At 70.9% G+C, this 54,358-nt stretch carries 55 protein-coding genes (2 of these 55 only partly in view); 34 read left to right on the plus strand and 21 right to left on the minus strand.

What is annotated here, in order from left to right; translation table 11 throughout:
* Window positions 1-870: the 3' portion of a WD40 repeat domain-containing protein gene (locus ABFX50_RS08395; protein ID WP_346144725.1), read on the plus strand. Its footprint begins 51 nt before the window's first position; only the last 870 of its 921 coding nucleotides appear in the window; its start codon lies beyond the left edge, outside the window; its stop codon occupies window positions 868-870.
* A 101-nt stretch (window positions 871-971) separates the two neighbouring features.
* Here ABFX50_RS08395 and ABFX50_RS08400 read toward each other — a convergent pair whose 3' ends face one another.
* Window positions 972-1,292, minus strand: coding sequence for a GroES family chaperonin (locus ABFX50_RS08400; protein WP_183658421.1), 321 nt, complete (start codon window positions 1,290-1,292; stop codon window positions 972-974).
* Between the two features lie 106 nt (window positions 1,293-1,398).
* On the opposite strand from ABFX50_RS08400, the gene ABFX50_RS08405 reads away from it, so the two are divergent.
* Window positions 1,399-2,088: a spherulation-specific family 4 protein gene (locus ABFX50_RS08405; protein ID WP_346144727.1), complete on the plus strand. Its 690-nt coding sequence runs from the start codon at window positions 1,399-1,401 to the stop codon at window positions 2,086-2,088.
* 19 nt (window positions 2,089-2,107) lie between these two features.
* Window positions 2,108-2,671 carry a DUF1349 domain-containing protein gene (locus ABFX50_RS08410; RefSeq protein WP_183658427.1) on the plus strand — a complete coding sequence of 188 codons (564 nt, stop codon included), beginning with the start codon at window positions 2,108-2,110 and terminating at the stop codon, window positions 2,669-2,671.
* 16 nt (window positions 2,672-2,687) lie between these two features.
* On the opposite strand, the gene ABFX50_RS08415 is transcribed toward ABFX50_RS08410, so the two are convergent.
* Together ABFX50_RS08415 and ABFX50_RS08420 are read right to left on the minus strand one after the other, a co-directional pair.
* On the minus strand, window positions 2,688-3,620 hold the full coding sequence (locus ABFX50_RS08415; protein WP_346144729.1) for an endonuclease/exonuclease/phosphatase family protein: 933 nt from the start codon (window positions 3,618-3,620) through the stop codon (window positions 2,688-2,690).
* Between the two features lie 44 nt (window positions 3,621-3,664).
* Window positions 3,665-4,000, minus strand: a complete 336-nt coding sequence (locus tag ABFX50_RS08420) for a rhodanese-like domain-containing protein (protein WP_183658433.1) — start codon at window positions 3,998-4,000, stop codon at window positions 3,665-3,667.
* Window positions 4,001-4,036: 36 nt separating this feature from the next.
* Between ABFX50_RS08420 and ABFX50_RS08425 the strand changes: the two genes are divergently transcribed.
* Window positions 4,037-4,696 carry a TetR/AcrR family transcriptional regulator gene (locus tag ABFX50_RS08425; protein WP_346144732.1) on the plus strand — a complete coding sequence of 220 codons (660 nt, stop codon included), beginning with the start codon at window positions 4,037-4,039 and terminating at the stop codon, window positions 4,694-4,696.
* Window positions 4,697-4,823: 127 nt separating this feature from the next.
* Here the strand turns inward: ABFX50_RS08425 and ABFX50_RS08430 are convergent, their stop codons facing one another.
* The 3 genes from ABFX50_RS08430 to ABFX50_RS08440 are packed head-to-tail and all read right to left on the minus strand — an operon-like array spanning window position 4,824 to window position 7,692.
* Complete coding sequence (locus ABFX50_RS08430; protein WP_346144734.1) at window positions 4,824-5,627, minus strand: ABC transporter ATP-binding protein; 804 nt, start codon at window positions 5,625-5,627, stop codon at window positions 4,824-4,826.
* Window positions 5,627-6,640, minus strand: coding sequence for a FecCD family ABC transporter permease (locus ABFX50_RS08435; protein WP_346144736.1), 1,014 nt, complete (start codon window positions 6,638-6,640; stop codon window positions 5,627-5,629). Before ABFX50_RS08435 ends, ABFX50_RS08430 begins: the two co-directional genes overlap by 1 nt.
* Window positions 6,637-7,692: a FecCD family ABC transporter permease gene (locus tag ABFX50_RS08440; RefSeq protein ID WP_346144738.1), complete on the minus strand. Its 1,056-nt coding sequence runs from the start codon at window positions 7,690-7,692 to the stop codon at window positions 6,637-6,639. The genes ABFX50_RS08435 and ABFX50_RS08440 overlap by 4 nt, the downstream gene beginning before the upstream one ends.
* 79 nt (window positions 7,693-7,771) lie before the next feature.
* Between ABFX50_RS08440 and ABFX50_RS08445 the strand changes: the two genes are divergently transcribed.
* Together ABFX50_RS08445 and ABFX50_RS08450 are read left to right on the plus strand one after the other, a co-directional pair.
* A complete protein-coding gene (locus tag ABFX50_RS08445) occupies window positions 7,772-8,707 on the plus strand; it encodes an ABC transporter substrate-binding protein (protein WP_346144740.1) in 936 nt (311 codons plus the stop codon).
* 42 nt (window positions 8,708-8,749) lie between these two features.
* On the plus strand, window positions 8,750-9,766 hold the full coding sequence (locus ABFX50_RS08450; RefSeq protein ID WP_346144742.1) for an ABC transporter substrate-binding protein: 1,017 nt from the start codon (window positions 8,750-8,752) through the stop codon (window positions 9,764-9,766).
* Here ABFX50_RS08450 and ABFX50_RS08455 read toward each other — a convergent pair.
* Window positions 9,750-12,161, minus strand: coding sequence for a helicase-associated domain-containing protein (locus tag ABFX50_RS08455; protein WP_346144744.1), 2,412 nt, complete (start codon window positions 12,159-12,161; stop codon window positions 9,750-9,752). The genes ABFX50_RS08450 and ABFX50_RS08455 overlap by 17 nt on opposite strands.
* A gap of 181 nt (window positions 12,162-12,342) precedes the next feature.
* A complete protein-coding gene (locus tag ABFX50_RS08460; protein WP_183658466.1) occupies window positions 12,343-12,852 on the minus strand; it encodes an ATP-binding protein in 510 nt (169 codons plus the stop codon).
* Between the two features lie 224 nt (window positions 12,853-13,076).
* Between ABFX50_RS08460 and ABFX50_RS08465 the strand changes: the two genes are divergently transcribed.
* The 4 genes from ABFX50_RS08465 (at window position 13,077) to ABFX50_RS08480 (ending at window position 15,359) form a co-directional block, all read left to right on the plus strand.
* A complete protein-coding gene (locus ABFX50_RS08465; protein ID WP_183658469.1) occupies window positions 13,077-13,898 on the plus strand; it encodes a helix-turn-helix domain-containing protein in 822 nt (273 codons plus the stop codon).
* Window positions 13,899-14,135, plus strand: a complete 237-nt coding sequence (locus ABFX50_RS08470; protein WP_183658472.1) for a DUF397 domain-containing protein — start codon at window positions 13,899-13,901, stop codon at window positions 14,133-14,135. It abuts the gene before it with no gap.
* Between the two features lie 87 nt (window positions 14,136-14,222).
* The gene (locus tag ABFX50_RS08475; RefSeq protein ID WP_346144747.1) at window positions 14,223-14,480 is read left to right on the plus strand and encodes a hypothetical protein; all 258 of its coding nucleotides are present in this window, start codon (window positions 14,223-14,225) and stop codon (window positions 14,478-14,480) included.
* Between the two features lie 117 nt (window positions 14,481-14,597).
* Window positions 14,598-15,359, plus strand: coding sequence for a hypothetical protein (locus tag ABFX50_RS08480; RefSeq protein WP_346144749.1), 762 nt, complete (start codon window positions 14,598-14,600; stop codon window positions 15,357-15,359).
* Here the strand turns inward: ABFX50_RS08480 and ABFX50_RS08485 are convergent.
* The gene (locus tag ABFX50_RS08485; protein WP_346144751.1) at window positions 15,337-15,918 is read right to left on the minus strand and encodes a histidine phosphatase family protein; all 582 of its coding nucleotides are present in this window, start codon (window positions 15,916-15,918) and stop codon (window positions 15,337-15,339) included. The two genes, ABFX50_RS08480 and ABFX50_RS08485, sit on opposite strands and share 23 nt — an antisense overlap.
* Before the next feature lie 107 nt (window positions 15,919-16,025).
* Between ABFX50_RS08485 and ABFX50_RS08490 the strand changes: the two genes are divergently transcribed.
* Complete coding sequence (locus ABFX50_RS08490; protein WP_346144753.1) at window positions 16,026-16,970, plus strand: zinc-binding dehydrogenase; 945 nt, start codon at window positions 16,026-16,028, stop codon at window positions 16,968-16,970.
* A gap of 3 nt (window positions 16,971-16,973) precedes the next feature.
* On the opposite strand, the gene ABFX50_RS08495 is transcribed toward ABFX50_RS08490, so the two are convergent.
* Window positions 16,974-17,885 (minus strand): TIGR03621 family F420-dependent LLM class oxidoreductase, encoded by a 912-nt coding sequence (locus ABFX50_RS08495; RefSeq protein ID WP_346144755.1) that lies wholly within the window; start codon window positions 17,883-17,885, stop codon window positions 16,974-16,976.
* A 60-nt stretch (window positions 17,886-17,945) separates the two neighbouring features.
* A complete protein-coding gene (locus ABFX50_RS08500) occupies window positions 17,946-18,602 on the minus strand; it encodes a hypothetical protein (RefSeq protein WP_346144757.1) in 657 nt (218 codons plus the stop codon).
* A 90-nt stretch (window positions 18,603-18,692) separates the two neighbouring features.
* Here ABFX50_RS08500 and ABFX50_RS08505 point away from each other — a divergent pair, with 90 nt between their 5' ends.
* From ABFX50_RS08505 to ABFX50_RS08550, 10 genes are all read left to right on the plus strand, one after another.
* Entirely contained in the window at window positions 18,693-19,442 is a 750-nt protein-coding gene (locus ABFX50_RS08505) for a phytanoyl-CoA dioxygenase family protein (protein ID WP_346144759.1), read from the plus strand.
* Window positions 19,433-20,434, plus strand: coding sequence for a phosphotriesterase family protein (locus ABFX50_RS08510; RefSeq protein WP_346144761.1), 1,002 nt, complete (start codon window positions 19,433-19,435; stop codon window positions 20,432-20,434). Before ABFX50_RS08505 ends, ABFX50_RS08510 begins: the two co-directional genes overlap by 10 nt.
* Window positions 20,380-21,567 carry a cytochrome P450 gene (locus ABFX50_RS08515; RefSeq protein ID WP_346144763.1) on the plus strand — a complete coding sequence of 396 codons (1,188 nt, stop codon included), beginning with the start codon at window positions 20,380-20,382 and terminating at the stop codon, window positions 21,565-21,567. Before ABFX50_RS08510 ends, ABFX50_RS08515 begins: the two co-directional genes overlap by 55 nt.
* Entirely contained in the window at window positions 21,564-22,364 is an 801-nt protein-coding gene (locus tag ABFX50_RS08520; protein ID WP_183658492.1) for an SDR family NAD(P)-dependent oxidoreductase, read from the plus strand. Before ABFX50_RS08515 ends, ABFX50_RS08520 begins: the two co-directional genes overlap by 4 nt.
* A gap of 5 nt (window positions 22,365-22,369) precedes the next feature.
* A complete protein-coding gene (locus ABFX50_RS08525) occupies window positions 22,370-23,230 on the plus strand; it encodes a Gfo/Idh/MocA family protein (protein ID WP_346144765.1) in 861 nt (286 codons plus the stop codon).
* A gap of 196 nt (window positions 23,231-23,426) precedes the next feature.
* Window positions 23,427-24,383, plus strand: a complete 957-nt coding sequence (locus ABFX50_RS08530; RefSeq protein ID WP_346144767.1) for an ABC transporter substrate-binding protein — start codon at window positions 23,427-23,429, stop codon at window positions 24,381-24,383.
* A complete protein-coding gene (locus ABFX50_RS08535; protein WP_428834685.1) occupies window positions 24,383-25,414 on the plus strand; it encodes a FecCD family ABC transporter permease in 1,032 nt (343 codons plus the stop codon). Before ABFX50_RS08530 ends, ABFX50_RS08535 begins: the two co-directional genes overlap by 1 nt.
* On the plus strand, window positions 25,411-26,175 hold the full coding sequence (locus tag ABFX50_RS08540) for an ABC transporter ATP-binding protein (protein ID WP_346144769.1): 765 nt from the start codon (window positions 25,411-25,413) through the stop codon (window positions 26,173-26,175). Before ABFX50_RS08535 ends, ABFX50_RS08540 begins: the two co-directional genes overlap by 4 nt.
* Window positions 26,172-26,810, plus strand: a complete 639-nt coding sequence (locus ABFX50_RS08545; protein ID WP_346144771.1) for an adenosylcobinamide amidohydrolase — start codon at window positions 26,172-26,174, stop codon at window positions 26,808-26,810. The genes ABFX50_RS08540 and ABFX50_RS08545 overlap by 4 nt, the downstream gene beginning before the upstream one ends.
* 63 nt (window positions 26,811-26,873) lie before the next feature.
* Complete coding sequence (locus tag ABFX50_RS08550) at window positions 26,874-27,455, plus strand: Uma2 family endonuclease (RefSeq protein WP_346144773.1); 582 nt, start codon at window positions 26,874-26,876, stop codon at window positions 27,453-27,455.
* Here the strand turns inward: ABFX50_RS08550 and ABFX50_RS08555 are convergent.
* Together ABFX50_RS08555 and ABFX50_RS08560 are read right to left on the minus strand one after the other, a co-directional pair.
* Complete coding sequence (locus tag ABFX50_RS08555; protein ID WP_346144774.1) at window positions 27,415-29,208, minus strand: hydantoinase B/oxoprolinase family protein; 1,794 nt, start codon at window positions 29,206-29,208, stop codon at window positions 27,415-27,417. The genes ABFX50_RS08550 and ABFX50_RS08555 overlap by 41 nt on opposite strands.
* Window positions 29,205-31,211: a hydantoinase/oxoprolinase family protein gene (locus ABFX50_RS08560; RefSeq protein ID WP_346144776.1), complete on the minus strand. Its 2,007-nt coding sequence runs from the start codon at window positions 31,209-31,211 to the stop codon at window positions 29,205-29,207. The genes ABFX50_RS08555 and ABFX50_RS08560 overlap by 4 nt, the downstream gene beginning before the upstream one ends.
* 92 nt (window positions 31,212-31,303) lie before the next feature.
* Here ABFX50_RS08560 and ABFX50_RS08565 point away from each other — a divergent pair, with 92 nt between their 5' ends.
* The 3 genes from ABFX50_RS08565 to ABFX50_RS08575 all read left to right on the plus strand — a co-directional run bounded on the left by ABFX50_RS08565 (window position 31,304) and on the right by ABFX50_RS08575 (window position 35,010).
* Window positions 31,304-32,767: a zinc ribbon domain-containing protein gene (locus ABFX50_RS08565; RefSeq protein WP_346144778.1), complete on the plus strand. Its 1,464-nt coding sequence runs from the start codon at window positions 31,304-31,306 to the stop codon at window positions 32,765-32,767.
* Window positions 32,767-34,284: a serine/threonine protein kinase gene (locus tag ABFX50_RS08570; protein WP_346144780.1), complete on the plus strand. Its 1,518-nt coding sequence runs from the start codon at window positions 32,767-32,769 to the stop codon at window positions 34,282-34,284. The genes ABFX50_RS08565 and ABFX50_RS08570 overlap by 1 nt, the downstream gene beginning before the upstream one ends.
* A 63-nt stretch (window positions 34,285-34,347) precedes the next feature.
* Window positions 34,348-35,010 carry a response regulator gene (locus ABFX50_RS08575; protein WP_183658513.1) on the plus strand — a complete coding sequence of 221 codons (663 nt, stop codon included), beginning with the start codon at window positions 34,348-34,350 and terminating at the stop codon, window positions 35,008-35,010.
* Here the strand turns inward: ABFX50_RS08575 and ABFX50_RS08580 are convergent.
* Entirely contained in the window at window positions 34,950-35,654 is a 705-nt protein-coding gene (locus tag ABFX50_RS08580) for a hypothetical protein (RefSeq protein WP_346144782.1), read from the minus strand. The two genes, ABFX50_RS08575 and ABFX50_RS08580, sit on opposite strands and share 61 nt — an antisense overlap.
* Window positions 35,655-35,819: 165 nt before the next feature.
* Between ABFX50_RS08580 and ABFX50_RS08585 the strand changes: the two genes are divergently transcribed.
* From ABFX50_RS08585 to ABFX50_RS08595, 3 genes are read left to right on the plus strand one after another with little or no spacing between them, the layout of a single operon-like run.
* A complete protein-coding gene (locus ABFX50_RS08585; protein WP_346144784.1) occupies window positions 35,820-37,862 on the plus strand; it encodes a DUF6421 family protein in 2,043 nt (680 codons plus the stop codon).
* The gene (locus tag ABFX50_RS08590) at window positions 37,859-38,488 is read left to right on the plus strand and encodes an SDR family NAD(P)-dependent oxidoreductase (RefSeq protein WP_346144786.1); all 630 of its coding nucleotides are present in this window, start codon (window positions 37,859-37,861) and stop codon (window positions 38,486-38,488) included. The genes ABFX50_RS08585 and ABFX50_RS08590 overlap by 4 nt, the downstream gene beginning before the upstream one ends.
* Window positions 38,485-39,555 carry a threonine aldolase family protein gene (locus tag ABFX50_RS08595; protein WP_346144788.1) on the plus strand — a complete coding sequence of 357 codons (1,071 nt, stop codon included), beginning with the start codon at window positions 38,485-38,487 and terminating at the stop codon, window positions 39,553-39,555. Before ABFX50_RS08590 ends, ABFX50_RS08595 begins: the two co-directional genes overlap by 4 nt.
* Here ABFX50_RS08595 and ABFX50_RS08600 read toward each other — a convergent pair.
* The gene (locus ABFX50_RS08600; protein ID WP_183658527.1) at window positions 39,525-39,818 is read right to left on the minus strand and encodes a DUF3467 domain-containing protein; all 294 of its coding nucleotides are present in this window, start codon (window positions 39,816-39,818) and stop codon (window positions 39,525-39,527) included. The two genes, ABFX50_RS08595 and ABFX50_RS08600, sit on opposite strands and share 31 nt — an antisense overlap.
* A 14-nt stretch (window positions 39,819-39,832) precedes the next feature.
* Window positions 39,833-40,456: a DUF305 domain-containing protein gene (locus ABFX50_RS08605; protein WP_346144790.1), complete on the minus strand. Its 624-nt coding sequence runs from the start codon at window positions 40,454-40,456 to the stop codon at window positions 39,833-39,835.
* Between the two features lie 95 nt (window positions 40,457-40,551).
* Here ABFX50_RS08605 and ABFX50_RS08610 point away from each other — a divergent pair, with 95 nt between their 5' ends.
* Window positions 40,552-41,271, plus strand: coding sequence for a thioredoxin-like domain-containing protein (locus ABFX50_RS08610; protein ID WP_346144792.1), 720 nt, complete (start codon window positions 40,552-40,554; stop codon window positions 41,269-41,271).
* Window positions 41,272-41,368: 97 nt separating this feature from the next.
* Here the strand turns inward: ABFX50_RS08610 and ald are convergent, their stop codons facing one another.
* Entirely contained in the window at window positions 41,369-42,484 is a 1,116-nt protein-coding gene (gene ald / locus ABFX50_RS08615) for an alanine dehydrogenase (protein WP_346144921.1), read from the minus strand.
* A 137-nt stretch (window positions 42,485-42,621) separates the two neighbouring features.
* Here ald and ABFX50_RS08620 point away from each other — a divergent pair, with 137 nt between their 5' ends.
* Window positions 42,622-43,704, plus strand: a complete 1,083-nt coding sequence (locus ABFX50_RS08620; RefSeq protein ID WP_346144794.1) for an excalibur calcium-binding domain-containing protein — start codon at window positions 42,622-42,624, stop codon at window positions 43,702-43,704.
* On the opposite strand, the gene ABFX50_RS08625 is transcribed toward ABFX50_RS08620, so the two are convergent.
* The 3 genes from ABFX50_RS08625 to ABFX50_RS08635 are packed head-to-tail and all read right to left on the minus strand — an operon-like array spanning window position 43,701 to window position 47,586.
* Window positions 43,701-45,074, minus strand: a complete 1,374-nt coding sequence (locus tag ABFX50_RS08625; RefSeq protein ID WP_346144796.1) for an NCS2 family permease — start codon at window positions 45,072-45,074, stop codon at window positions 43,701-43,703. The genes ABFX50_RS08620 and ABFX50_RS08625 overlap by 4 nt on opposite strands.
* A gap of 52 nt (window positions 45,075-45,126) precedes the next feature.
* Window positions 45,127-45,360 carry an EF-hand domain-containing protein gene (locus tag ABFX50_RS08630; RefSeq protein WP_183658544.1) on the minus strand — a complete coding sequence of 78 codons (234 nt, stop codon included), beginning with the start codon at window positions 45,358-45,360 and terminating at the stop codon, window positions 45,127-45,129.
* Between the two features lie 42 nt (window positions 45,361-45,402).
* Window positions 45,403-47,586 carry a xanthine dehydrogenase family protein molybdopterin-binding subunit gene (locus ABFX50_RS08635; protein WP_346144798.1) on the minus strand — a complete coding sequence of 728 codons (2,184 nt, stop codon included), beginning with the start codon at window positions 47,584-47,586 and terminating at the stop codon, window positions 45,403-45,405.
* A gap of 94 nt (window positions 47,587-47,680) precedes the next feature.
* Here ABFX50_RS08635 and ABFX50_RS08640 point away from each other — a divergent pair, with 94 nt between their 5' ends.
* From ABFX50_RS08640 to ABFX50_RS08660, 5 genes are all read left to right on the plus strand, one after another.
* The gene (locus ABFX50_RS08640; RefSeq protein WP_346144800.1) at window positions 47,681-49,189 is read left to right on the plus strand and encodes a PucR family transcriptional regulator; all 1,509 of its coding nucleotides are present in this window, start codon (window positions 47,681-47,683) and stop codon (window positions 49,187-49,189) included.
* A 263-nt stretch (window positions 49,190-49,452) separates the two neighbouring features.
* On the plus strand, window positions 49,453-50,736 hold the full coding sequence (locus ABFX50_RS08645; RefSeq protein WP_346144801.1) for a helix-turn-helix domain-containing protein: 1,284 nt from the start codon (window positions 49,453-49,455) through the stop codon (window positions 50,734-50,736).
* 44 nt (window positions 50,737-50,780) lie between these two features.
* The gene (locus tag ABFX50_RS08650) at window positions 50,781-51,368 is read left to right on the plus strand and encodes a copper resistance CopC family protein (protein ID WP_346144803.1); all 588 of its coding nucleotides are present in this window, start codon (window positions 50,781-50,783) and stop codon (window positions 51,366-51,368) included.
* Window positions 51,365-53,356 carry a bifunctional copper resistance protein CopD/cytochrome c oxidase assembly protein gene (locus tag ABFX50_RS08655; RefSeq protein ID WP_346144805.1) on the plus strand — a complete coding sequence of 664 codons (1,992 nt, stop codon included), beginning with the start codon at window positions 51,365-51,367 and terminating at the stop codon, window positions 53,354-53,356. Before ABFX50_RS08650 ends, ABFX50_RS08655 begins: the two co-directional genes overlap by 4 nt.
* A gap of 197 nt (window positions 53,357-53,553) precedes the next feature.
* The gene (locus tag ABFX50_RS08660) at window positions 53,554-53,946 is read left to right on the plus strand and encodes a sensor histidine kinase (RefSeq protein WP_183658555.1); all 393 of its coding nucleotides are present in this window, start codon (window positions 53,554-53,556) and stop codon (window positions 53,944-53,946) included.
* Window positions 53,947-54,003: 57 nt separating this feature from the next.
* On the opposite strand, the gene map is transcribed toward ABFX50_RS08660, so the two are convergent.
* Window positions 54,004-54,358 carry the 3' portion of a type I methionyl aminopeptidase gene (map, locus tag ABFX50_RS08665; RefSeq protein ID WP_183658557.1) on the minus strand. Its footprint extends 494 nt past the window's final position, so the window shows 355 of its 849 coding nt (coding positions 495-849); its start codon lies off the right edge, out of view; the stop codon is at window positions 54,004-54,006.

The following is a 54,358-nucleotide window of genomic DNA, read 5'->3' on the forward strand; positions in this document are numbered from 1 at the left end:
GCTGCCCGTCTCGACGAGAACGAGATCGACACGGGTCTCGGTGTCACGCTCCATGAGCGGCCCGGCGACCCGAAGAAGGTCACCGCGATCGTCGGCGCCAAGCCTCATCTGCGCACCGCCGACGACACCTTCGAGGTGGTGCCCGGCTACTTCGACGTAGCCGTCGCCCCGAAAGGACACCGAGTGGCGGGGCTCCCCGAGAACCCGAAGGGCAGGTACGACTCGGTCGCCATCATCGATGCGGCCGCCCAGCAGACGACGACGGTGCGCACCTCGAAGCTGCCGTTCAGGACAACGATCGCCTACTGGTCGGCCAGCGGCAGCAAGCTCGCGCTGACCGTCGAGAAGACCGACGGTAAGAAGTGGGTGCCCGTAGGCTTCGCCACGGCCGACGTGAGGGCCAAGGCAGCCAAGGTGGTGCTGTTGAAGGGCCTTTCCAAGGACGCGGTGTTCCAGTGGACCCCCGACGGCAGACACCTGATGAGCAGCTACCGGGACGGCGTGCGCTTCCACCGGCCGGACGGCAAGGTGGTCAGAACGCTGCCGGGCGTCGGCTCGGACATCGGCGGAGAGACGGCGTTCTCACCCTCCGGAAAGTTGCTGGGAACCTTCTGCCCAGCCCGCTATTACGAGAGCCTCTGCACCTGGGACCTGGCGACAGGCAAGCTGCGCAATCGCGTCGACATCGCAGTCGAGGGATCGTACGGCTGGTGGGACGACAAGCACCTGCTCGCCGCCGTGAAGGGTGGGAGCGGCTACCAGATGGTCGTCGTCGACCTCAAGGGCAACGTGGTGCGCACCGTGGCTGACATCAGCTCTTCGGCGTGGAAGAAGGACGAGGTCTACCTGAGCTACACCGACGCCGATTGATCGACTGACGGCTCGGCCCTGGCGATACGCAAGGACGTCGTCTCGCCGGGGCCGGTCGCCGGGTCGACGCCGCGCACGGTCCCCGGCTGGAGCCGGGCCGGCTAGAGGTAGAGGCCGGTGCCGTGGTCGGTTTCCTGGGTGGCGACGGCGTGCAGGTCGCGCTCTCTCATCACCAGGTAGACCTGGGTGTGCAGCTCGACTTCGTACTGGTCCTCGGGGTTGAGGAGCACCTTGTCGCCGACCTTCACCGAGCGTACGTTGGCGCCGACGCCGCAGACCTCTCCCCAGGCCAGCCGGTTGGCCATCTTGACGGTCGCGGGGATCACGATGCCTGCGCCGCTGCGCCGCTCCTCGCCGTCCTTCTCCAGCCGGATCATCACCCGGTCGTGGAGCATCTGGATCTCGAACTTGGGGTCTGCCACGAACGTCAGTGTACGCGGCGCCTGACCGGCCGATTTCCCAACGGGCGGCCTGGCCGTGGGCTATAACGTTCCGGTAACCACCGGCGACTTCCCTGAGGCGGCACGCGTGATCCTGTCCGGCGGGCCCGTCAGAAAGGGGCCGCGGCCCGAGCCGCCGGCCGGGGCGCGGACGGCGGCGCTGGTGCCCGCCTACTTCGCTCCCGACGCCGCCCCGGGGGAGTGGCGGCGGCTGTTGGCCGCTCCTCCGCGCCTGGTCGTCGTCTCCGTCGATCACGGCCCCGGCGCCGTCAGGCAGGCGGCCTACGTGCCGTGCGTGGCGGCCCTGCTGACGGCGGGCTGCGAGGTGCTCGGCTACGTCGACACCGACTTCGGCCTGCGCCCATCCGAGGAGGTCCGCGCGGACCTGCGCCGCTACCGGGACTGGTACGGCCTGCGCGGCGTCTTCCTCGACCAGGTCGCGGCCTCGGAGGAGCGCCTGCCGCACTACGCGGACCTGGTCGACGGCGTGCGCGGGACGGTCGTCCTCAACCCCGGCGTCTACCCCGATCCCGGCTACGCGGCGCTCGCCGACCTCCTGGTCACCTTCGAGGGCCCGCTGTCGGCCTACCGCTCCATGCGCGAGCCCGCCTGGGCCCGCGCCTTCGCCAGGGGCCGCTTCTGTCACCTGGTCCACGACGTGCCCCACAGGCAGGTGGAGCCGACCCTGCGCAGGGCCGTACGGCACGCCGCCGTCGTGCACGTGACGGACAGGACGGGCGCCGCTCCATGGCGGGATCTTCCAACATATTTCGGGTGAGCATGGCAGGATGACCGCCATGATCATGGCCTTTGGCTCCTCCGACTGGCAATGGATCAACCCTCCCCGCGAGTGGACCGCCGACGACGGGCTCAGTCTGGTCTGCGATCCCGGCACGGACATGTGGCGGAAGACCCACTACGGCTACACCTACGACACCGCGCACCTGTTCGGGAGGATCGTCTCGGGAGACTTCCGGCTGACGCTGACGTTCTCGGGCGACTACGCCGAGCAGTACGACCAGGCGGGCGCGGTGCTGCGGGTCGACGAGGCCACCTGGATCAAGGCCGGGGTCGAGTACGTCGACGGCGCCTTCCATCTCAGCACCGTCGTGACCCGCGAGGTGTCCGACTGGTCGGTCCTGCCGCTCGGGCGCGCCACCGGCAGCGTCACCTTCGACCTGGAGCGCAGAGGTGACGCGGTGACCGTCCGCTACGGACTGGACGGAGCCGAGCCCGAGGAGATGCTCAGGCTCGCCGCCTTCCCCGAGGGGGTGCCCGCGCTCGCCGGCGCGATGGCGGCGGCCCCGGTCGGCAAGGGCTTCGCCGCCCGCTTCGACGACGTGCGCGTCACCGCCCTCTGACCGGCGGGTCCTGGGCTCACGGCAGCGTGAGTTCGGCGAACACCGGCCGGTGGTCGGTGGCACTGAGTTCGTGCACGCTGAACGCGCGCACTCCCATCCGCCTGTCGGCGAGCACGTGGTCGATCGTCACCCCCGGCAGCGGCCGCCATCCCTGCTGCGGCCAGGTCGCGGTGAACCCCTGCCCCGTGACGTCGGCCGCGTCCCTGTAGCCCGAGTCGAGCAGCGCCCGCACCGGCCAGTGGTCGAGGGTGGCGTTGAAGTCGCCCGCCAGCACCGTCAGCCGCTCGCCCGCCCTGGGCAGCGCGGCCAGTCCGGAGCGCCAGCACGCCATCTTCTCCGCATGGCTGGGCGCGCACGGATGCACCGACACCACCTCGATCTCGGGTCCTTTCGGCGGCTTGATCACCGCTCTGGCCTGGCGGAACCTGCCCAGCGCGATCAGCGGCCGCTCGGTCAGCGGGTGCAGGGAGTAGAGGCCGGACCCCCAGACCCCGCCCTGGGACCTGTCCACGACGTGCGGCATCCGCTTGCGCAGGCCGAGCGCGTCGAGCCGCTTCCTGGCCTCGGGGGTGAGCTCCTGGATGGCGAGCACGTCGGGCTTGAGCCGTTCGACCAGCTTCACCAGCTCCGTGGTGTCCCCCGCACCCACCGCCAGGTTCGCCGCCAGCACCCTGAACGTGGCGCCGTTCGCGGGCGGCTGCGCGTCGGTGAAGTACCGGGGCAGGACGGCCAGCGCCAGCGCTCCAGCCGTCACCACGGCCACCGCCATGGGGACCCGCCGCCTCAGCAGGCCGGCCAGCAGCACCGGCACCACCGAGGCGGCGGCCACGTAGGGGGTGAAGGCGACCAGCTGGATCCACCGGTCGGCGATGTCGGCCCCCGTCACTCTCAGCACCGCCCACACGGCGAACGGCACGACCACCAGCCAGGCGAGGAAGGTCCGGATCATGGAGCGGAACCTACCGGGTCAATGTGCAGAAACCGTGAAGAAGGTCAGACGGTCACCGAGGACTCGACGGGCAGGCCCGCCTCGACCCAGTCCTGGATGCCCTCGCGATAGGTGCGGACGTCGGTGTAGCCCAGCGCGGTCAGGCGGTTGGCCACGGCCTTGCTGTTGGGGCAGGACGGGTTGGAGCAGTAGGTGACGATCGCCGCGTCCCTGTCGGGCAGCAGCGCGGCGGCGCGCTCGGCCACCTCGCTCTCGACCAGGGCGATGGCGCCGGGCAGGTGCTGCTGCGCGTAGTAGTCGCCGCCGAGGGCGTCGACGACGGTGACGGCGCCTGCCTCGATCGCGGCCTTGAGATCGTCGCGGGAGATGTGCACGGTCATTGCGACCTCCGAGATAAATGGACTACAGTCCGTTTTGTGGATGGCACCGAAATTAGCGGACCGCAGTCCGGTTCGTCAAGCGAGGTACTGGAGATCCTGCGCACGCGCCCGCCCCAGGAACGGGCCGACGCGGCCCGCAACCGTGAGAAGGTGCTGGCCGCCGCGGCCGCGCTGTTCGCGGACAAGGGCGTCGAGGCGGTCTCCATGGACGCGATCGCCACGGCGGCGGGCGTGGGGAAGGGGACGCTGTTCCGCAGGTTCGGCGACAAGTCGGGGCTGGCCGTGGCGCTGCTCGACGCCCGCGAGCGCGACCTCCAGGAGCGGATCCTGTCGGGTCCGCCGCCGCTGGGCCCCTCACCTGAGGCCGGACGGCCCGCCGCGACGCCGGCCGAACGGCTGGCGGCCTTCGTCCAGGCCTACCTCGACTACCTGTTCGCCCACCTCGACCTGGTGCGGATGTCGGAGACCGCCAGCCCGGGGGCGCGTTACCGCATCGGCGCCTACGGCTTCTGGCACAGGCACGTGGCGATCCTGCTGGGCGAGGCCCTGCCGGGCGAGGACGCCGAGGTGCTGTCGCACGCCGTCCTCGCCGTCCTGGCCGGGGAGAGCGCCGCCGCGCTCAAGGACAGGTACGGCGAGGAGCGCGCCAAGGCCGCCCTCGCCACGACCGCCCTCGCACTCTGCCCCACGACGTGACGGCCGGTCGGCGCCCGTCCGCCTGGTTGATCGTCAGAGGGCGTGGGGGCGTCGCGGGGTTCCTCGCTGCGTCACCTGGGCCCGTGGGCGTGCGGTTCGGCGGCGCACCCCACGGTCAGCCGCACCTCTAGTGCGCGACAGGGGTGCGCGCCCTCCTCCGTGCCTCGGGGACGATCAGCGGGGTGCCCGACTGCGGATCGGCGATGATCTCGCACCGCAGGTCGAAGACCTGCTCGACCAGGTCGGGCGTCATCACCGCGGCGGGTTCGCCCTCGGCCACCAGCACGCCGTCACGCATCACGATCAGATGCGTGGCGTACCTGCAGGCCTGGTTGAGGTCGTGCAGCACCGCCACCATGGTCCTTCCCTGCTCGTGCAGGTCGGCGCAGAGGTCCAGCACCTCGATCTGGTGGGAGATGTCCAGGTAGGTGGTCGGCTCGTCCAGCAGCAGGATGGGCGTCTCCTGTGCCAGCGCCATGGCCAGCCACACCCGCTGCCGCTGCCCGCCCGACAGCTCGTCCACGATGCGTTCCGACAGCGACGTGACGTCGGTGGCCGCCATCGCCGAGGCCACGGCCACCTCGTCGGCCTTGGACCACTGCCGCATCAGCCGCTGGTGCGGATAGCGCCCCCTGGCCACCAGGTCCGCCACGGTGATGCCGTCGGGCACGATGGAGGACTGGGGAAGCAGCCCGAGCCTGCGCGCCACCTCCTTGGAGGGCAGCGAGGTGATCACGCTTCCGTCGAGGTGGACCGCGCCCGTCCTGGGCCTGAGCATGCGGGCCAGCGCTCGCAGCAACGTGGACTTCCCGCACGCGTTCGGGCCGATGATCACCGTGAAGGACTCGTCGGGGATCTCCACGTTCAACGACGACGCCACCACCCGCTGCTCGTAGGCGAGGGTGAGGTCGGAGCCGGTCAGACGAGCCATCAGCGGCGGTCCTTTCTCAGTAGCAGAGCCAGGTAGGTGCCGCCGATGGCGGCCGTCAGCACTCCGACGGGCAGCTGGGTGGGGGCGAGCAGCCGCTGGGCGGCCAGGTCGGCCGCGGTCAGCAGCACCGCGCCGGTGAGGGCGGAGGCGATGAGTGTCACGCCGGGGGAGCGGGTCAGCCGCCTGGCCAGCTGCGGCGCGGCCATGGCGACGAACATCACGGGCCCCGCGGCGGCCGTGGCGACGCCGCACAGCAGCACGCCCGCCACGATCGCCGCCGCCCGCACGGGCTCGACCCTGATGCCGACCGCCCGCGCGGCGTCGTCGCCCATCTCCATCATCCGCAGCGGCCTGGAGACCGCGCAGCACACGGGGACCAGCACGGCCAGCGCGATCGCGACGGGAAGGGCGTGATCCCAGCCGCGGCCGCTGAGGCTGCCGTTGAGCCAGGCGCCCGCGTTGGCCGCGTCGTTGATGTTGGCTTTGGTCAGCAGGTAGTTGTCGGCGGCCAGCAGGACGGCGTTGACGCCGATGCCGACCAGGACGAGCCGGTAGCCCTGCACGCCCCTGCGGAAGGCGAGCGCGTAGACCAGGATCGCCGAGATCACGCAGCCGAGCATGGAGCCCGCGGCGATCTGCACCGCCGTACCGCCCATCACCACGGCGAGCACGCCGCCGGTGGCGGCGCCCGCGGTGAACCCGATGAAGTCGGGGCTGCCCAGCGGGTTGCGGGTGAGGCTCTGGAAGATGGCCCCGCTCAGCCCGAAGGCGGCGCCCACGGCGAGCCCGGTGACCACGCGAGGGGCGCGCAGCTGGCTCACGATCAGCTCGGCCACCGGCGTGCCCTGCCCGAACAGGGCGGTGACGATGTCGGCGACCGGCACGGTGAACTCGCCCGTGGAGACCGCCACCAGCGCCAGCGCGACCGAGGCCGCCACCAGCGCGAGGCTCACCACGAGAGCACGGGGGGCGGGCCGCAGGGAGTAGGGCCCGACCCTGACAGGAGTCGTCATAGCGCGGCCAACCTCCTGCGCCTGGCCAGCAGGATGAAGACGGGCGCGCCGACCACCGCGCACATGATGCCCACCTGCACCTCTCCGGGGGTCGCGATGACGCGCCCCACGATGTCCGCGCCGAGCAGCAGCACCGGCGCCAGCACCGCCGCGTACGGCAGCAGCCACCGCTGGTCGGGCCCCACGACCGCCCTGACCGCGTGCGGCACCGCCAGCCCGACGAACCACAGCGGCCCAGCCCCCGCGGTGGCCGCGCCGCACAGCAGCGTCACGGCGACGGCGGTCAGCACCCTGGTGCGTCCGACGGCCACGCCGAGCGCCCTGCCCGCCTCCTCACCCAGAGCCAGGGCGTTGAGCGGCTTGGCGAGCAGCAGGCCGAGCGCGATGCCTACCGCCATGAAGGGCACCAGGCGCATGATCACGTCGGAGGTCTGCGCGGCGAGCGAGCCGGTGAGCCAGAACCGCATCCGGTCGAAGGCCTGGGAGTCCATGCGCAGGATCGCCGAGGCGACGGCGGTGAAGACCATGCCGAGCGCCACGCCTGCCAGTGCCAGCCGTACGGGGGAGGCGCCCGAACGCGCGGCCGAGCCGAGCGCGTAGGCCAGCGCGGAGGCCAGCGCGGCGCCCGCGAAGGCGAACCACACGTAGACGGCGGGGTTGGTGAGACCGAGCAGCCCGATCGCGATCGTCGCGCCGAGCGCCGCGCCCTGGTTGATGCCGAGCAGCCCCGGATCGGCCAGCGGGTTGCGCGTCAGGCTCTGCATGAGCGCGCCCGCGAGACCGAGCGCGGCTCCGACGCCGAGGCCGAGGATGGTGCGCGGCACCCGCAGCTCGCGGATCACGGTGTGGTCGCTGGAGCCGTCGGGCGCGGTGAAGGCGGTGAGAACCGTCGACAGCGGCACCGAGCGCGCGCCGAGCGCGACGCTCAGCAACGCGACCAGCACGAGCAGGCCGAGCGCGGCGAGCAATCCCGCAGCGAGTACGGCGGAGCGGCCCCGTTTGGCGGCGGAGGGCTCCGTCGTCGCGGTGCCCGCCAGGGGAGGCGCGGTCATGTTCCCTCTCGTCGTAAAGGGTTAGGCAAGGCTAATCTAACAAGTCGTGAATGAGGTAAGCCTAGCCTTAGGAGTCGATATGTCGGTATCCAGGAGGGGGTTCCTGGGCCTCGTGCTCGCGGCCACGGCCTGTGGAGCCGAGTCGCGCCCGACCCCGACCGTCGCGGCGGGGAAGGCGTGGTCCTTCACCGACGACCGTGGCAGGAAGATCGATCTGCCGGCGCGGCCGACCCGGGTGGTCGCCCAGGTCAGCGCCGCCGCCACGCTGTGGGACTTCGGTGTGCGCCCGATGGCGGTCTTCGGCCCGCACCGCCTGGAGAGCGGCGCCAAGGACCCGGAGGCGGGCGACATCGACATCACCAAGGTCCAGGCGATCGGCAACGCGTGGGACGAGTTCGACGTCGAGCGGTACATCGCGCTCAGGCCCGAGGTGCTCATCGCGGGGATGTATCTGAAGAACGAGCTGTGGTACGTGCCCGCCAAGTCCAGCGCCGCGATCGAGCAGGTGGCCCCGACCATCGGCATCCAGCAGGAGAACAAGGCGGGTGACGAACTGATCAGGCGCTACGAGCAGCTGGCCGTCGCGCTCGGCGGCGCGGCGCAGGCCCAGGCCAGGGAGAGGTTCGTGGCGGCGGAGAAGGCGCTCGTCAAGGCGGTGGGACCGAAGGTGCTGTTCTGTGCCGCCTCGCCCGACCAGTTCTGGGTGTGTGACCCGCGCAGGTTCCCCGACCTGAAGTACCTGCTGTCCAAGGGGCTCGACATCGTCGTCCCCGACCGGCCCGACGGCTACTTCGAGACGCTCAGCTGGGAGAACGTCGACAAGTACGACGCCGATGCGATCTTCCTCGACGCTCGCGCGCAGTCGATGAAGGCCTCGGAGGTGATCGCGAAGCCGACCTGGCCGAAGGGCGCTCAGGTGTACCCGTGGCGGGCCGAGATGCGCTTCAGCCATCAGGGCTATGCGGCGCTGCTGGAGGAGCTGGCGGTGAACCTGGCAAAGGTAAGGCTAAGCTAACCATCGGTCCGTTTTAGGTAACCCTCACCTTAGGAGTTCCAAATGTCGGTATCCCGTAGGGGATTCGTCGCGGCGGCCACCGGCCTGGGCGCCCTCCTGGCCCTCGCCGCCTGCGGCGGGGAGCCGGCGTCCGCGCCCGCCGCCTCCGCCGCGAACGCCGCGCAGACGAGCGCCGCCACCCCCTTCTCCTACACCGACGACCGCGGCAAGAAGATCGACCTGCCGAAGACGCCCACGAAGATCGTCGCGCAGGTCGGCTCGGCCGCCGCGCTCTGGGACTTCGGCGTGCGCCCCATCGCCGTCTTCGGCCCTCACAAGCTCGAGAACGGCAAGACCGATCCCCAGGTCGGCAACGTGGACATCACCAAGGTCCAGGGCCTGGGCAACGTGTGGGACGAGTTCAACGTCGAGCAGTACATCGGCCTGCAGCCCGAGCTCCTGGTCAGCAGCATGTACCTGAAGGACGACCTCTGGTACGTGCCCGCCAAGTCCAAGGACACGATCGAGAAGGTCGCCCCCACCGCGGGCGTCATGCTCACCGGCAGGAACGCCACCGAGGTCATCACCAAGTACGGCGAGCTGGCCGCCAAGCTCGGCGCGAACCTCGACGCCCCCGAGATCACCCAGGCCAAGACCCGCTACGAGGCGGCGCTGGCCGAGCTCGAGAAGCTCGCGGCGAAGGGCCTGACGATCGAGCTGGTCTCCGGCAGCCCCGACGCGATGTACGTCTCGACGCCCGAGATGGTCCCCGACTTCAAGCTGCTGAGCGACGCGGGGCTCGACATCGTCAAGCCCAAGGTCGACGCCCAGGGCTACTTCGAGCCGCTGAGCTGGGAGAACGCCGACAAGTACAAGGCGGACGTCGTGCTGTTCGACAGCAGGACCCAGGCGCTCGGCCTGGAGGAGATGAGGAAGAAGCCGACCTTCGCCAAGCTTCCCGCGGTCGCCAAGGGCCAGGTCTACCCGATGTGGGTGGAGACTCCCTACAGCTACCAGAAGTGGGCCGACCAGCTGGAAGAGCTCGTCGCCAACCTGCGGAAGGCTAGTAAGCTCCCCTGACCTCGACGATCTCGGCCAGCGGGAACTCGAGGTAGTCACCCGCCTCCTCGCACCAGGCGTCGAGCGTGCCGCCGCGCAGCTCGCCGTGGCTTATCGTCGCGGTCAGCCCGTCGGTCAGCGTGATGCCCGCCCGCACCCCGCGGTCGACGACGAAGCCGAGCAGCGACTGCTGGGCGGTCGGCAGCCTGGTGGCGTTCCTGCCGATGATGGCCCAGGTGCGGCCGTTCTGCTCGGCGTCCTCCTGCGACTCCAGCAGGCGGCGGGCGTGCTCGTGCGGGTCGGGCAGCGGCTCGGCCAGGGTGTAGACCCCGTGGTGGAGCTGGGAGTCGAGTTCGGCCACCTGGCCGCCGGGCAGCAGGATCAGCTTGCCGTTCTGCGCGTCGGAGCCCGCGCTTTTGGAGCGCCTGATGGTGATCTCCCCCGTGTCGGCGATCGGCACGGGGGCGTAGCCGTTCTCGCGCAGCGCTGCCAGGGTGCGCTCGGCGGGTGTGGAGCTGACCAGCACGGTGGGGGCCAGCAGCCGCAGCCCCAGCCTGGACAGCCGGCGATGCGCGGCGATCTCGGCCAGCAGCGCGGGGTCGGTGGCCTGCACGATGCAGGCCACCGTCGTCACCGTCACCTCGCCGTGCCTGCGCGCGACGTCGCGCACGAGGTACTCCAGCGGCTGGGGGATCTGGCCGACCTCACTCAGCTCGGCGAGCAGCTCGTCGGCGTCGTAGCCCACGTCGAGCGCGCCGCGGACGCTCTCGGTGGTGAAGCGCCACACCGAGGCGGCCCCCCGCGACTCGCGCTCGGCCACCCTGTCGAGCAGCTCGGCCAGCTCGGTGGAGGGCGGGCCCGTGACCACCGCGGTCAGGTCGGGGCCGAACAGCGCGCTCCTGCGCACGCTGGCCAGCGCCCTGGTCGAGGCCTCCACCAGCACGGGGTCGTGCTCGACGAGCGGGACGGTGTCGTCGTTCTCGTCGCCCGCGTGGGCGGCCAGCCCCGCCAGCGCCCTTCCGAGGTCGGTGAGCGCGTCGTTGGCCAGCACGCCGAGCAGCCTGGCCTCCTCGAGCGCCGCCGCCGCGCAGTCGGTCAGCAGGGCCTGGTCGAGCAGCGGCGCGTGCCAGTGGGCGTTGCGGACCAGGCTGCCCCTGTCGGCGAAGGCGGTGCCCGAGGGCAGGTGCGACAGCACCCCCAGCACGGCCCTGCGGACCCTGGCGACGGCCGCGCCGCTCTGGTCGTCGCCGAGGACGGTGGGGTACTTGCCCTCGATCTTGCGCAGCGACGAGCGCTCCATGCGCCACCAGGCCGACAACAGCACCCGCAGCCTGGCCGAGCCCTCGTCGAGCCGCCATCTGTCGAAGCGCTCGGTGGGGACCATGCCGCCCGACTTCTCGTCGAAGGCCAGCAGCCTGGAGACCGCGCAGATCTCCAGCAGCAGCCTGGTCTCGTCCTCGTCGCAGCCGGTCTCCTTGGCGACCCTGCGCACCTCGCGCACGCCCACCCCGCCGGTCTTCAGCAGCGGCAGCGGGGTCTTGGCGGTGTTGTCGAGCAGCGCCGCGCACCGCTCGACGACGTGCGGGGCGGCCAGGGTCATCAGGTGGTCGACCTCTTCGGGGTCGACGGGGATCGTCGCGATCTCGGGAGGCTCGGGGGAGAAGGGCGGGTGGTAGCCGGGCCCGCGCACCGACAGCGCGACCTCGCGCGGCATCTCGGCGACCTCCCATCGAGGGCGGTAGAGCAGGCCGTGGTCGGCGGCCCACTTCTCCGGCGTGCCCAGCATCACGAACCTGCCGCCGTCGACGTCGCGGACGGGGCCGTCCCACGCGAAGTCGGCCAGCAGCCGCTCGGTGCCCTCGGGGGCGTTGCGCAGCAGGGCCGCCAGCCGTACGCCGTCGGAGAGCACCTCGGTCACCCTGGCGATCGTGCGCCGCTTGTTGCCGTGGGGCGGGAGGCCGAGGTTGCGGGCCAGCGCGCGCAGGGTGTCGTTGCTGACGGTCCAGGAGTTGAGGTAGTGGTCGAGCGGCTCGCCGAGGCCGAGAGGCGCCGCCCACCAGCGGGAGACCGCCTCGGCCAGGTGGACGCGGCCCTCGTCGTCGGGCCAGGCCAGCGCGTGGTCGTAGAGGACGTCGAGCCAGGGGGTCAGCGTGGCGACGGGCGCGTCGAGGAAGGCGGCGAGGCGATCGGGCGGAGTGCGGTCGCCGAGCACCAGGCAGGCCTGCGCGATCTCCAGACACGGCAGCGGGAGCGCCCGCATGGCCTCCATGACGGCGAAGCCGTTGCCCAGGCGCTGGGCGAGCGTGTCGAGCCGCCGCGGCCACGGTGCCGCTATGGCGTCAGGTCGGTTGGAGAGGACGCGCGCGAGCCTCGCTTCGTCCAGTGTTCGCAGCCAGCCGAGCAGGTGATCATCCATCTGTCAGCACTCTCAGTGGGTCGCGCGCGGGGACTCGCCTTGAGCCTTGACCATCCACGTGGCCCTCACTACCAATGAGAAACGTGCGTCCCAGACTCGGAGGCTGGCGCACGTTTTTCTCATGTGATGCGAGGCAGAACTCAGCATACGCGCTCGTTGCCCGGGTGTCCGGGCTTCGCACTCAGGAGAGAACGGCCCAGACGATCTTCCCGTACGGCGAGAGCGCCGACCAGCCCCAGCGCAGGCTCAGCGACTCCACGATGTGCAGTCCGAGCCCTCCGACATCGAGCGGGCCCGGGTAGCGCAGCACGGGAACGGAGGCGGCGGGATCGGTGAACGCGCAGGTGACGAGCGCGCCTCTGCGCACCAGCGACATGCGCACCGGCTCGTGGTGCCTGGCCTCGGCCAGGGTGAGGCCGTGGCGCAGCGCGTTGGTGGCCAGCTCGGAGACCACGAGCTCCATGCTGTCGGAGAGCTCGCCGAGCCCCCAGCCCGAGAGCGTGCCGAGGGTGAAGCTGCGGGCGGAGTGGACGGAGGCGGCCGAGGGCGGCAGGACGAAGGTGGCGCTGGCGCCGATCGCCGTGCCGGGAACGAGGAGGTCGCGCGCCGCCTCAGGCCACCAGCCGACCGGGGGCCACCAGTCGAGGGTGGTCCACAGGCCGAGGGGTTTGGTGGACTGCACATTGATCATTCTGGTGCAGAGTCTCGTGCAGGTGCAAGAGCGAATGCACGTGCAGAAGTAGGGGCCAGCCGCTACGGTTTGCCAGGTATCGGTAAATCGGGTGGCAAAGGGGGATCTTGTCGCGACCCATGATCTTTGGGGCGCGAGGTGACAGACTGTCTGGTACGGAAACGACCAAGGAGCAGCACGTGTCCATGGATCCGCCGGGTTCTGGCTCAACCGTTCGGCGCATCATGCTCGGCGCCAGCCTGCGTCGCCTGCGCGAGGAGCGCGGACTCACCCGTGATGTGGCCGGATTCCACATCAGGGCCTCCGAGTCCAAGATCAGCCGCATGGAGCTCGGCCGCGTCGGCTTCAAGACACGTGATGTGGAAGACCTTCTCACGCTGTACGGCGTCAGCGACGACGCCGAGCGGCGGGCCCTGCTGGAAATGGTCCGCGAAGCCAACACCCCCGGGTGGTGGCACAAGTACTCTGCCGTCCTTCCCCAGTGGTTCTCCACCTATGTGGGCCTGGAGGAGGCCGCGAGCCTGATCCGCACCTACGAGGTGCAGTTCGTGCCCGGCCTGCTGCAGACGGCGAACTACGCCAGGGCGGTCTACCAGCTCGGCAACCCCGACGCCACTCCCGAGGACATCGATCAGCGCGTGCATCTGCGCATGCAGCGGCAGGAGCGCTTCACCCGCAAGGACGGCCCCCGTCTGTGGGCGGTCATTGACGAGGCGACCCTGCGGAGGACGATCGGCGGCGGAGAGGTCATGTCCGAACAGCTTCAGCATCTGCTGCACGTGGCGACCTTCCCCAACATCACCATTCAGGTGATGCCCTTCAGGTACGGCATGCACGCCGCCGAAGGGGGCGCCTTCAGCATCATGCGGTTTCCCGAGTCCGACCTGTCGGACGTCGTCTACGTCGAACAGCTCTGGGGTGCCCTGTACCTGGACAAGCGTGAGGACATCGACCCGTACCTCACCGCCATGGAGCAGCTGTGCGTGGAGAGCACCACGCCGGGCGGCACCGTGGAGCTCATCGACGGTCTTCTCAGAAAGATGTAGATGGAGCACACCTACAACGGCATGCCCGCCACCGACCTCACCGAGGTCGCCTGGCGCAAGAGCCGCTACAGCAACTCGCAGGGCAACTGCGTGGAGCTCGCGGAGCTTCCAGACGGCGGGATCGCGGTCCGCAACTCGCGCTTCCCCGAGGGCCCCGCGCTGATCTACACCCGTGACGAGATCCGGGCCCTGGTGCTCGGGGTGAAGGACGGGGAGTTCGACGGCCTGCTGGTTTAACACGGTGTTCACCTCCGGCGCACCCGCTTAACGGGGTGCGCCGGAAGGCGTAATAGTCCGGTCTCGAGGCTCCTGCAGGATTCACTCATGATCGACCAGATGACGCTCTACCCGATCGCCGACGACGTGCTCATCGCGCCAGGCGGCAAGGTGGTGATCCGCACCTACGGCGTGGGCGCCGCCGTCCCCGACGGCACGGTCTCCTACCGCACCTGGGTCACGGGGGTGCGTGACCAGCCCCGCTACTGGCACTGGGGTCACTTCGAGGACGCCGCCTCTGGGCACCGCAGGGTGCTGGAGTGGCTCACGGGGCGCGGCCCCCAGCCCGTGCCTGTCGTGGCCTGATCACCAGCGGACGTGCCGGTTCGGCCGATCACCGACCTTGGACCCCACTTGTGCACGTCTCTCGTTGAGATACGCTCGAACCCGAGCAATCGCTTGGTTCGATCTCGGGAGGCCCGTGTGCGACGAGGGATCCACCTGCTCGAGGAGGTCGACTTCCGGCCGATGAACTCCCGCAGGCCGCTGGAGTACCTCACCTGGCTGACGCGCTACAAGCAGGAGGACGCCGGGCGCGCCGCGCCCGAACTGACCGAGGGGATGTCCATCCGCTCCCGCGAGATCGACCTCGTGGGCGCCTTCTACGCCGTCGGCATCACCGGCCACCAGCAGTTCAAGGCCGTCACCCTGTGGGACTGCCACGGCGGGTGGGAGGGCGGATGGCGGCAGATGATGGAGATCTACTCGGGCGTCGACTCGCGCCTGTTCCTGTCCGACATCGACGACCTGCGCTTCTCGGCCTTCTCCAGGCCGCTCGGCGCCGTCCACGGCAGCCCCGCGCTGTCCTCGGCGCGGCCCGCTCCGCTGTTCGTCTTCGAAAGCGCCTCCGTACGGCCGGGCGCCGCCCTCGACTACCTCGAGGCCGTCCGCTCCGAACGCCTGCCCATCCTGGCCGACCACGGCCACACGCTGGTCGGCCTCTACGAGGTGCTGCTCTGCGACAGCGAGGTCGTCACGGTCTGGGGCACCACCCTCGACGCGCACCTGGCCACGCAGCGGGCCAGGGACGCCGCCCTCGGGCTCGACGACGAGGCCGTTCCCGACGAGCGGCTGCTCACCTGGGGCAAGCGGGCCCGCGACTACCTGTCGGGGCCCTGGAGGGAGACGCTTCTGGTGCCGTTCCCGGGTAGCAGGCTCTCGCCTACACCGGCGCGTTCCAGTTGAGGATCACCGGCTCGGCGTGCTCGAAGCCCAGCCGGGAGTAGGTCCCGGTGTCGAGCCTGAAGAACCTGCCGTTCTGCGGCGGCAGGCCCAGCCATCTGGCGGTGAGCACGCGCAGGAAGTGACCGTGCGCGACCAGCGCCACCTGGCCCTCGGCCCCCTTCGCCCGCGCGATCACCCGGTCGGCCCTGGCCGCCACCTGCTCGGCGCTCTCGCCCGGATGGTCGTGGTCGCCGGGGACCACGCCGTCCCTCCACAGGTACCAGCCAGGACGGCTCTCGCGGATCGTCGGCGTGGTGATGCCCTCGTAGCCGCCGTAGTCCCACTCCCAGAGGTCCTGGTCGACCTCGTAGTCGGTCAGTCCCGCCAGGTCGGCGGTACGGCGCGCCCTGGCCGCGGGGCTCACCAGCACCAGGTCGAAGGAGCGCGCCTTCACCAGCGGGGCCAGCGCCCTCGCCTGGTCCTCGCCGTGGGGGGTCAGCGACAGGTCGGTGCGGCCGGTGTGGCGGCCCGCCCTGCTCCACTCGGTCTCGCCATGTCTCAAGAGCATCATCTCGTCCATATCAGGACCATCATCTCCGATCGTGCCCGCTCGCCTTCCCGCCGGGTTGACCTCAACTCGGCTTGAGGTTGCATCGTGGGTGGCGAGCACCACGAATGGAGAAGCTGATGCACGCCGTCGTCCTGCACGCCTTCGGCCCCGCCGAGAACCTTTCCTACGAGAGCGTCGAGGACCCTGTGCCCGGCGAAGGAGAGGTGCGCATCGCGGTGAAGGCCGCGGGGGTGCACCTCATCGAGACGCTGCTGCGCACCGGGGCGACGATCGGCCCGCCGGTGCCCGAGCTGCCTGCCGTCTTCGGCGGTGAGGTGGCGGGCGTGGTGGAGGCCGTCGGCCCAGGCGTCGACGGGTCGTGGATCGGCCGCAGGGTCGTGACCGGCAGGAGCAGGCCAGGAGGGTACGCCGAGCTGAGTGTGGCCTCGGTCGAGTCGCTGCACGCCGTGCCCGGCGAGCTCGGCTTCGAGGAGGCGGTTGCCATGATCGTGACGGGCACCACCACCATGGCGCTGATCGACCTGGCCGCGCCCACCGCCGACGACGTCATCCTGGTCAACTCGGCCGCCGGTGGCATCGGCCGCCTGCTCGTCCAGCACGCGCGCAACCTCGGCGCCAGGGTCGTGGGGGCGGCGGGAGGGCCGGCGAAGGTGGCGAAGGTGCAGGCGCCCGCCGTCGACTACGACGTGCCGGGCTGGAGCGCGCAGGTCGGGGAGGTGAGCCTGGTCTTCGACGGGGTGGGCGGCAGCAGGGGCCGCGAGGCGTTCTCGCTGCTGGCCCCCGGCGGCAGGCACATCGTGTACGGCAACGCCTCGCGCGAGGAGACCGAGGGACCCACGCCCGAGGAGGTGAAGGCCAGGGGCATCACCTCGATCTACGCCATCGAGCGGATCCTCGGCTGGCCCGGCGGCCTGCGCGGTCTGGAGGAGCGCGCCCTCGAGGCCGCCGCCGCCGGCCGGCTGTCACCGGAGATCCACGCCTTCCCGCTGGCCGAGGCCGCGGCCGCGCACGCCGCGCTGGAGAGCCGTGCCACGACGGGCAAGGTCGTCCTGATCCCCTGACCCTCAGCGGCCGGACAACTCCTCGACGATCGGGGCGAAGGCGTCCAGGTCGCGCTCGTGGTGGAGGACGAAGTAGGACAGGTCGTAGCCGTCCCTCCAGTGGCGGAGCCTGTCGACCATGTCGCGACGCGTGCCGAGCAGCACCTGCGGAGTCTCGCCCTGTCCCGAGGGGTCGGCCGCGCTCCACGACTCCACCGGGCCGGCCGTGCCCACCTGCTGGATGCTGGTCCCGAGCTCCAGCCGGTCGTAGCGTTCCCCTGCGGCCTCGCGCACCAGGGAGAGCTTGGAGAGGAACGCCGCGAGCCCCGCGTCCGCGCCGTCGGGGCCCGTGCCGTCGGCGCGCACCCGCATCCCGAGGTTGACCACGTCGGCCTCGCGGGCGGCCAGGGTGAGCATGCGGGGGCCGCCGCCGCCCAGCAGGAGCCGGGGGTGCGGGCGCTGGACGGGCTTGGGCTGCTGGTCCAGCGCCTCGATCCGGTAGTGCGCGCCGGAGAAGGAGAAGGGGCCGGCGCCCCACAGCCCCTTGAGCACGGTCACCGCCTCGGCCAGCCTGGCCACCCGCACGCCGGGAGGGTCGAGCGGCAGCCCCGCCGCGCTGTAGTCGGCCGCCATCCACCCGGTGCCGAGCCCGAGCTCCAGGCGGCCGTCGGACAGCAGGTCGAGGGTGGCGCTCTCCTTGGCCAGCACGGCGGGGTGCCTGAAGTCGTTGGCGGCCACCAGCGTGCCGACCCTCAGCCTGGAGGTCGCGCAGGCGGCCGCCGTCATGGCCGAGAAGGGCGCCAGGCGAGGGCCGACGAGGTGGTCGGGCACCAGGAGCACCTCGAAGCCCGTGGCCTCAAGGCGCCTGGCCTTGTCCGCCCATGCCTTGCCCGACTCCGCCTGTCGTATGACCGCCGCGAACCTGAACCGCCGCATCCCGACCCCCTACCAAGCGTTTGGTAGACACCATAGGCCGGGGCGGGCCGCCGGTGAAGCTCACCGGTCGTTCAGCAGGCCCAGCGCGACGCCGCCCATCCCGATCGCCATCAGCAGCCAGGCGCCGCCCGCCGCGAGGCCGCCAAGCCCCGCGAACCAGGGGACCGGCACCAGCACGGGAGCGACGATCAACGTGATCGCCGCCCACCGGGGGGCGGTCCTGCCCAGCAGCGCGGCGACGCCGAGCAGGAGGAAGCCGAGCAGACCGAGGAAGAACGACATACCGAAGATCGAGGTGGGCAGGCTCTCCCCGTAGGCGGTGTAGATCTTGGTGAGGGTGGCGGGGTCCACTCCGGCCTGGACGCCCGCGTACAGGACGTCGTCGGAGTTGCCCCCCACCGGCACGATCATGACGAAGGCGAGGATCATGGCGACCAGGCCGAGAGCCGGCCTGCCCGCCCGGGCGACCCTCGCCACGGCCAGGGCGCCAGGGATGATGGTGATCGCACTGAGAGCCGACAGCCATGCGGAGGCCGGGTAGGAGTCGGCCCCGGCGATGAAGCCTCCGACGTAGGCCGCGCCCTCGGCGGTGATGTCGCCGGGGGCGAGCAGCAGGGCGAGCCCGAGCGTCAAGGGCGCGATGACGGCCGAGGCGAGCATGGCGTAGCGGACGAAGGTGTCGGCTCCCGATCGGGGAGTCGTGTCGAGGCTGGTCATGCCCAGAGACTCCGCCTCGCGCGAATCCGGCGCATGAGTAGGTCCCTACTCAATCTTGTTTTACCAAGCGCTTGCTCAGACACTGTGGGCATGGACGTGCGCCCCGCGACCGACGACGAGGTCGCCTTCTTCCACACCAACGGCTGGGTACGGCTGCCGCGCCTGCTCGACCCCGCAGGCGCGGCCGTCCTGCGGGAACGCGCCCTGGCCAGGATCGGCGAGAGGTCCAGGGTCCACGCGACGCTGGTCGACCAGGCCTTCGGACAGTCCCGCGACGTCGCGGCGGACGACCCGCTGTTCGGCGAGCTGAGCGCCGCCCTGGCGCCCAACGCCGTGCGGCTGCTGCACGGTGTCGCCTCCGTCCGGCTGCAGGTGACCAACCTGCTGGTGAAGGAGCCGGGCGAGCACGGCGCCACCGAGTTCCACCAGGACTTCCCCTGGATGCCCATGGACCGCTCGGCCATGCTGACCGTCTGGCTCGCGCTGGTCGACGTGCCCGCAGACATGGGCTCGCTGCGCTTCTACAGCGGCTCGCACCGCCACGGCCTGCTCGGCAGGAGCTTCACCAGGGCGGGCGACGACCAGCTCACCCAGCATCCATGGCTCAAGGAGCTGGAGACCTCACCGGCGCTCGACCTCAGGGCGGGCGACGCGACCGTGCACCACGCCCTGACCGTGCACGGCGCGCCGGCCAACCGGCGCGACAGCCCGAGGCTGTCGTTCACCGCCACCTACTTCGACGCCGACGCGCTCTACACCGGCATGCCGTACGGCCAGACCGACGGGCTGGGGCTCGCGGTGAACCAGCCCTTCGACCACCCGAGGTTCCCGTGCCTGTGACGGTGAAGGGCGAGGTCGGCGACCTGGGCGCCACGCTCATGCACGAGCACGTCTTCGGCCTGAGCCCCGAGATCCTCTGGAACTGGCCCGACATCCCCGAGGGGTGGGACCTGGAGGTCAGGGCGCGTGAGGCCGCCGCCAAGCTCGACGCGGTGAAGGCGGCGGGCATCGACACCATCGTGGACCTCACCGTGGTGGGCCTCGGCCGCTACGTCCCCGCCGTCCAGCGGGTCGCCGAGCTGACCGAGGTCAACATCGTGGTGGCCACCGGGCTCTACACCTACGACGCGCTGCCGCCCTACTTCGGCAACCGCGGCCCGGGGAGCCTGTTCGGCGGCGCCGACCGGCTGGCGGAGTTCTTCGTCAGGGACCTCACCGAGGGCATCGGGAGGACGGGCGTGCGGGCGGCGATGCTCAAGTGCGCCTCCGACCACCTCGGCATGACGCGGGGCTGCGAACGGGTCTTCAGGGCGGTGGCCGAGGCGCACGTGGCCACCGGCGCGCCCATCACCACCCACAGCGCCCAGCCGGGAGGGCTGGAGCAGCAGCGCGTCCTGGCCAAGGCGGGCGTGGACCTCACCAAGGTGGTCATCGGCCACGCCGGCGACTCCACCGACCTGGCCTACCTGGAGGAGCTCATCGCCAACGGCTCCTTCCTCGGCATGGACCGCTTCGGCATCGAGACGATCAGCTCCTTCGACGACAGGTGCGCGGTGGTGGCCGCCCTGTGCGAGCGCGGCCACGCGGGCAGGCTCGTGCTGTCCCACGACTCCTACTGCTTCAACGACAGGTTCGACCCCGACGTCGTACGGCGCCGCCACCCCAACTACCACCTGCTCCACATCCCCACCGACGTCCTGCCCGAGCTGCGAAGGCGTGGCGTGACCGAGGAGCAGATCCACCAGATGCTCGTCGACAACCCGCGGAGGATCCTCGGATGGACTTCGACGTCACCCAGGACTGGCACGTCGCCTCGCCGTACGACTTCCTGAGAACGCTGCGGCACCGGCAGCCGGTCTTCCACAGCGCGCACCTGGGCGCCTACGTCCTGACCAGGTACGCCGACGTGCGCGCGGCCTACGGCGACCCGCGCGTCTTCTCCTCGAAGGGCTCGCTCACGATCTCGCGCAGCCTCACCGAGGAGACCAGGAGGAGGCTCGGGGAGCACGGCTCGTTCCTGTCCAGCTTCGTGGCCAACGTGGACCCGCCCGACCACACCCGGCTGCGCCGCTCGGTCTCGCGCGCCTTCACCCCACGCGCGGTGGCCGCCATGGAGCGCCGCTTCCGCGAGCTCAACGAGAACTTGCTCGACCGGCTGGCAGGGCGTCGCGAGGCCGACTTCGTCCAGGAGATCGCGCACGAGCCCTCGGTCAAGCTCACCGCCGCCTTCATCGGCGTGCCGGAGTCCGACGAGAGCTTCGTCCAGCACCGGGTCAAGGACTGGTTCCAGCTGTTCCTCTCGCCCCAGCCGCCGGACAGGCAGCTGGAGCTGGCCGACAGCTTCCTCACCTACCTCGACTACGTCGACAGGCTGGTCGCGGCCAGGGCCAAGGAGCCGCGCGACGACTTCACCTCGCTGATGACCTCCCTCATCGGCAAGGAGCTCACCCACCGCGAGGTGGTCGAGCTGATCTCCACGATCCTGCTCGGCGGCAACGACACCGTGCCCAACCAGCTCGGCAACAGCGTGCTGCGCCTGCTGCGCGAGGGCCTCTGGCCGGTGCCGCCCGAGCGGATCCCGAACGCGGTCGAGGAGTGCATGCGGATCGACGGCGCCTCGCTCGGCTCCTTCCGCCACACCACCGCCGAGGTCGAGCTGCACGGCGTGCGCATACCTGCCGGGGCGCTGGTGCTGCTGTCGACCGACTCCGCCGCCCACGACGAGACCGTCTTCCCCGACCCCGAGACCTTCGTGATCGACAGGGCCAACGCCGACGCGCACCTGGTCTTCGGCTACGGCATCCACTTCTGCGTCGGCGCCGCGCTCGGCAGGCTGCAACTGCGCACCGCACTGGAGGTGCTCGGCCGCCGCCTTCCCGGGCTCAAGCCGGTCCCCGGCGCGCCCCTCGCCTACCGCAGGTCGATCGTCGGGCGCGGACTGCCGTCCCTGCTGGTGCAGTGGTGAGCCGCTTCGACGGCAAGGTGGCGCTGGTCACGGGGGCGGGCTCGGGCATCGGCGCCGCCTGCGCGGCCAGGCTCGCCGCCGAGGGCGCCTGCGTCGGCGTGGCCGACCTGCGCTCGGCCGCCGCCAAGAGCACCGCGGCGGCGATCAGGGCGAGGGGCGGCACCGCCATGGCCATCGCCTGCGACGTCTCCGAGGAGGTGCAGGTCGCGGCGGCGGTGGCCGACCTGGTGGGCAGCTTCGGTCGCCTGGACGTGCTGCACTCCAACGCCGCCTGCCTCGACCCCGACGTCTACGGCCGCGACGGCGACCTGGCCGACCTCGACGTCCGGGTGTGGGACAGGACGATGGCGGTCAACCTGCGCGGCGCGATGCTCATGGTCAAGCACGCCGTCCCCGCCATGGGCAGCGGCTCGGCGATCGTGATCACCTCCTCCCTCTCCGGTTACCTCGGCGACGTCGACCACGCCGCCTACGGCACCTCCAAGGCGGCGCTCACCGGGTTCGTCCGCTACGTGGCGACCATGTACGGCTCCCGCGGCGTCCGCTGCAACGCCGTCGCCCCCGCCCTCGTCATGACCGAGGCCGCCAGGCTCGCGCTCGGCCCCTCCCGCCTGGCCGACAAGGCCGCGGAGCGCCTGCTGCCGTGGCCGTGCGAGGTGGAGGACGTGGCCGCGCTGGTCGCCTTCCTCGCCTCCGACGAGGCGCGCTGCGTCACGGGACAGAGCCTGGTCATCGACTCGGGCACCTCCGCGCACCGGCCCGAGCACGCCATCCATACCTGGCAGGGCCTAGAGTGAAGATCATGGAGCCTGTCGCGGTAGGACTCATCGGCGCCGGACCCTGGGCGGAGATGGCGCACGCGCCCATGCTGGCCAAGGGGCCCCACACCAGGCTCGCCGGCGTGTGGGCGCGCCGTCCCGAGGCCGCGGCCAGGCTGGGCGCCCCCGTTCACGAGCGGATCGAGGAGCTGTTCGACGCGGTCGAGGCGGTGGCCTTCTGCGTGCCGCCCGCCGTCCAGGCCGAGCTGGCCGTGCAGGCCGCGAAGGCGGGCAAGGCGCTGCTGCTGGAGAAGCCCCTCGCGGCCGATCTCGACGGCGCGCGCAGGCTGGCCGACGCGGTGGCCGAAACAGGCGTCGCCTCCCAGATGCTGCTCACGCTCCGCTACGCCCCGCAGACCAAGGACTTCCTGGCCAGGTGCGCCCAGATCGAGGCGTTCGGCGGCCACGCGGCCAACATCTCGGGCGCGCTCACCAGCGGAGGGCCCTTCGCCACGCCCTGGCGGCTCGAGCGCGGCGCGCTCCTCGACGTCGGCCCGCACGTCATCGACCTGCTCGACGCCGCGCTCGGCAGGGTGGTCGGCGTCCGCGCGCACGGCCACCCGCTCAGGTGGGTCGGCCTGCTGCTGGAGCACGAGAGCGGCGCGGTCAGCGAGGTGTCGCTGTCCATGGCCGCGGCCGGCGACCTGCCGCCGCAGCGCGTCGAGGTCTACGGCAGGCTCGGCAGCGCCCGCCTGCCCCACTTCGACGACGACCCGCTCTCCGTCGTGGCCGAGGAGTTCGCCATGACCGTACGCCGCGGCGGCGGCCACCCGCTCGACGCGGCGCGCGGTCTCCACCTGCAGGAAGTCATCGCCGAGGCGGAGGCCCAGCTCAACACCCCTTGACTTCGGGCCCACGGGGAGAATTGATAACGTTTGTCCGACGCGTAGTGCCGCAGCGAAGTCCGGTGTGATTCCGGCGCTGTCCCGCAACTGTCAAAGCCAGGTCGCCTGCCGCTGCGCTGACGTCATCAACCCTCGTGGAAAAGGGTGATCCGTCGCGTTTTCGCGGGTCTCTCGGTTCCGACAGAAAGGACTCCTCGTGAGGCCCGTACGCACGGCCTTCGCGGGCGCGCTGCTGGGAACGGTCATGCTGGCAGGCTGCGGCCAGACCAGCGCGACCCCGTCCGGCGCCCCCTCGTCCAACGCCCCCTCCTCCGCCCCCTCCGCCTCGCAGGACGCCGCCTTCCCCGCCAAGGTGCAGGCGGCCAACGGCGAGATCACGATCGCCAAGCGGCCCGAGCGCATCGTCTCGATCTCGCCGACCGCGACCGAATCCCTCTTCGAGATCGGCGCGGGCCCCCAGGTCGTCGCGGTGGACGCGCTGTCCAACCACCCGGCCGAGGCGCCCAGGACCGACCTGTCGGGCTTCAAGCCGAACGTCGAGGCGATCATCGCCCACAAGCCCGACCTGGTCGTCGCCTCCGACGACACGATCGCCGCCGAGCTGGCCAAGGTCAACGTGCCCGTCCTCGTGGAGCCGGCCGCCACCAAGATCGACGAAGCCTACGACGAGATCGCCGACCTCGGCCTCGCCACGGGCAACAAGGACAAGGCCGACAAGGTCGTCGCGGACATGAAGTCGGCGATGGAGAAGCTGGCCGCCCAGGCGACGGACGGCAAGAAGCTCACCTACTACCACGAGCTCGACACCACGCCCTACGCCGCGACCTCCAACACCTTCATCGGCCAGATCTACTCGATGTTCGGGCTGGTCAACGTGGCCGACAAGGCCCCCGACGCGGCGGGCGGCTATCCCAAGCTGTCGGCCGAGTTCGTCGCACAGGCCGACCCCGACCTGATCTTCCTGGCCGACGTGAAGTGCTGCAAGCAGAGCAGGCAGACGCTGTCCGAGCGGCCGGGCTGGAAGGAGCTCAAGGCGATCAAGAACGACAGCGTCGTCCAGCTCGACGACGACATCGCCTCCCGCTGGGGCCCGCGCATCGTCGATCTGGCCACGACCATCGGCCAGGCCGTGCAGAAGGCCAACGGCCGCTAGTGGTCGCGCACGCGCCCGCCAGGGCCAGGCCCCTCTGGATCGTGGCCGCCCTCGTGGTCCTCGCGCTCTCCATGATCGCCGGGATGCTGGGCGGCGCGGCGGGCATCTCGCCCTGGCAGGTCGTGCTGCAGGTGCTCGACTGGCTGCCCGGCGTCGAGATCGACGCCGGGCTGGCCCCCATCGAGCAGGGCCTGCTGTGGCAGATCAGGCTGCCGCGCGTGCTGGTCGCCGCCACGGTCGGCGGGCTGCTCGCCATCGCGGGCGGCGGCTACCAGGGCGTCTTCCGCAACCCGCTGGCCGACCCCTATCTGCTCGGCGCCGCCGCGGGCGCGGGCCTCACGGTCACGATGGTCATCGTGCTCCTCCCCGGCGGCGGGGCCGCCATCCCTCCCGCCGCGTTCGCGGGCGCGGTCGGGGGCGTCCTGCTCGCCTACGCCCTCGGCAACACCGCGGGACGGTCCGGCGGCACCGTCACCCTGGTCCTGGCGGGCGTGGCCGTCACCTCCTTCCTCACCGCGATCCAGACGTTCATCCAGCAGCTCAAGGTCGAGGAGCTCAAGCGCATCTACTCCTGGATCCTCGGCGACGTGCACGGCGGGTGGGACCAGATCGCGCTCATCGCCCCCTACGCGCTGCTCTCGACGGCCGTGCTCCTGCTGCACGGGCGGATGCTGGACGTGCTGTCGGTCGGTGACGACGAAGCGACCGCGCTCGGCGTCAGGGCCGCGAGGGTCAGGCTCGTCGTGCTCGTCGCCGCCTGCCTGGCGACCGCGGCGGCCGTCGCGGTCAGCGGGCTCATCGCCTTCGTCGGCATCGTCGTCCCGCACGTCGTGCGCCGCCTCGCAGGGGGCTCCTACCGGGTCGTGCTGCCGCTCTCGCTGATCGGCGGCGGCGCCTTCCTGGTGCTGGCCGACCTCGCCGCGCGCACCGTCATCGCCCCCGCCGAGCTGCCCATCGGCGTCGTCACCGCCTTCATCGGCGCCCCCTTCTTCGTCGGCGTCCTGCGCATGACCAGGAAGGCGGAGATGTGATCGAGATCGAGGGGCTGTCGGTCGCGCTGGGAGGGCGGCCTGTCCTCTCCGACGTCGCCATGACGGTGCGGCGGGGCGAGTGGCTGGCCGTCATCGGACCCAACGGCGCGGGCAAGTCGACGCTGCTGCGGGCGATCATGGGGCTGATCCCCTGCGAGGGCGAGGTCCTGTTCGACTCGGCGCCGCTGGGCCGTCCGAGGGAGCGGGCCAGGACGGTCGCCTTCGCCCCGCAGACGCCCGGACTGCCGCCGGACATGACGGTCTTCGACTACGCGCTGCTGGGACGCACGCCGTACATCCCCTACCTCGGGCGCGAGAGCCGCAGGGACAGGGAGGTGACCGCCTCGGTGCTCGACAGGCTCGATCTGACGGCGCTGGCGGGGCGGCGGGTGGAGAACCTCTCAGGCGGCGAGCGGCAGCGGGTCGTGCTGGCGAGGGCGCTGGCCCAGGAGGCGCCCGTCCTGTTGCTCGACGAGCCCACCACCGCCCTCGACCTCGGCCACCAGCAGCAGGTGCTCGAACTCGTCGACCACCTCAGGCTCGCCGACGGGCTCACCGTCGTCACCACCCTGCACGACCTCAGCCTCGCGGGGCAGTACGCCGACAGGCTCCTGCTCCTGGCCGACGGCCGCGCGGTAGCCTCGGGCAGGCCGTCCCAGGTGCTGACCGAGGCGCTGGTGGGCAAGCACTTCGACGCGCACGTCAAGATCGAGCCGGGCCCCGACGGGCGGCCCGTCGTCCACCTGGTGAGGGGCCGTTGAACCTGTCGTACCGCATGGAGGAGGGCGAGCGCCTCGGCGCGCTGCTGTGGGAGTTCGGCCCGGACTGGCGGATGATCTCCTCGGCGATGCTCGGAGGGGGCATCGGAGCCCGCTACTGGGTGCTGAACGCCCAGGTCACGGCGGGGTACTCACGGATGGACCCGGTGGAGCACCTGGTCTCGCTCGGCCCCGCGGGTGAGGGGGTCGGCATGATGACCGCCGCCTCGGTGGACCGCTGCACGACGGGCTCGGACGGCGGCGTCGAGGCCGTCGCCACGGTCGGGCTCCGCGTGCCCACCTGGGCCGCCGCCCCTGAGGGACACGTCGATGCCGAGCTGGCGCCCATGCGGGTGGGCACGATCAACATCATGGTGACCGTGCCTGTCGCGATGACCGACGCGGCGCTGGTCAACGTGGTGATGACCGCCACGGAGGCCAAGACGCAAGCGCTGGTCGAGGCGGGCTATCCGTGTACGGGAACCGCTTCGGACGCCGTCTGCGTCGCCGTCCCCTCCTCGGGCCCCGAGGAGATCTTCGGCGGGCCCCGCTCGCCGTACGGCGCCCGCGTCGCCCGCGCCGTCCACGCGGCGGTACGGCAGGGCGCGCTTTCGTGGCGGCCCCGTGACGGAAAGTAGCTGAAATCGGGGAAGTAGCCTCTGTGCAAGGGCTGGGCTCCCGATACTGAATGGGTGACCGCGATGGCGACGACCGAACCGACCACGAGGCGCACGGTTCTTCCAGGAGAGCCGCCGTTCACCGTCGACGACCTGCTCAAGTTCCCCGACGACGGGAACCGTTACGAGCTCTTCAACGGGAGCCTACTCGTGAGCCCTGCCCCCACCTCCTTCCACCAATTGGCGATCATCCGTCTCGGACGGATTCTGGAGGACGCCGCTCCACCCGAGACGCAGCCGCTGCCCACAGTCAACCTCCGGGTGAGCGACGAGGATTTCTACATCCCCGACCTCGTCGTCGTCTCTGCCGAGTCCATGGAGGACGACAAGCTGATGTTCGTTCCGGGCGACCTGCTGCTGGCCGTCGAGGTCGTCAGCCCCAGCACCCAGGCGCGCGACCGGGGGTTCACCGAGACCTACGCGGCCGCCGGCATCCCCGTCTACTGGCGGATCGAGCTGTCCGAAGGGCCGGCGCTCTACGTCTACCGGCTCGACGGCGACGCCTACGAGCCGCCCGTCGTCCACAAGGCGGGCGAGCTCGCCACCCTGTCCACGCCGTTCGAGGTCAGCTTCGACCCGGGCGAGCTGGTGAAGCGGCGGGGATGACCAGTCCGTAGTCGCGTCGGGCGCCCTGCGCGGTGATCAGGCCCGCCCTGAGGTCGGCCTCGACGAGGGCGCGATCCCTCGACAGCGGGGGTCCGATACCGCCTCCACCCGTCGTCTCGACGACGAACGCCTCGCCCTCCTCGAACCGCACGTTGTTGGCCTTCGACGGCAGCCGTTCCAGCGTGCCGTCCGGGTGCCGTCTGTAGAAGCCGCCCAGCCTGCCGGGCAGCCCGCCCTCGCGGCCCTGCGGCGCCAGGCTCAGCCGGTCGCCGCGGGTGGTGACGTGGCAGGGGGCCAGGAACCTCAGCACCGTACGGGAGCCGAGCCCGCCCCTGAACGTGCCGGGCCCTCCGGAGTCGGGGATGGTCTCGACCGACTCCACGATCATCGGGCAGCGCGTCTCCACCGGCTCGGCCTGGGGCACGGAGTTGCGGCCGATGCCGAAGTGCACCCCCGTGGCGTCGGGCCCGTCCAGGCCGCGGCGCGCGCCGACCCCGCCGAAGTCGTAGGACAGGTGGATCCAGTACGGCGCCCCGACGGCGGCGATGGAGAACGGCTGCAGGATGCCGCTGGCGGCGATGGCCCGCTCGGGCACCGCCTCGGAGAGGGCCTGGAAGACGGCCTCCATGGCGGCGTAGATCGGTACGAAGCGGCCGCCGCAGGGGTGCGGGGGCGTGGCGTTGAGCAGCGAGCCGACGGGCAGGCGCACGTCGATGGCGCGCAGGCAGCCGTCGTTCATGGGGATGGTGGGGTCGAGGAAGCACCGCACGGCGAAGACGGCGGCCGCCATCGACTGGGAGGCGGAGGAGTTGATGGCGGCGGGCACCTGAGGACCGGTCCCCTCGAAGTCCACCACCACGGGAGCGCCCGCCGGAGCCCCGTCCCCGCCCCCGTTCTCTCCGCGTTCCGCCGTCCCCCGAACTCGCGACTGCCTGGTGTCCGGGTGCGGAGCCTCCGTGCCGTGGGTGGGGAGGGTGACGGTGACACGGACGGTGTGCGGGCGGCCGGGGTGGATGCCGTCGTCGTCGATCGGGTACGACGCGGTGAAACGGCCTCTGGGCAGCTCGGCGAGGGCGGCGCGGGTGCGGGCCTCGGTGTAGTCGAGGTAGGCGTCGATCCCCTCGGCCAGCCCGGCGGCGCCGTACTCCGTGACCAGGGAGGAGAGGCGGGCCGCGGCGACGGCGGTGCCGGCCAGGAGCGCGCGGACGTCGCCCATCACCTTGTCGGGCGTGCGTGAGTTGGCGCGCAGGATCGCCTCGACGGCGGGCACGATCCCCTCGGCGGTGGCCAGCCGCACAGGGGGCAGCTGGAGGCCCTCGAGGAAGATGTCGGTGGCGAGAGGGGCCATGCCGCCCGCCGACAGGCCGCCGAGGTCCGAGACGTGGATCATGGTGGCGGTGAGGTAGGCGGGCTCGCCCTCCACGAAGACGGGACGGTAGACGAGCAGGTCGTTGGTGTGGACCCCGCCTCTGTAGGCGTCGTTCATGACGTAGGCGTCGCCGGGCGCCATGGTGCCAGGCGGGTGGTCGGCCAGCAGGAAGGGGAGGGCGACCTTGAGCGCCATGCTGTTCATGAGCGTGGTCGCCATGGACTGGGCGATCAGGCGTCCTCGGACGTCGAGGACGGCGGCGCTGGCGTCGGAGCCCTCGACGATGAAGGTGGAGTAGGCGGACCTGACGACGACGACGCTCGCCTCCTCGGCCGTCACGACGAGGGCGTTGCGCAGGACCTCCGCGGTCAGGGCGTCGTTCACGCGCCGCCCTCCCCTGTGAGGGTGACGGAGCCGTCGGGCGACAGGGCGGCGCTCCAGCCGGGCGGGACGACGATGGTGGACTCAGGGTCCTCGATGATCGCGGGACCCCGGAGGGAGCCCACGGCGGCGCGGGTGAGCACAGGGACGTCGACGTAGCCGCCGCACTCGGCGAAGTAGGCGAGGCGGCTGCGGGGCGGCCGGCCGGTGGGCCCCTCTCGGGTGCCGGGGTCGCCCGCCGTCCGCCGCCCGGCCGGGATGGTGAGGCGCAGGCGGTAGCTGACGATCTCGATCTCGCCTTCCTGGGCGATGCCGTACACCTGGTGGTATTTGAGGAAGAACGCGGAGTCCACGGACGGGCCCCATGGCACGGTGAGCTCGTGCGCCTGCCCGCGGAAGCGCACGTCGACCGAGCGCTCGACCCGTAGGCCCGCCGCGCCTGCCGTGACCCCGAGGTCGGCCAGGGCGGCGGCCTCCAGAGCGGCGAAGACCGCTCCGGGATCGGGGGCCGACAGGGCCGACAGGACCCGCTCGGTGGACAGCTCGCCGGCCAGCAGCCCCGCCGCCGACGCGACCCCGCACAGGGCGGGCACGACGACGGTGCCGATGCCGAACCTGCCTGCCACCCTGGCGGCGTGCATCGGGCCCGCGCCGCCGAAGGCGACCAGGACGAACCCCCGAGGGTCGATCCCGCGCTGCACCGTCACCACGTGCACCGCCGAGCCCATCGCCGCCCCGACGATCTCGTGCACGGCATGCGCCGCCGCCTCCCTCGCCACCCCGAGCGCGCCCGCCACCCTGTCCACGGCCTTCTCCGCGAGCTCGGCGGAGAGCGGGAAGGCGGCGAAGGAGCCAGGAGAGAGGTAGCCGAGAACCAGGTTGGCGTCCGTGACGGTGGGGGAGGAGCCGCCCAGCCCGTAACAGGCGGGCCCGGGGGAGGAGCCCGCCGAGCGGGGGCCCACGCGCAGCGCGCCCGCGGCGTCCACCCAGGCGATGCTGCCGCCGCCCGCGCCCACCTCGGCCAGGTCGATGGCAGGGGTCTTCACGGGGACGCCGGTCCCCGCGCGACGGCCGCCGAAGCTGCCCTTGCCGCCGACGTGGAACTCGTGGGTGATCTCTGGCCGGCCGTTCCTGATCACGCACGTCTTGGCGGTCGTGCCGCCCATGTCGAAGGAGATCACGTCCGGGTGCCCGGTGAGCGAGGCCGCCAGCACGCCCGCCGCGGGCCCCGACTCGATCGTGGCCACCGCCCTGCGCGCCGCCTGGGCGGCCGACATGACCCCACCGCCCGACTCCATGACGTGCACGGGGGCGGTGATGCCGAAGGAGCGCAGCTCGTCCTGAAACCTGGTCAGGTACGACGCCATGAGCGGCCCGACATATCCGGACATGATGGTGGTGGTGGCTCGTTCATACTCCCTGAGCTCCGGCCACACCTCCGAGGAGATCACCACGCTGGGCACGAACTCCCGCAGCAGATCGGCCACCTGGCGCTCGTGCGAGGGGTCGGCATAGGAGTGCAGCAGGCACACGGCGGCCGAGGTGATCCCGCGAGCGGCGATCTCGCGGCCCGCCCGCCGTACCGACTCGGGACACAGGGGAACCAGCACCGAGCCGTCCGCGCCGACGCGCTCCTCCACTTCGAAGCAGTCCTCGGCGGCCACGGGCGGGACGGGCGGGGTGAAGCGCAGGTCGTAGCGGTCCTCCTCGACGCGTGCGTAGCGGCCGAGCGGTATCAGGGAGCGGAAGCCCTTCGTCGTCACGAACGCCACCCTCGCGCCCGTGCGCTCCAGCACCGCGTTGGTGGCCAGCGTGGTGGCGTGCACGACCCTGGTGATCAGTGAAGGAGTAACGTCGCCGAGCGCCTGAGCGATACCGCTCATGATGCCCAAGAGAGGGTCGTCGGGTGTGCTGAGGCACTTGACGGCCGAGACCTCGCCATGAGGAGCGCGCAGCACGACGTCGGTGAAGGTGCCGCCGACATCGACACCCAACTGGTATCCCACGCCGATAACGTAGGACTCAAGCAAGCGCTTGTCACGATTGACTTTCGGTGGACCGCAGGCAGTCTGGTCTTGTCGCACGTAGGGAGCTCACGATGAGACGTCTCACAGTGCCTGCGATGGCGGTGGCCGTCGTCCTGGTGAGCGCGCCCCTGGCCATGGCGCACGAACACCCCAGCGGCATCACCGACCTCGTCACGCCCGCGGTGGTGCGCGTCGAGGCCACGGCGAAGATCGACATCACCCTGCTCGACCACGTGGGCGAGCTGCTCCACGTCGAGCGCACCTACGAGGTGCCGATCGGGACGGGCACCGGCATCGTCGTCAACCCCGAGGGCGGCGTGGTCACGCTCACCCGGGTGGTCAGCACCGACAAGGACCTGGCCGTCTACGCGGCCAACAGGGTCTTCGCCGAACACCACAAGGCGAAGATCCCCGCCGACTTCGCCAGGCACGAGGTCTCCGACGACACGCTCAACCACCACCTGGAGCTCTGCTACGACCTCAAGAGCAAGATGTCGACCTGCATCATCGACATCAAGCCCGACATCACGATCTTCCCGAACATCACGCCCGCCGACGGTCGCGGGTTCAAGGCCGAGGTCGTGAAGCTGGGCGACAAGCCAGACAGCCCCGTCGTGCTCAAGCCCACCTCCCGCGCCGACGGGGGCGTGGGCCTGCCCACCGCCCCACTGGCCGACAAGGTGCCCGACAAGCCAGGGTCGCCCACCTCGGTCGCCGGATTCCTGGCCAGGCCCGCCGCCGACAAACCGGTCAAGCTCGACATCGCCCACCTCGGCCAGGGCGGCGCGGGCGAGGGCGGACGGCCCTTCGCCGACCCGGAGAAGAAGGTCGACGAGCCGGCCAAGCTCGGCAAGCTCATCGACCAGGGCATGCTCGGCGCCCCCGTGATCGGCGACAAGGACGGCCACGTCATCGGGCTGCTCATCGGCGGCGGCAAGGACGCCAAGATGATCGGCGTCCGCGAGATCACCTCCGCGCTGACGGCGGCGAAGACCCCGCCGCGCAGGGGGCCGCTCGACGCCGCCTTCGAGGCCGCCCTCACCCGCTTCCACACCAAGAACTACACCGACGCGGGCCCCGCCTTCCAGCGCGTGCTCGACCTCTACCCCGGTCAGCCCGTGGCCGCCGCGCACCTGAAGGAGTCGCTGGCCAAGAAGGGCAGCGCCGCCGACACGGGGGTGCGCAAGGCAGCGCAGCCGAGGGGCACCACGATCCCGCTGTGGCCGTTCATCGTCGCGGCCGCCGTCGTGCTGGTCATCGCCCTGGGCGGCGGGTTCCTGCTGTGGCGGCGAAGGGCCGCGACGGAGGAGCCGCCGCCGCGCATCGAGATCCCGTCGCCTCCTCCCGACGACGGCGCCAACCCGACCGTGATGGTCAGACGTTCCCAGGCCTTCCCTGTCGTCCCCCCGCACCAACCGCAGCCGCAACCTGTGCTGACCGCACAGCAACAGGTGAAGTTCTGTACGGCCTGCGGCATGAAACTGGGCCCCGCGCACCGGTTCTGTGGCTACTGCGGCCACCCGATCGAAACGTGATGCACTTGAACGAGAGATCCCTGATCGGCCAGGAGGTCGCCGGGTACTACATCGAGGACGTCATCGGCAAGGGCGGCATGGCGGTGGTCTACCTGGCCCTCGACCCCAGGCTGAGCCGCAGGGTGGCGTTGAAGATCCTCAACCCCATCCTCAGCGTCGACGACCGCTTCCGCCAGCGTTTCATCCTGGAGTCGAGGACCGCCTCCAGCATCGAGCACCCCAACATCATCCCGATCTACGAGGCCAACTCCGACGACCACGGCGTGCTCTACATCGCCATGCGCTACGTGGACGGGCTCGACCTGCGCCGCCTCATCTACGACAGGGGCCCGATGCCCGTCGGCCAGGTCAACAGCATCGCCGCCCAGGTGGCCGCCGCGCTCGACGCCGCCCACGCCCACGACCTGATCCACCGCGACGTGAAACCCGCCAACATCCTGCTCGCGGGCGACGACGCCAGTCAGCACGTCTACCTGACCGACTTCGGCATCACCAAGCACCGCACCTCGATCTCCGGCCTCACCCAGACCGACCAGTTCATCGGCACGCCGAGATACATGTCGCCCGAGCAGATCAACAAGGAGCACATCGACGGCAGGGCCGACCAGTACGCGCTCGCCTGCGTCGTCTACGAGGCGCTGGCCGGACGGATGCCCTTCGAGAGGGACAACGACGTCGCGCTGTTGTGGGCCCATCTGGCCGAGTCGCCCGCCCCGCTCTCGCACCTGCGCCCCGAGCTGCCGCTCGAGGTGGACGGCGTGATGATGAAGGCGCTGGCCAAGTCGCCCGAGCAGCGCTACCCGTCCTGCACCGCCTTCGTCGGCGCGCTGCGCGACGCCATCAGCGGCGAGGTGGCGCCGACCAGGCCCCGGCAGCCGATGCCCAGGCCGGGCAGGGCGCCCAAGCCGGCCACGACGGGCAGGCGCAGGCTGCCCGCCGTCCTGATCGGGGTCACGGCCGCCGTCGCCGCGATCACGCTGGCGGTGCTGCTCGTGCTGGCCAACAGGGGCGAGGGCATGCTGACCTACCGGCCGACCTCCGCCGTGCCGATGACGTTCACCTATCCCGAGGGCTGGACCGCGACGACCCACGTGGACCTGTTCGCGCTCGCCTCACCCAGCGCCGCGCAGTTCGAATCGCTGTTCGTCGCGGCGGCCAACGCCGACTGGAGCGAGGTCAACACGCTCGACCCCACCGACGCCACCGGCCTGTACGTGCAGCTCGCCGACACCTTCGATCCCAAGGCGGACCTGCACAGCATGCAGGAGACGCTCAACACCATGCTGCCAGGCAAGGTCACCTTCACCGACGAGCCCGCCGCCGACCTGATCGCGGGCCGTACGGCCACCAGGTTCGAGGGCTACCTGCGCAGCGCGACGGGCACGGGTCAGCTCAGGGTGACCGGCTACCTCGTCGAGACGCCCACCAGGCCCGCGCTCGTCCTCTACTTCTGCGCGGAGAGCGCCTGCGACCCCGCGCTGCTGGCGAAGATCAGGGAGAGCGTCGCGCTGACTTGAGCCTGACTTGGAGGCCGCTGTACCCCCATGGGCAAGCGCGGCTGAAACGTCTACTCTCCGCGTGTGGGCATTCGAATCGTCATCGCGGACGACCAGGCCATGGTCAGGGTGGGCCTTCGCATGGTCGTCGACAGCGAAGAGGGCATGGACGTCGTCGGCGAGGCAGCCGACGGCCTGGAGGCGCTGGCCGTGGTCAGGCGGACCCGCCCCGACATCGTCCTGATGGACATCTCCATGCCGCGCATGGACGGCCTGGCCGCGGCGCAGCAGATCCTCGAGGATCCGGCGCCGCCCAAGGTCGTGATGCTGACGACCTTCGACACCGACGAGAACCTCTACGCGGCGCTGCGGGCGGGCACCAGCGGCTTCCTGCTCAAGGTCTCGCCCCCCGAGCAGCTCGTGGAGGCGATCAGGGTGGTGCACTCCGGCGACGCCCTGCTCGACCCCGCGGTGACCAGCCGCGTCATCGCCTCCTTCGCGGGCAGGCACGACCCCTCGCCGCCGCCGCAACTGGCCGAGCTGACCCCTCGCGAGCTCGAGGTGCTGCGCCTGCTCGCCAGGGGCCTCACCAACGCCGAGATCGCCCGCGAGCTGTTCGTCGGCGAGGCCACGGTCAAGACGCACGTGGCCCGCGTGCTGATGAAGCTGGGCCTGCGCGACCGCGCTCAGGCGGTCGTGTTCGCGTACGAGTCGGGCGTCGTACGGCCCGGCGCCGCCATCGCGTAGTACGAGGCCCACGCCTCGTCACCCATCCTGAGGATCTTCACGCCCACCCAGCCGAGGGCCACCACGGGCGCGTACCAGAACGGCAGGATCAGCGGCCCGTACGGCACCGCGAACGACCCGAGGTATCCGGCTGTCACCACCAGCGGCGCCCACCAGCCGACGAACCCGGTCCGCCACACCGCGACGATCAGCAGCGGCAGCCCGACGAAGCCGAGGAAGATCCACGGCATCTGGAACGCGCCGACCGTGATCGGCAGGTCCATCATCTCGTCCATGATCTGCTGCGCCCGCTCGGGCGAGTGGTGCCTGCCGAGCCACCACTCGACCGGGTCGATGATCAGCATGCCCGACAGCGAGCTGTAGCCCACGACCGTCAGGGCGCCGGAGACGTGCCCCAGCCTGGTGTTGCGCTGCCGGGTGAGGTGGACGAGGCCGAGGACGGCCACCGCCATGAGCAGCCAGCTCCAGTGGTAGAGCGCCGACTGCACCTGGGCGAGCGTCGGGTTGACGCCGAAGCTGACCGCCTCCCTGTCGTCTCCCCACGTGCCCGGATCGACGGTGACGGCCAGCGCCTGGAGCAGCGGTGCGACGACGAGGAGCGCGCCTGACACGACTCTGCGGAAGGTGACGTGGTTGTTGAGCATGCCCGGCACGCTAGGCATCCGCGGCGCCGGAGTCGTCCGTCTGCCGGTCGACCCGCTCTCACTCTGGAGGGGGACGGCTGTCTCGCGATTCGGGAGGGTATGGCGGTGCATGCCTTATCTGTGTGTATATTTTCCGTTATAAGGCGTCTAATCCAGGAGATTTTCATGCGAGCGTTCCCCAGGGTGCTGTTCGACGAGGGGCACAGCGAGTCGTGGACGATCAGGCGTGAGACCGCCGAGGCCATGAACCCCGCCCATCCCGACGACAACAGCTACGCCCGCGCGGCCGAGCTGCTGCGCCGCCTGGGACATCAGGTGACCTCGGGCGGCCTGGAGTCGCTGGGTGAGCAGGATGTCCTGGTGATCGCCCACCCGTCGCAGCAGCGCTGGGAGCGCACCACGGGCCAGGGCAGCCCGGTGTTCAGCCCCGAGGAGCTGGACGCGATCGAGTCCTTCGTGGCAGGCGGCGGCGGCTTGGTCGTGCTGGCCGAGGAGGAGCAGGACAAGTACGGCAACAACCTGGCCGACCTGCTGGCCCGCTTCGGCATCGGCGTGACCCACACCACCGTGCGCGACCCCGGCAACTCCCACCGCGGCGTGGCCACCTGGGTCCTCGGCACCCCGGCCGGTGGCGGGCTGCTCGCGGGCGTCGGCACCGCGTGCTTCTACCGCTCGGGCGTCCTCACCGCCGGTGACGACGCCACCGTGCTGTTCACCACCTCCGCCACCGCCGACCCGGCGGGCGCGCCGCTGGCCGTCGCCGTCGAGCACGGCAAGGGCAAGGTCGTGGCGTTCGCCGACTCCGACCTGTTCGGCGACGACTCCATCGACGACTACGACCACCGCACGCTGTGGAGCAACGTCGTGACCTGGGCGGCCAGGGTGCCCGCCCCCGTCCGCGCGTCCGGCTCGCAGGACGGCGCGAAGGCCGAGCTGTTCGCCGACCTCAAGGCCGTCGTGGAGGAGCTGCGCCCGCTGCAGGTCAAGGACGGCTCCGTCCCCGACGACAAGCCGGCCGCCGCCGCGCTGGTCGCCCGCGTCTCCCAGCTGGTCGGCGAGCTCTCGGGGTACTTCCCCCATGACGCCGCCTACCTGCGGGCCGTCCAGGCCGACCTCGCCAAGTGGGTCGAGCAGGACCTCGGCGTGCCGGACTTCCTGGACTCCCTCGACCTCTTCCACCCCGACACCCAGCGTGTCGACGGCCTGGAGCACCTGGTGGTGTTCCCCATGTACACCCAGAACGGCAACCCCAACCGCAACCTCGAAGCGGTCTGGATCCGCACCATCTGGCCGTCGTGGCTGGCCGAGCTCGAGGCGAACGGCTACGACAACCCGCTGTTCGTGCCCATCGCCTTCGAGGACTTCACCTCCGGCTACGACACCTTCTCCGCCGTGCTGTTCCCCGAGACGGTCGCGGTCAGGAAGGCGCCCGAGCGCTTCACCTGGGGCGGCATCTTCGCCGACAGGGAGGCCGCCCGCTTCCGCAGGGTGAGCAGCGCCGCCGCCGCCACGCTCAAGCTGGACCTGCCGCCCGACGCGGCCAGGCTGCTGGAGTCGCAGGAGCTGGCCCAGGACACCTTCGTCATGTGGGACCTCATCCACGACCGCACGCACAGCCACGGCGACCTGCCGTTCGACCCCTTCATGATCAAGCAGCGCATGCCGTACTGGCTGTACTCGCTCGAGGAGCTGCGCTGCGACCTGACCGCCTTCGGCGAGGCGGTGAAGCTCGAGGCCGCGGGGGTGCCGCACGCCCGCTACGTGCAGGTCGCGATCCTGTTCGACAGGCTGTTCCGCTTCCCGATCACCGGCGAGCGGGTGCGCAACTACGACGGGCTCGGCGGGCAGTTGCTCTTCGCCTACCTGCACCGCAACGACATCATCAGGTGGACCGACAACAGGCTGTCGATCGACTGGAACCGCGTCGCGGGCGGCGTGGCCGACCTGCGCGCCGAGGTGGAGAAGCTCTACCGCGACAGCATCGACCGCGCCAAGCTGGCCCACTGGATCGCCGCCTACGAGCTGGTCACCGCCTACGTCGAGCCGCACCCGCGCTCGGCGTGGAAGCGAGGCGAGCTGCCCGAGGAGCAGAAGGCGATGGTCGACGCGGTGCTGCCCGACGAGTTCCCCCTGAGCATGTTCTACGAGGCGCTGCGCCGTAAGCTCGGTGACGTCGTCGAGTCCACGAAGGGGATCACGGGAGCATGATCATTCTTGTTACGGGTGCGGCGGGCCCGACCGGCCAGGCCATCACCGGATACTTCCAGCGGAATGGTCACACCGTGATCGGCGTGGACAAGGACGACGTCGACCTGCTCGACCGCGCGGCCGTACAGGACCTCGCCGCGCGGATCGAAGGTGAGCACGGCCGCGTCGACGGCGTGGTGCACCTGGTCGGCGGCTGGCGCGGAAGCAAGACCTTCGCCGACACCGCCCTCGACGACTGGACCGTCCTGCACGACCTGCTGGTCCGCACCCTCCAGCACGTCTCGCTGGCCTTCGAGCCGCTGCTCAGGAAGTCGGACAACGGCCGGTTCGTGATCGTGTCGGCCAAGGCGGCGCAGCAGCCGACCGCGGGAGGCGCCTGCTACGCCGCCGCCAAGGCCGCCTCGGAGGCCTGGACGCTGTCGCTGGCCGACGCGCTGAAGGACACCGGCTCGGCGGCGACCATCCTGGTGGTCAAGGCCCTGGTGAACGACGCCATGAAGGCGGCCAAGCCGGAGGCGGCGTTCGCCGGCTACACCCACGTCGACGCCCTGGCGGAGGCGGTCGCGGGGCTCTACGAGCGCCCCGCCCACGAGATCAACGGCACGCGATTGGACCTCACCCAGTGATCCCCCGCCACGACCCCGCCCTCAAGGCGTTCGCCAGCGACAACTACGCGGGCGTGCATCCGGAGATCCTCCAGGCCATCGCCGTGGCCAACGAGGGACACCAGATCTCCTACGGCGAGGACGTCTACACCGAGGCGCTCCAGGGCGTCTTCAAGCGCCACTTCGGCGACACGGCCCAGGTCTTCCCGGTCTTCAACGGCACCGCGGCCAACGTCGTGTCGCTGCGCTCCATGACGCGGCAGTGGGAGGCCGTCGTCTGCGCCGACACCGCGCACATCCACACCGACGAGGGCGGCGCACCCGAGGTCGCCGGCGGCATCAAGCTGCTCACCGTGTCGACGCCCGACGGCAAGCTCACCCCCGAGCTGATCGACACGCAGGCGTGGGGCTTCGGCGACGTCCACAGGGCCCAGCCCAAGGTCGTCTCGATCTCCAACACCACCGAGCTCGGCACGCTCTACACCCCTGACGAGATCGCGGCCGTCTGCGAGCACGCCCACGCGCTCGGCATGACCGTCCACCTCGACGGCTCCAGGCTGACCAACGCCGCCGCGGCGCTCGACGTGCCGCTGCGCGCGCTGACCACCGACGCGGGCGTGGACGTCCTCTCCTTCGGCGGCACCAAGATCGGCCTGCTGTACGGCGAGGCCATCGTGGTGCTCAACCCCGAGGCGGCCAGCGGCATCGACTACCTGCGCAAGACGTTCATGCAGCTGTCGTCGAAGATGCGCTTCGTCTCCGCGCAGTTCGAGGCGCTGCTCTCGGGCGACCTCTGGCTGCGCAACGCCAGGCAGGCCAACGCCATGGGCAGGCGCCTGGCCGAGGCCGTCAAGGACATCCCTGGGCTGGAGGTGCCGCGCCCCGTGCAGGCCAACGCGGTCTTCGCCCGGCTGCCCAAGGACGCCATCGCGCGCCTGCAGAAGCGCTTCCGCTTCTACACCTGGAACGAGGCGATCGGGGAGGTGCGCTGGATGTGCGCCTTCGACACCACGGAGGCCGACGTCGACGCCTTCGCCGCCGCGATCGCCGAGGAGCTTCACGGCGAGCCGCCGGTCTCCTTCTCGTAGGCCGACAGCTGCTGTTCCAGGGCCTTCATCAGCTCGAAGACCTGGCTCGGCGGAATCCTCACGCGGCTGACGATCCTGGTCGGGACATGCACGACGGCCTGTCCCGACCCCGGCTCCTCGGTCAGCTGCGGGGGGCGGGTGATCACCGCGAAGTCGAGCACGAACCCGTCGCGGGTGTGCCACACCGAGGCGAAGTTGGCGTAGTGTCCCGCCTCGACCTCAGGTGTGATGCTGACCTCCAGGCGGCTTTCGGGCTCTTCCATGCGGCCATCGTCCCTTACTGGAGAATCGAGGGCAGCGCCACCGCGCCGCGTTTGGCCAGCAGGTCGCCCATCAGCTTGATCTCGCTGGTCTGGCTGTTGACGATCTGCTGCGCCATGCCCTTCACCTCGGCCCTGTCGGTCAGCTCCAGCAGCCCCTTCGACATGTCGACGCCGCCCTCGTGGTGGCGGGTCATCAGCTGCAGGTAGTAGACCTCGGCCTGCGCGCCCCGCAGGCTCCTGAGCTTGGCCATCTCCTCGTCGCTCGCCACGCCGGGCATCGGCTCGGGCTTGTCCTGGGTGCCGCCGTGGCCCGCGTGGCCGACCATCCACGCCATCTCGGGACGCTCGCTCGACTGGCTGAGGCCCCACTGCTGCAGCCATCCCATGAACATGCCGCGCTGGGCCGTCTGGGTGACGATGATGTCCTCGCTCAGATTCCTGATGTCGGGCGAGGTGGTCCTGTCGCGCACGATGAACGACATCTCGGCCGCCTGCGCGTGGTGCTTGCCCATGTCGCGGGCGAAACCCGCCTCAGGCGAGGAGTCGGTGGGCGTGCCGCTCCTGCCGAGGACGAAGAAGAGGACAGCGGCGACGGCGAGCACGGCGAACGCCGCCAGCTGGAAAGGCTTTCTGGTCATCGTTTTTCCAGACTACTCATGGCACAGTCCTTATTCGCTACATACGCCCGCAGGGCATAAGGTGACCCGCAGTTGGTCACCCATGTGGAGGAACGATGACGAAGGAGAAGGCGCAGGCCCGGCGCGAGCATCTCAACAAGATGCGCGCCGAACAGAAGGCCAAGGAGCGCCGTACCGCGATGCTGATGTGGGGCGTCGGTGGACTCGTCATCCTCCTGCTCATCGGCGGGGTCGGCTTCTACGTGGTGAAGGACCGCCAGGCGACCTCGCTCGACGCCGTCTCCAGCGTCTCCTACGCCGGTGGCGAGCACGTCTGGACCGCGGTGAAGTACAAGGAGAACCCGCCGGTCGGCGGCCAGCACAACAACTACTGGCAGCAGTGCGACATCTACGACAAGCCGATCCACAACGAGCACGCGGTCCACTCGCTGGAGCACGGCGCGATCTGGATCACCTACCGTCCCGACCTGCCCAAGGCTCAGATCGACAAGATCAAGAGCATCGCCGGGTCCACGGGCGACGCCAACTACATGCTCGTCAGCCCCTACCCGAACCTGCCCGCGCCCATCGTGGCCAGCTCGTGGGGCCACCAGCTGACCTTCCAGAACGCCGACGACCCGAAGCTGCCGAAGTTCATCACCAAGTACCAGAACGGGCCCGACACCCCCGAGCTCGGCGCCACCTGCGGCGGTGAGTACGCGATCACCGCGACCGCCGACCAGCAGCCGCTGCCGCCGGAGCCCAAGGGCGAGGCCACGCCGCTGCCGAGCGAGTCGCTCGCGCCCTCGACCTCTCCCTCACCCGCGAAGTCCTGACCCGAGCGGTCCTGACCCGAGCGGTCCAGAGCCGGGCGGTCCTGGAACTCGGTTCAGGGCCGCGCGGTCCTGGATCTCGCGGCCTGGCCCGGAGGGGCTAGGCGAGCACCTCTTCCAGGGGCGTCGACGCGAGCCCGTGCGCCTCGGCCACGGGCTCGCTGATCAGGCGCCCCTCGTAGGTGCTCAGGCCACGGGCGAGGGCGCGGTCGCGTCGGAGGGCGCCCAGCCACCCCTGCTCGGCGATGGCCAGCGCGTAGGGCAGGGTGACGTTGGTGAGCGCGTAGGTCGAGGTGTACGGCACCGCCCCCGGCATGTTCGCCACGCAGTAGAAGATCGAGTTGTGCACCGGGTAGGTGGGCTCGGCGTGCGTGGTCGGCCGGGAGTCCTCGAAGCAGCCGCCCTGGTCGATGGAGATGTCCACCAGCACCGAGCCGGGCTTCATCCTGCTGACCAGCTCGTTGCTGACCAGCATCGGCGCCTTGGCCCCCGGCACCAGCACGGCGCCGATCACCAGGTCGGCCTCGAGCACGGCCTGCTCGATCTCCAGCGTGTTGGACGCGATCGTCTGGCAGTGCCCCTGGTAGATGACGTCGGCCTGGCGCAGCTTGTCGATGTTGCGGTCGAGCAGCAGCACCTCGGCCTGCATGCCGAGCGCGATCGCGGCGGCGTTCATCCCCGACACTCCCGCGCCGATGACCACGACGTTGGCCGCCCGCACACCCGAGACGCCGCCCATCAGCACGCCTCTGCCGCCCTCAGGGCGCATCAGGTGGTAGGCGCCGACCTGCGGCGCCAGCCGTCCCGCGACCTCCGACATGGGCGCCAGCAGCGGCAGCGCGCCGTTGTCCGCCTGGACGGTCTCGTAGGCGATGCCGGTGACGCCCGCGTCGAGCATCGCCGCCGTGCACGGCCGTGAGGCGGCCAGGTGGAGGTAGGTGAACAGCACCTGCCCCTTGCGCATCCGGTGGTACTCCTCGGCGATGGGCTCCTTCACCTTCAGGATGAGGTCGCCCGTGGCCCACACCTCGTCGGCGTGGTCGAGGACGACGGCGCCCACCGAGATGAAATCCTCGTCGGGAATGGCCGAACCGCGGCCCGCGTCGCGCTCGACGAAGACGTCGTGTCCATGCCTGATCAGTTCATGTGCGCCCGCCGGTGTCAGGGCCACGCGATACTCGTGGTTCTTCACCTCGCGGGGGACTCCGACTCTCATACGATCCATCTTCCCTCCACCCGGCCCGACATTCTGTATGGACCGTGCCAATCTTCCTTGCACTCTGTCGAGGATTACCCGCTTTTTGCCGTCCTCGCTAGGCTCTGCGGGAGCAACAGTCAGGATGGGGTTCACCGATGGAGAAACCGTCGCCGCCGGAGGAGTCGTCCGGGGCGCCGCCCACCGCGTCACCCGCGTCACCCCCGCCACCGGCGGGCCCCGCGGGACCCAGGGCGAGCAGGCTCACCACCATCGTCCTCATCGTCTCCCTGGTCCTGGTCGTGCTCACGGCCGGCGTGCTGGGCACCGTCGCGGTGCTCATGACCAGGAACCCCGACTCGCCGCTGTTCGGCGGCAAGCCCCTCACCAGGCTCGGGCAGCCGATCTACTTCGCCCCCGTCGAGGACCAGAAGGCCGCCCCCTGCCCAGGAGAGAAGGTGGCGCTCTCCCTCGACAGGACGGTCTGCTACTTCCTGTCCGACGCGGTGGCGGTCTCGGCGGTCCAGGAGATCGAAACGGTGAAGGAGAAGGACGGCTACGGCGTCAGGATCGCCGTGGCGCCCGCCTTCCGCGACGCGCTGGCCGCGCTGCTCAAGGAGCGGGTCGACCAGCAGATCGCCATCATGGTGGGTCAGAACGAGAGCGCCACCGTGCTGGCCGCGCCGACCGTCGCCCAGACCATGAGCGGCGACAGCCTGAGCATCGCGGGCTTCACCAAGGAGAAGGCCGACGAGCTGGTGCGGGCGATGCTGGGCGCCTCCGGCCCCACGTCGCCGGCGCCCTCCTCGCCGGCCACCGAGCCCGGCACGGGCACCGTCCAGCCCGGCACCGGCACGACACCGCCGGGCACCGGTCCCACCCCGCCGGGCACGGGCACCACACAGCCGGGCACCGGTCCCACCCCGCCGGGCACGGGCACCACACAGCCGGGCACCGGCGCCACCCCGGGCAGCGGCGGCACGCCACCGGGCACGGGCGCCACGCCGCCAGGCACGGGGACGGGAACGACGGGCACGGGGAGGGACAACGGCGCCCCCACCGGCGGCCCGCAGTCCACCGGCTCCTCCCTCAGCGCGGGAGGCGAGAAGAAGTACGCCGACTGCGCGCAGGCCAAGGCGGCCGGCTACGGCGGGCCGTACCAGAAGGGCAGGCACCCGCAGTATCACTGGTACGCCGACAAGGACCGCGACGGCTTCGCCTGCGACCCCCAGGACGGCTAGAACAGCCCGTCGATCGCGAAGTAGACCAGGAAGATCAGCGAGACCACCCACAGCAGCCAGGGGATCTCGTCCCACTTGCCGCGAGCCGCCTTGATGAGCGTGTAGGAGATCACGCCCGCGCCGACGCCGTTGGTGATGCTGTAGGTGAACGGCATCAGCGCGATCGTCAGGAACGCGGGCACGGCCAGCTCGAGGTCGTCCCACGGCACCTTGCGGCTCTGCGTCATCATCAGCGCGCCCACCAGCACCAGCGCGGGCGCGGCCGCCGCGGCGGGCACGACCTCCGCCAGCGGTGTGAAGAGCATCGTCATACCCAGCAGCGCTCCGGTCACCACGCTGGCCAGGCCGGTGCGCGCCCCCTCGCCCACGCCGGCCGCCGACTCCACGAAGACCGTGTTGGCCGAGGCGCTCACCGAGCCGCCGACCATGCCGGCGACGCCGTCGACGGTCAGGATCCGGCCCAGGCGCGGCACCCTGCCCCTGGTGTCGACCAGGCCCGCCTCGTCGGCCACGCCGATGATCGTGCCCATCGCGTCGAAGAAGCCCGACAGCACCAGCGTGAACAGCACGATCGTGGCCGTGAGCGCGCCCGCCGTCACGAAGCCGCCGAACAGGTCGAACTGCCCGACCAGCCCGAAGTCGGGTGTCGAGACGATCGAGTCGGGCACTCTCGGCACGACGACGCCCCAGGTCTTCGGGTCGATCACGGCCAGTGAGTTCACCACGATCGCCAGGATCGTGGTGATCACGATGCTGAGCAGGATGGCGCCGGGCGTCTTGCGGATGAACAACACGATCATCAGCAGCAGTCCGAAGCAGAAGACCGTCACGGGCCAGCCCGTGAGGTGTCCCGCCGTCCCCAGCTGCAGGGGGGTGCCGCCGGTGCCCGAGACGAAGCCCGCGTCGACCAGGCCGATCAGCGTGATGAACATGCCGATGCCCACGCTGATGGCGTGTTTCAGCGCCAGAGGGATCGAGTCCATGATCAGCCTGCGGACGCCCGAGACCGCCAGAATGATGATCACCAGGCCTTCGAGCACCACCAGGCCCATCGCCTGCGGCCACGTCATGAACGGGGCCGCCTGGTAGGCCACCACCGCGTTCAGTCCGAGCCCCGCCGCCAGGCCGAAGGGCGCGTTGCCCACGAACGCCATCAGCAGCGTGCTCACCGCTCCGGCCAGCGCGGTCGCCGTGGTCAGCTGCCCGATGCTGAGCTGGGCCCCTGTGACGTCCTTCGCCCCTGCCAGGATGATCGGGTTGAGCAGGATGATGTAGGCCATGGCCATGAAGGTCGTGATGCCACCACGCACCTCGCGGCCGACCGTCGCGCCACGCGCGGTCAGCTCGAAGAGCCTCTCGAGCACGATCATCCCCCTTAGCCTTCAGGGGGATGATCGCCTTCTTACCCGCTTTGCCGTGCGGCTACCGCTGCTCGTGCTTGCCGCCGCCGACCAGGGCGACGAACTCGTCCAGCGTGATGCCGCCGTCACCGTCACGGTCGGCGGAGGCGACGAACGCCTCGATCTCCTCGTCGGTGACACCGTGGCCGCCGAGGGCCTGGTTCACCTGCCTGATCTCGCCCGCAGTGAGCACGCCGTCGTGGTCGGTGTCGAACTTCTCGAACTCGGCCTTGGCCGCCTCGCGCGCATCTGACATGGGGGCTGCTTCCTCCGGTGATAGTCGACCCTTACGGACCGCTCACCCTACAAGGTGTTCAGGACGTACCGGCACTCTGGTCAGGGCAACGCCCGTGGCGTCCCTGACCGCCGCCACGATCGCGGGGGTGGACGACAGCGTCGGCGGCTCGCCCGCGCCCCTCAGCCCGTACGGCGCGGCGGGGTCGGGGTTCTCCAGAATGGAAAGGCGCATGGGCGGCATGTCGAGAATGGTGGGGATCAGGTAGTCGGTGAAGGACGGGTTCAGCACCTTCCCCTCGCGTACCTGGATCTCCTCCATCAGCGCCAGACCGAGTCCCTGCGCCGAGCCGCCGTGGATCTGCCCCTCGAGAGCGAGCGGGTTGAGGATCCTGCCGACGTCCTGCACGGCCGCCAGCTCCACCACCTTCACCAGGCCCAGCTCCACGTCCACGTCCACGACCGCCCTGTGCACGCACAGCGCCAGCTGGGTGTGCGAGTCGGCCTGTCCCGTGACCGGGTCCATGGGGTAGGTGGGCCGGTGCCTGTACTCCCTCGTCTCCTCGATGGGGCCGAACTTCTCCAGCGCCAGCGCGGGCGGCAGCCCGTCGAACCGCGCGCGCACGGCCTCGCAGGCCGCCTTCACCGCCCCGCCCGTGACGTAGGACTGGCGGGAGGCGGACGAGGAGCCCGCCGAGCCGACCTGCGTGTCGGCCGTGGCGACGGTGACCCTCTCGATGCCCAGCTCGGTGCGGGCGATCTGGGCCTGGATCGTCACCAGGCCCTGGCCCACCTCGGCTGCGGCGGTGTGCACGGTGACGTGCGGCTCGCCGCCGATGAGCTCGGCCCTCACCCTGGCGGTGGAGTAGTCGTCGAAGCCCTCGGAGAAGCAGATGTTCTTGATGCCCACGCCGTAGCCGACGCCCCGCCTTACGCCTTCGCCGTGGGTGGTCTGGGAGACGCCGCCCGGCAGGTCGAGCAGGTCAGAGGTGGCGGCGGGCGGCATCGGCATGGCGGCCAGCTCGCGCAGCATGTCGGCGAGCGGGGCGGGGGAGTCGATGATCTGGCCGGTGGCCAGGGCGGAGCCCTGGGAGACGGCGTTGCGGATCCGGATCTCGACGGGCGACAGGCCGCAGGCGGCGGCCAGCTTGTCCATCTGCGACTCGTAGGCGTAGCAGGCCTGCACCGCGCCGAAGCCGCGCATGGCGCCGCAGGGCGGGTTGTTGGTGTAGACGCCCGTGGCCACGATGTCGACGTTCGGGACCTCGTAGGGGCCCACGCCGAGTGAGGCGGCGTTCCCCACGACGGCGGGGGAGGAGGAGCAGTAGGCGCCGCCGTCGAGCAGGATCTCGGCCTTGACGTAGACGAGCTCGCCCTCGCGGGTCGCGCCGTGCTCGTAGCGCATCCAGGCGGGGTGGCGGTGCACGTGGCCGAAGAACGACTCCTCCCGGCCGTAGACGATCTTGACGGGCCGGTCCAGGCGCAGCGCCAGCATGCAGGCGTGCACCTGCATCGACAGGTCCTCGCGGGCGCCGAAGGCGCCGCCCACCCCTGCCAGCGACAGCCGTACCTTCTCGGGCGGCAGCCCCAGGCACGGCGCCAGCTGGTCGCGGTCCACGTGCAGCCACTGGGTGGCGATATAGAGGTCGACGCCGCCGTCCTCGGCGGGCACGGCGAGGCCCGACTCGGGGCCGAGGAAGGCCTGGTCCTGCATGCCGACCTCGTACTCGCCCGTGACCACGACCTCCGCCTCGAAGGTGTCGCCGACCCTGACGGGCTGCCTCCTGACGAACTCCGTGGCCAGGCGCGGGTCGGTCACGGCCTCGCGGACCTCGTAGTCCACCACGATGGCCGCGGCGGCCCTGCGCGCGGTCTCCGGGTGCTCGGCGGCCACGAGGGCCACCGGCTCGCCCTGGTAGCGGACCTGGTCGATGGCCAGCACCGGCTGGTCCTTGTGCTCCAGGCCGTAGAACTTCTCGCCCGGCACGTCCTCGTGGGTGAGGACGGCGAGCACGCCCTGGATCGCCAGCGCCGGCCCGATGTCGATCGAGCGGATCCACGCCGAGGCGTGTGGGCTGCGCAGCGTCACGCCCCACACCATGCCCTCGAGCCACAGATCGGAGGAGTAGGCGAACTCGCCCGTCACCTTCAGCGTGGCGTCGGGGCGGCCGGCGCTCTCGCCCACCCCCTGGCGGACTCTGCCGGCCGTCTCCGGGCCGGCCGTCCCTGTGCTGGCCGTCTGCGTCATCCTCCGAGTACAGCACCCACGGCCTGGGCGTCCTATGCGCGCGATGTGAAATCGCGGTAAGCCGCGCTTTGACCGGACTTGTATATTCCTCCAAGTGCGCATCAGGGACCTGCTCGCCGCCTCCGAACTCGGCCTCACCCTGCTCGTGGGGGACGAGGACACCGAGTTCACCGCCGTGCACGTCACCGACCTGCCCGACCCCCGCCGCTACCTGACGGGTGGGGAGCTGGTGCTCAGCGGGCTGATGTGGCGGCACGAGCCCGCCGACTCGGCCCGCTTCGTCGCCGCGCTGCGCTCCTCGGGCGTGGCGGCGCTCGGCGCGGGACAGGCGTGGCTCGGTCACGTCCCTGACGACCTGGTGGAGGCGTGCGCGCAGGCGGGTCTGCCGCTGCTGGAGATCCCGACCGCCGTCTCCTTCCGCGTCGTCGGCGAGGTGGCGGCACCCCGGCTGTCCGGCGACGTCAGGGCCGCGCTCGGGCGTCAGCGCAGGATCGTCGACGCCGTGGCCGAGGGCGCCGACCTCGCCGACCTGTTCGCGCTCACCGCCGCCGAGCTCGGCGTCAGCGGCGCCGTCCTCTCCACCACGGGAGAGCTGGTCGTCGGCTCCGTGACCGATCCCGCGCCGGAGCAGGCGCCCGCCCTTCCGCTCCGACTGGCCCGCGCGTTCCTGTCGGCTCCCAGGCTGCCCTGCGTCGCCGAGGGCCACACCCTGTTCGCCGTCGGCAGGGGACACCGCGCGGCAGGCTGGGCGCTGGCCTGCGAGGGCGACCTGCTCGGCCGCGCCGACCTCGGCTTCGAGCTGGCCGCCTGCGTCGCCCTCGAACGCACCAGGATGGAGGAGGGCAGAAGGGTCGAGCGCCGCCTGGTCGAGCAGCTCGTGAGCGCGGCCTTCGCGGCCGAGGCCGACCCCGCCGAGCTCAGCGCCAGGCTGCGGATGTGCGGGCTGGGGGCGGCCGAGCCGTACTCGGTGGTGACGGCGACGGCCGCGCGCCCTGGCGCCACCCGCGGGCCCGACCCCGCCACGCTGGGCGGCCAGGTCCTGGAGGAGCTGCTGGGCCGCAGCGTCGTGGCCGCCGCGGGCGCGGACGGCGCCGTCGCCCTCGTCGCACTGCAGGGCCCGGTCTCCGTGCTGGCCGACCGCCTGCGCTCAGGTCTCGAGGTGCTGTCGGTCCTCAGGGACACCAGGGTCTCCATCGGCGTGAGCGGCGCCCTCACCGGCGCGGCGGCGATCAGGGGTGGCGTCGAGGAGGCCGGCCACGCCCGCAGGCTGGCCGAGGCCCGCTCGGGCGGGGTGGTCACCAGCGACGAGATCTACACCCACGCGCTCCTGCTGGCCACCGTGCCGGGCGACGTGCGCCGCTCGTTCGCCCACCGGCTGCTCGCGCCGCTGTTCGACTACGACGCGGGGCACCAGTCGGAGCTGGTGCGCACCCTCGGCACCTTCCTGGACACGGCGGGGTCGTGGAACGCCTGCGCCGAGCGGATGCACGTCCACGTGAACACCGTCAGGTACCGGATCAGGCGGATCGAGGAGCTGACCGGAAGGGATCTGTCGACGATGGCCGACAGGGTGGACTTCTTCCTGGCCCTGCGGTCAGGCTGACAGCCGCAAGCCCCCGAAATATGAGCATTCGGGGGCTTGTGGGGAGCGGCATGTTCGAGTGAACATGACCGCACTAGCAGCAGAGGTAGTCGAAGCTCGAACGAGCAGGAGACACTTCGGCACCTGCGGTCGTAACATTGCCTCCAACTGTGGCAATTGCCGCGATGAAGACAGCGAGTGCGGACATGACAAGACGCTTGCGCATGGGGGGTTCTCCCTCGCTCAGGTGGTGCTTGGCTTCATCATCCCAGGGAGACATTGCTGTGACCACATCTGACCTGGTCGGGCTGCGCATCAAGACAGTCCGCCGCCAGCGGGGGCTCTCACAGGCCCAGCTCGCTCACCCTGAGTTGTCTGACAGTTATGTCTCTCTGATCGAGAGCGGCAAGCGTACTCCAACACCTGCGGTGCTCGAGCTCCTGGCCCAGAAGCTGGACTGCTCGCTCAGCTACCTCGTCAACGGCGTCACCGCCGAGCAGATGAACGACATCGAGCTCGGCCTTGGCTACGCGCGGCTCGCCCTGGAGAACGGCGAGGTCCACGAGGCCCGGACCAGGTTCGCCGAGCTCCTTGCGGACAACAACCTGGCGGGTTTGACCGCTCTTCGTCAAGAGGCCGAGTACGGCCTGGCCCTGGCGACGGAGGCGACAGGCGACCTCAGCCAGGCCATCGAGATCCTCAGGCGGCTCGACGCCGAGGAGCTCAGCGCCGACCGTCACGTCGAGATCGCGCTGGCCCTGTGCCGCTGCCACCGCGACAAGGGAGACCTGGTCGCGGCCGTGGAGGTCGGCGAGCGGATCCTGTCCGGCGCCGTCCGTCCCGCGTGGACCGACGGCCTGGTCGAGCTGGGGGCCACCCTGCTCGCGGCCTACTGGGTGCGCGGCGACCTGCTGCGCGCCCGTCAGTTCTCCGCCGAGCTGCTGGCCGCGGCCGAGCTCCTCGGCACGCCGCGCGCGACCGTGGCGGCCAGCTGGAACGCCGCGCGGGTCGCCGAGTCCGTGGGCAGGGGCGAGGAGGCGCTGGCCCTGGTGGAGCGCGCCTACGCCATCCAGTCCGAGACCGGCGCCCCCCGCAACCTGGCCAGGCTGCGCGGTGCCGTGGCGGGCCACCACGCCCGGCTCAACCCGCAGAACACCGACAAGCTCAGGGAGCTGTTCGGCCAGACGCTCAGAGACGTGGCGGAGAGCTCGGCCGGCGTGACCGACCAGGCCATCGCGGAGCTCGAGCTGGCCAAGGTCGAGCTGACGGCAGGCCACCTCGAGCTTGCCATCGAGCACGCCAGGGCGGCCGACGGGCTCCTGGCCGCCGAGACCCCCGAGCTCGACGCCCAGGGACGGATGATCCTCGCCAGGGCGCAGGGCGCGCTGGGCGACAGGGAGCAGGGGCTGGCCAGCGCCCGCGAGGCGCTGCGGTTCATGCAGCAGTCGCCCGCCTCTCGCCAGGCCGCGGGCAAGTGGTACGCCCTCGCCGAGACCATCGACGAACTCGGCGACGAGGAGCGTGCCGTCGAGGCGTACCAGCAGGCGCTCGCCTGCGTCGGGCTGTAGCGAAGTCGGCACCGGGCGGGGCGGTGGGTAGCCTTGGGGGTGCCATGAAGAGATCCCCACGCGCGGCCCTCACCGCCCTGCTCGCCGCCCTGGTCGCCGCCGTCGTCCTGGCGCCGCCCGCACTGGCTCACGACGCCCTGAAGAGCAGCAACCCGAAGAAGGACGCCACCGTCAAGAAGGTGGACCAGGTCGAGCTGGAGTTCACCGCGGCTCCGAAGCTGCCCTTCGTGATCGTGCGCGATGCCGACGGCACCGAGCAGCAGCTGGGCAAGCCCGAGATCGACGGCCCCGTCGTGACGCAGAAGCTCAAGGGCACGCTGTCCGACGGCGCCTACACGATCGCCTACAGGGTCGTCTCCTCCGACGGGCACCCCATCGAGGGTGAGATCCCGTTCAAGGTCAAGGGCGCGCCGCAGGCGACCCCGACCGAGGAGCCCACGCCCACGGCCGCCGTCAGTGAGAGCGCCCAGCCCAGCGCGACGGCCTCAGCCGCGCCCGTCGCCCAGCCGAGCGAGCAGGCGGCCGAGCAGGACAGCGCGCCCGGCTTCCCGATCTGGCTCATCATCGTGATCGGCGCCCTTGTCGGCGTCGGCATCGGCTTCCTGCTGAGCGCGAGGAAGAAGAAGCCGTGACCAGGACCGCCCGTCTGGCACTGGCGTTGACGGCCGCGGCGCTCGCCGCGCTGGTCGCCGCCATGATCGCTGGAGGCGCGGCGTTCCCGCGCATCATTCCCGGCCTGCCGGACGAGGGCACGCTGACCAGATGGGCGCTGCCCGTCTCGAAGCTGGCAATGGACGTCGCGGGCCTGCTCACCGTGGGCCTCCTGCTGACCGCCACCGCCTTCGTGCCCAACGACAAGGGGCTGCTCGGCACGTCCGCCCTGGGCTACGTGAAGGCCGCCTCCTGGACGGCGCTGGTCTGGGCGGGGGCGGGCGCGCTCACGATGGTGTTCACCCTGTCGGAGACGCTCGGGCTGCCGGTGGCGGACGTGCTCGGCGGCAACGAGCTGACCAGCTTCGCCAGCCAGGTGGGCCAGGGCATCGCGCTGACCCTGGTGGTCCTGTTCGGCGTGTCCATCGCGCTGTTCTCGCGGGGGGCCATCACGGCCGGCGCGTCGGCGGGGCTGCTGGCGCTCGCCCTGGTCACGCTGCTGCCGCCCGCCCTGACCAGTCACGCCTCCTCCTCGCCCAACCACGACCTGGCCACCACGGGCGTCGCGGTCCACCTGATCTCGCTGGCGCTGTGGGTCGGCGGCCTGACCGTGCTCGTGACCCACGGGATGCGCAAGCAGCCGCAGCTGGAGGTGGCGGCGGCCCGCTTCTCCAGGATGGCCGTGTGGTGCTACGTCGGCGTCGGCCTGTCGGGCGTCTTCAGCGTGCTGGCCAGGCTGACCGCGATCAGCGACCTCTGGACCTCCCCCTACGGCGTGCTCCTCGTCGTCAAGACCGTCGCCTTCGTCCTGCTCGGCTACGTCGGCTGGTGGCACCGCCAGCGCACGATGGGCGAGCTGGCCAAGGGCAAGCCCGGCGCGTTCACCCGGCTGGCGGTCGGCGAGCTCGTCCTGATGTTCGCGACCATGGGCCTGGCCGTCGCGCTGGCCCGCACCCAGCCGCCTGCGGTGACCCTGCCCGCCGACCGCGCCTTCGAGCTGCTCGGCTTCCCGATGCCGCCGCCGATCACGCTCGGCAACCTGGCCTCGCTGTGGTGGCTCGACCTGTTCTTCGCGCTGCTGGCCGCCGCGCTGGCCGGCCTGTACGCCGGAGGCGTCATCAGGCTGCGCCGCAGGGGCGACGCCTGGCCGGCGGGCCGTACCGCCGCCTGGTTCGTCGGCGTGGTGATCCTGGTGCTGGCCACGCAGAGCGGCATGGCCCGCTACGCCCAGGTGCTGTTCAGCGTGCACATGATCGAGCACATGACGCTGGCGATGCTGGTGCCGATCTTCCTGGTCCTCGGCGCCCCCGTCACGCTGGCGCTGCGCGCGCTCAGGCCCGCCGCCCGACGCGGCGACAGGGGGCCGCGCGAGTGGCTGAACGTCGTGCTGCACAGCGCCTTCGTCCGGGTGCTCACCCACCCGGCGGTCGCCACGACGATCTTCATCGTCTCGACCTACGCGCTCTACTTCACGCCGCTGTTCGGCGCGGCGATGGAGGAGCATCTCGGGCACATCGTGATGACGCTGCACTTCCTGCTGAGCGGCTCGCTGTTCTTCTGGGTGATCATCGGCGTGGACCCGGCCCCGCACAAGCTGCCGCACGTGGGCCGCCTGCTGACGCTCTTCGTCACGATGCCCTTCCACGCCTTCTTCGGCATCGCGCTGATGATGATGGGCACCGTGATCGCCTCCGACTGGTACGAGCAGCTCGGCCGCACGTGGGGCGTCTCGCCGCTGCTCGACCAGCAGGACGGCGGCGCCATCGCCTGGGGCTTCGGCGAGATCCCGACCTTGATCGTGCTGCTGGCACTGGCCTTCCAGTGGTATCGCGACGACGACAGGAGGGCGCGCACGGCCGACAGGAGGGCCGACGCGGTCGCCGCCCGCACCGGCGGCAGCGGCGACGCGGAGCTCGATTCCTACAACGACTACCTGGCCAAGCTGAACAGACGCGACCAGGTCGAGTAGCCGCGAGGCCATGGCCTTCTATCTTCACCCCACGCGTCTCCGAACCGCCCGGTAACCTTGCGAGCGGGGGTGACGGGCATCACCTTTGTACGGCCGTCAGCCAGCGCCATCGTGGGGAGGCGCCCAGGGACACGGCCGCGGTGATCGCCCGGTGTGTGCTCAGGAAGGCGAGTGCCAAGTTGGTGGATGAGACGCGCATGCGTGGGGGGCAGAGCTTCGCCGAGGCTCTGGACAGCCATCTCGCGGAGTGGTCGCAGCGCACAGGGATCGCGGTCGAGGTCTGGGCGCTTCCCCGGAGCGACGTGCCCCCGACGATCGCGGGCAGCGTCATGGCCGTGGTCGAGGAGGCGCTGCTCAACGTCGAGCGGCACAGCAGGGCGGGCACGGTGTCCATCGCCGTCACCGTGGGCGCCAGTGGGCTGCGGCTGACGGTGAGCGACGACGGCGGCGGGTTCGCCGTGCCGCACGAGCGCAGGGGCATCGCCAGGATGCGCGCGAGGATGGCCGAGGTCGGCGGCACCCTGTCGGTCAACAGCGTCCAGGGGGAGGGCACGACGGTCTCGGCGGCGGTCCCGCGCAGGCCACGCTGAGGGCGGAGCGAGGACGGCGAGCCGGGCCCCGGCGTGGGCCTGGCTCGCCGCGCCGGATCAGGGGAGGGTGAGGATCTCCGACCCCGTGTCGGTGACGAGGATGGTGTGCTCGAACTGGGCGGTGCGCTTGCGGTCCTTGGTGACGGCGGTCCACTTGTCCGGCCAGATCTCGTAGTCGATCGTGCCGAGCGTCAGCATCGGCTCGATCGTGAACGTCATGCCGGGCACCAGCTCCACCTGCAGCGTGGGGTCGTCGTAGTGCGGCACCATCAGGCCGGAGTGGAACGTCGTGCCGATGCCGTGCCCGGTGAAGTCGCGTACCACGCCGTAGCCGAAACGCTTGGCGTAGGCCTCGATGACCCTGCCGACGACGTTGAGCTGGCGTCCCGGCGCGACGGCCTTGATGGCGCGC

It is taken from the genome of Nonomuraea recticatena (assembly GCF_039533245.1).
Classification (GTDB): Bacteria; Actinomycetota; Actinomycetes; order Streptosporangiales; family Streptosporangiaceae; genus Nonomuraea; species Nonomuraea roseola.

Bases quoted from the DNA above. Each gene is read 5' to 3' on its own strand.
- ABFX50_RS08410 (WP_183658427.1), top strand. From the start codon at position 2,108: ATGATCATGGCCTTTGGCTCCTCCGACTGGCAATGGATCAACCCTCCC.
- ABFX50_RS08415 (WP_346144729.1), bottom strand. From the start codon at position 3,620: ATGATCCGGACCTTCCTCGCCTGGCTGGTGGTCGTGCCGTTCGCCGTG.
- ABFX50_RS08420 (WP_183658433.1), bottom strand. From the start codon at position 4,000: ATGACCGTGCACATCTCCCGCGACGATCTCAAGGCCGCGATCGAGGCA.
- ABFX50_RS08430 (WP_346144734.1), bottom strand. From the start codon at position 5,627: ATGGCTCGTCTGACCGGCTCCGACCTCACCCTCGCCTACGAGCAGCGG.
- ABFX50_RS08435 (WP_346144736.1), bottom strand. From the start codon at position 6,640: ATGACGACTCCTGTCAGGGTCGGGCCCTACTCCCTGCGGCCCGCCCCC.
- ABFX50_RS08440 (WP_346144738.1), bottom strand. From the start codon at position 7,692: ATGACCGCGCCTCCCCTGGCGGGCACCGCGACGACGGAGCCCTCCGCC.
- ABFX50_RS08445 (WP_346144740.1), top strand. From the start codon at position 7,772: ATGTCGGTATCCAGGAGGGGGTTCCTGGGCCTCGTGCTCGCGGCCACG.
- ABFX50_RS08450 (WP_346144742.1), top strand. From the start codon at position 8,750: ATGTCGGTATCCCGTAGGGGATTCGTCGCGGCGGCCACCGGCCTGGGC.
- ABFX50_RS08455 (WP_346144744.1), bottom strand. From the start codon at position 12,161: ATGGATGATCACCTGCTCGGCTGGCTGCGAACACTGGACGAAGCGAGG.
- ABFX50_RS08460 (WP_183658466.1), bottom strand. From the start codon at position 12,852: ATGATCAATGTGCAGTCCACCAAACCCCTCGGCCTGTGGACCACCCTC.
- ABFX50_RS08465 (WP_183658469.1), top strand. From the start codon at position 13,077: ATGCTCGGCGCCAGCCTGCGTCGCCTGCGCGAGGAGCGCGGACTCACC.
- ABFX50_RS08470 (WP_183658472.1), top strand. From the start codon at position 13,899: ATGGAGCACACCTACAACGGCATGCCCGCCACCGACCTCACCGAGGTC.
- ABFX50_RS08475 (WP_346144747.1), top strand. From the start codon at position 14,223: ATGATCGACCAGATGACGCTCTACCCGATCGCCGACGACGTGCTCATC.
- ABFX50_RS08485 (WP_346144751.1), bottom strand. From the start codon at position 15,918: ATGGACGAGATGATGCTCTTGAGACATGGCGAGACCGAGTGGAGCAGG.
- ABFX50_RS08490 (WP_346144753.1), top strand. From the start codon at position 16,026: ATGCACGCCGTCGTCCTGCACGCCTTCGGCCCCGCCGAGAACCTTTCC.
- ABFX50_RS08495 (WP_346144755.1), bottom strand. From the start codon at position 17,885: ATGCGGCGGTTCAGGTTCGCGGCGGTCATACGACAGGCGGAGTCGGGC.
- ABFX50_RS08500 (WP_346144757.1), bottom strand. From the start codon at position 18,602: ATGACCAGCCTCGACACGACTCCCCGATCGGGAGCCGACACCTTCGTC.
- ABFX50_RS08505 (WP_346144759.1), top strand. From the start codon at position 18,693: ATGGACGTGCGCCCCGCGACCGACGACGAGGTCGCCTTCTTCCACACC.
- ABFX50_RS08515 (WP_346144763.1), top strand. From the start codon at position 20,380: ATGGACTTCGACGTCACCCAGGACTGGCACGTCGCCTCGCCGTACGAC.
- ABFX50_RS08525 (WP_346144765.1), top strand. From the start codon at position 22,370: ATGGAGCCTGTCGCGGTAGGACTCATCGGCGCCGGACCCTGGGCGGAG.
- ABFX50_RS08550 (WP_346144773.1), top strand. From the start codon at position 26,874: ATGGCGACGACCGAACCGACCACGAGGCGCACGGTTCTTCCAGGAGAG.
- ABFX50_RS08565 (WP_346144778.1), top strand. From the start codon at position 31,304: ATGAGACGTCTCACAGTGCCTGCGATGGCGGTGGCCGTCGTCCTGGTG.
- ABFX50_RS08570 (WP_346144780.1), top strand. From the start codon at position 32,767: ATGCACTTGAACGAGAGATCCCTGATCGGCCAGGAGGTCGCCGGGTAC.
- ABFX50_RS08580 (WP_346144782.1), bottom strand. From the start codon at position 35,654: ATGCTCAACAACCACGTCACCTTCCGCAGAGTCGTGTCAGGCGCGCTC.
- ABFX50_RS08585 (WP_346144784.1), top strand. From the start codon at position 35,820: ATGCGAGCGTTCCCCAGGGTGCTGTTCGACGAGGGGCACAGCGAGTCG.
- ABFX50_RS08590 (WP_346144786.1), top strand. From the start codon at position 37,859: ATGATCATTCTTGTTACGGGTGCGGCGGGCCCGACCGGCCAGGCCATC.
- ABFX50_RS08600 (WP_183658527.1), bottom strand. From the start codon at position 39,818: ATGGAAGAGCCCGAAAGCCGCCTGGAGGTCAGCATCACACCTGAGGTC.
- ABFX50_RS08605 (WP_346144790.1), bottom strand. From the start codon at position 40,456: ATGACCAGAAAGCCTTTCCAGCTGGCGGCGTTCGCCGTGCTCGCCGTC.
- ABFX50_RS08610 (WP_346144792.1), top strand. From the start codon at position 40,552: ATGACGAAGGAGAAGGCGCAGGCCCGGCGCGAGCATCTCAACAAGATG.
- ald (WP_346144921.1), bottom strand. From the start codon at position 42,484: ATGAGAGTCGGAGTCCCCCGCGAGGTGAAGAACCACGAGTATCGCGTG.
- ABFX50_RS08620 (WP_346144794.1), top strand. From the start codon at position 42,622: ATGGAGAAACCGTCGCCGCCGGAGGAGTCGTCCGGGGCGCCGCCCACC.
- ABFX50_RS08625 (WP_346144796.1), bottom strand. From the start codon at position 45,074: ATGATCGTGCTCGAGAGGCTCTTCGAGCTGACCGCGCGTGGCGCGACG.
- ABFX50_RS08630 (WP_183658544.1), bottom strand. From the start codon at position 45,360: ATGTCAGATGCGCGCGAGGCGGCCAAGGCCGAGTTCGAGAAGTTCGAC.
- ABFX50_RS08635 (WP_346144798.1), bottom strand. From the start codon at position 47,586: ATGACGCAGACGGCCAGCACAGGGACGGCCGGCCCGGAGACGGCCGGC.
- ABFX50_RS08650 (WP_346144803.1), top strand. From the start codon at position 50,781: ATGAAGAGATCCCCACGCGCGGCCCTCACCGCCCTGCTCGCCGCCCTG.
- ABFX50_RS08660 (WP_183658555.1), top strand. From the start codon at position 53,554: ATGCGTGGGGGGCAGAGCTTCGCCGAGGCTCTGGACAGCCATCTCGCG.